Source organism: Pelagirhabdus alkalitolerans (assembly GCF_900096905.1).
Lineage (GTDB): Bacteria > Bacillota > Bacilli > Bacillales > Amphibacillaceae > Pelagirhabdus > Pelagirhabdus alkalitolerans.
Genome location: NZ_FMYI01000003.1, coordinates 115,343 through 173,013 on the forward strand (window position 1 = coordinate 115,343; position 57,671 = coordinate 173,013).

At 36.8% G+C, this 57,671-nt stretch carries 60 protein-coding genes, 2 tRNA genes, 1 pseudogene, 1 riboswitch and 2 other annotated features (2 of these 66 running past the window's edge); of the genes and pseudogenes, 57 read left to right on the forward strand and 6 right to left on the reverse strand.

Annotated elements, in window-relative coordinates; translation table 11 throughout:
* From rph to BLR62_RS05135, 5 genes are all read left to right on the forward strand, one after another.
* On the forward strand, nt 1-249 hold the 3' portion of the coding sequence (gene rph, locus BLR62_RS05115; protein ID WP_090794092.1) for a ribonuclease PH. It extends 501 nt beyond the left edge of the window; the window shows 249 of its 750 coding nt (coding positions 502-750); its start codon lies beyond the left edge, outside the window; the stop codon is at nt 247-249.
* A gap of 2 nt (nt 250-251) precedes the next feature.
* Nucleotides 252-839: an XTP/dITP diphosphatase gene (locus BLR62_RS05120; RefSeq protein ID WP_090794095.1), complete on the forward strand. Its 588-nt coding sequence runs from the start codon at nt 252-254 to the stop codon at nt 837-839.
* Between the two features lie 17 nt (nt 840-856).
* Entirely contained in the window at nt 857-1,375 is a 519-nt protein-coding gene (locus BLR62_RS05125) for a metallophosphoesterase family protein (protein WP_090794098.1), read from the forward strand.
* Between the two features lie 139 nt (nt 1,376-1,514).
* Nucleotides 1,515-1,588, forward strand: a tRNA-Gly gene (locus tag BLR62_RS05130).
* Nucleotides 1,589-1,592: 4 nt separating this feature from the next.
* Nucleotides 1,593-1,666: transfer RNA gene (locus BLR62_RS05135), tRNA-Arg, on the forward strand.
* Nucleotides 1,667-1,741: 75 nt separating this feature from the next.
* On the opposite strand, the gene BLR62_RS12650 is transcribed toward BLR62_RS05135, so the two are convergent.
* The gene (locus BLR62_RS12650) at nt 1,742-1,873 is read right to left on the reverse strand and encodes a hypothetical protein (protein ID WP_281241145.1); all 132 of its coding nucleotides are present in this window, start codon (nt 1,871-1,873) and stop codon (nt 1,742-1,744) included.
* 173 nt (nt 1,874-2,046) lie between these two features.
* On the opposite strand from BLR62_RS12650, the gene BLR62_RS05140 reads away from it, so the two are divergent.
* Nucleotides 2,047-2,484, forward strand: coding sequence for a VOC family protein (locus BLR62_RS05140; protein WP_090794802.1), 438 nt, complete (start codon nt 2,047-2,049; stop codon nt 2,482-2,484).
* Between the two features lie 82 nt (nt 2,485-2,566).
* Here the strand turns inward: BLR62_RS05140 and BLR62_RS05145 are convergent, their stop codons facing one another.
* The gene (locus tag BLR62_RS05145) at nt 2,567-3,232 is read right to left on the reverse strand and encodes a restriction endonuclease (RefSeq protein ID WP_090794101.1); all 666 of its coding nucleotides are present in this window, start codon (nt 3,230-3,232) and stop codon (nt 2,567-2,569) included.
* Nucleotides 3,233-3,514: 282 nt separating this feature from the next.
* Here BLR62_RS05145 and BLR62_RS05150 point away from each other — a divergent pair, with 282 nt between their 5' ends.
* The 5 genes from BLR62_RS05150 to yihA all read left to right on the forward strand — a co-directional run bounded on the left by BLR62_RS05150 (nt 3,515) and on the right by yihA (nt 10,497).
* Complete coding sequence (locus BLR62_RS05150; protein WP_090794104.1) at nt 3,515-4,501, forward strand: DUF3196 family protein; 987 nt, start codon at nt 3,515-3,517, stop codon at nt 4,499-4,501.
* A gap of 156 nt (nt 4,502-4,657) precedes the next feature.
* The gene (gene tig, locus BLR62_RS05155) at nt 4,658-5,944 is read left to right on the forward strand and encodes a trigger factor (protein ID WP_090794105.1); all 1,287 of its coding nucleotides are present in this window, start codon (nt 4,658-4,660) and stop codon (nt 5,942-5,944) included.
* 268 nt (nt 5,945-6,212) lie between these two features.
* The gene (gene clpX / locus BLR62_RS05160) at nt 6,213-7,487 is read left to right on the forward strand and encodes an ATP-dependent protease ATP-binding subunit ClpX (RefSeq protein ID WP_090794108.1); all 1,275 of its coding nucleotides are present in this window, start codon (nt 6,213-6,215) and stop codon (nt 7,485-7,487) included.
* A gap of 92 nt (nt 7,488-7,579) precedes the next feature.
* Nucleotides 7,580-9,913 carry an endopeptidase La gene (gene lon, locus BLR62_RS05165; RefSeq protein WP_090794111.1) on the forward strand — a complete coding sequence of 778 codons (2,334 nt, stop codon included), beginning with the start codon at nt 7,580-7,582 and terminating at the stop codon, nt 9,911-9,913.
* The gene (yihA, locus tag BLR62_RS05170; protein ID WP_090794114.1) at nt 9,910-10,497 is read left to right on the forward strand and encodes a ribosome biogenesis GTP-binding protein YihA/YsxC; all 588 of its coding nucleotides are present in this window, start codon (nt 9,910-9,912) and stop codon (nt 10,495-10,497) included. Before lon ends, yihA begins: the two co-directional genes overlap by 4 nt.
* Nucleotides 10,498-10,738: 241 nt before the next feature.
* Here yihA and BLR62_RS05175 read toward each other — a convergent pair whose 3' ends face one another.
* On the reverse strand, nt 10,739-11,221 hold the full coding sequence (locus tag BLR62_RS05175) for a LiaI-LiaF-like domain-containing protein (RefSeq protein WP_090794117.1): 483 nt from the start codon (nt 11,219-11,221) through the stop codon (nt 10,739-10,741).
* Nucleotides 11,222-11,356: 135 nt separating this feature from the next.
* Here BLR62_RS05175 and BLR62_RS05180 point away from each other — a divergent pair, with 135 nt between their 5' ends.
* The 33 genes and pseudogenes from BLR62_RS05180 to pheA all read left to right on the forward strand — a co-directional run bounded on the left by BLR62_RS05180 (nt 11,357) and on the right by pheA (nt 44,613).
* On the forward strand, nt 11,357-12,148 hold the full coding sequence (locus tag BLR62_RS05180; protein WP_090794120.1) for a LysM peptidoglycan-binding domain-containing protein: 792 nt from the start codon (nt 11,357-11,359) through the stop codon (nt 12,146-12,148).
* Between the two features lie 317 nt (nt 12,149-12,465).
* Nucleotides 12,466-12,695, forward strand: a binding site (T-box leader).
* Between the two features lie 89 nt (nt 12,696-12,784).
* A complete protein-coding gene (locus tag BLR62_RS05190; protein ID WP_090794125.1) occupies nt 12,785-15,430 on the forward strand; it encodes a valine--tRNA ligase in 2,646 nt (881 codons plus the stop codon).
* 135 nt (nt 15,431-15,565) lie between these two features.
* Entirely contained in the window at nt 15,566-16,834 is a 1,269-nt protein-coding gene (locus BLR62_RS05195; protein ID WP_090794128.1) for a bifunctional folylpolyglutamate synthase/dihydrofolate synthase, read from the forward strand.
* A gap of 137 nt (nt 16,835-16,971) precedes the next feature.
* A riboswitch (cyclic di-GMP riboswitch) is annotated at nt 16,972-17,055 on the forward strand.
* A 72-nt stretch (nt 17,056-17,127) separates the two neighbouring features.
* Nucleotides 17,128-18,807 (forward strand): GspE/PulE family protein, encoded by a 1,680-nt coding sequence (locus BLR62_RS05200; RefSeq protein WP_090794131.1) that lies wholly within the window; start codon nt 17,128-17,130, stop codon nt 18,805-18,807.
* A gap of 9 nt (nt 18,808-18,816) precedes the next feature.
* Nucleotides 18,817-19,866: a type IV pilus twitching motility protein PilT gene (locus BLR62_RS05205; protein ID WP_090794134.1), complete on the forward strand. Its 1,050-nt coding sequence runs from the start codon at nt 18,817-18,819 to the stop codon at nt 19,864-19,866.
* 31 nt (nt 19,867-19,897) lie between these two features.
* Nucleotides 19,898-21,109 (forward strand): type II secretion system F family protein, encoded by a 1,212-nt coding sequence (locus tag BLR62_RS05210; protein ID WP_090794137.1) that lies wholly within the window; start codon nt 19,898-19,900, stop codon nt 21,107-21,109.
* A gap of 96 nt (nt 21,110-21,205) precedes the next feature.
* Complete coding sequence (locus BLR62_RS05215; protein ID WP_090794140.1) at nt 21,206-21,607, forward strand: type II secretion system protein; 402 nt, start codon at nt 21,206-21,208, stop codon at nt 21,605-21,607.
* A 150-nt stretch (nt 21,608-21,757) separates the two neighbouring features.
* A complete protein-coding gene (locus BLR62_RS05220) occupies nt 21,758-22,210 on the forward strand; it encodes a hypothetical protein (RefSeq protein ID WP_143008352.1) in 453 nt (150 codons plus the stop codon).
* 24 nt (nt 22,211-22,234) lie between these two features.
* Nucleotides 22,235-23,833: a prepilin-type N-terminal cleavage/methylation domain-containing protein gene (locus BLR62_RS05225; RefSeq protein ID WP_176759217.1), complete on the forward strand. Its 1,599-nt coding sequence runs from the start codon at nt 22,235-22,237 to the stop codon at nt 23,831-23,833.
* A 17-nt stretch (nt 23,834-23,850) separates the two neighbouring features.
* A complete protein-coding gene (locus BLR62_RS05230; RefSeq protein ID WP_176759218.1) occupies nt 23,851-25,728 on the forward strand; it encodes a type IV pilus modification PilV family protein in 1,878 nt (625 codons plus the stop codon).
* Nucleotides 25,729-25,789: 61 nt separating this feature from the next.
* A complete protein-coding gene (locus tag BLR62_RS05235; RefSeq protein WP_281241147.1) occupies nt 25,790-26,530 on the forward strand; it encodes a prepilin peptidase in 741 nt (246 codons plus the stop codon).
* A 15-nt stretch (nt 26,531-26,545) separates the two neighbouring features.
* Complete coding sequence (pilM, locus tag BLR62_RS05240) at nt 26,546-27,553, forward strand: type IV pilus biogenesis protein PilM (protein WP_090794154.1); 1,008 nt, start codon at nt 26,546-26,548, stop codon at nt 27,551-27,553.
* A gap of 6 nt (nt 27,554-27,559) precedes the next feature.
* Complete coding sequence (locus tag BLR62_RS05245; RefSeq protein WP_090794156.1) at nt 27,560-28,153, forward strand: PilN domain-containing protein; 594 nt, start codon at nt 27,560-27,562, stop codon at nt 28,151-28,153.
* Nucleotides 28,110-29,129, forward strand: coding sequence for a hypothetical protein (locus BLR62_RS05250; RefSeq protein ID WP_090794158.1), 1,020 nt, complete (start codon nt 28,110-28,112; stop codon nt 29,127-29,129). The genes BLR62_RS05245 and BLR62_RS05250 overlap by 44 nt, the downstream gene beginning before the upstream one ends.
* A gap of 164 nt (nt 29,130-29,293) precedes the next feature.
* Nucleotides 29,294-30,076: an SPOR domain-containing protein gene (locus BLR62_RS05255; protein ID WP_090794161.1), complete on the forward strand. Its 783-nt coding sequence runs from the start codon at nt 29,294-29,296 to the stop codon at nt 30,074-30,076.
* Nucleotides 30,077-30,220: 144 nt separating this feature from the next.
* The gene (gene radC, locus BLR62_RS05260) at nt 30,221-30,778 is read left to right on the forward strand and encodes a RadC family protein (RefSeq protein ID WP_090794163.1); all 558 of its coding nucleotides are present in this window, start codon (nt 30,221-30,223) and stop codon (nt 30,776-30,778) included.
* Between the two features lie 535 nt (nt 30,779-31,313).
* Nucleotides 31,314-32,585: a group II intron reverse transcriptase/maturase gene (locus BLR62_RS05265; protein WP_176759219.1), complete on the forward strand. Its 1,272-nt coding sequence runs from the start codon at nt 31,314-31,316 to the stop codon at nt 32,583-32,585.
* A gap of 139 nt (nt 32,586-32,724) precedes the next feature.
* Nucleotides 32,725-32,865, forward strand: a pseudogene (locus tag BLR62_RS05270) (JAB domain-containing protein); the annotation flags it as partial.
* A gap of 164 nt (nt 32,866-33,029) precedes the next feature.
* Nucleotides 33,030-34,070, forward strand: a complete 1,041-nt coding sequence (locus BLR62_RS05275; protein ID WP_090794169.1) for a rod shape-determining protein — start codon at nt 33,030-33,032, stop codon at nt 34,068-34,070.
* A 14-nt stretch (nt 34,071-34,084) separates the two neighbouring features.
* Entirely contained in the window at nt 34,085-34,963 is an 879-nt protein-coding gene (mreC, locus tag BLR62_RS05280) for a rod shape-determining protein MreC (protein WP_090794171.1), read from the forward strand.
* Nucleotides 34,963-35,496 carry a rod shape-determining protein MreD gene (gene mreD / locus BLR62_RS05285; protein ID WP_090794213.1) on the forward strand — a complete coding sequence of 178 codons (534 nt, stop codon included), beginning with the start codon at nt 34,963-34,965 and terminating at the stop codon, nt 35,494-35,496. Before mreC ends, mreD begins: the two co-directional genes overlap by 1 nt.
* A gap of 27 nt (nt 35,497-35,523) precedes the next feature.
* A complete protein-coding gene (gene minC / locus BLR62_RS05290) occupies nt 35,524-36,213 on the forward strand; it encodes a septum site-determining protein MinC (RefSeq protein WP_342706533.1) in 690 nt (229 codons plus the stop codon).
* Nucleotides 36,206-37,006 (forward strand): septum site-determining protein MinD, encoded by an 801-nt coding sequence (gene minD, locus BLR62_RS05295; protein ID WP_090794219.1) that lies wholly within the window; start codon nt 36,206-36,208, stop codon nt 37,004-37,006. The genes minC and minD overlap by 8 nt, the downstream gene beginning before the upstream one ends.
* A gap of 168 nt (nt 37,007-37,174) precedes the next feature.
* Nucleotides 37,175-37,834 (forward strand): M23 family metallopeptidase, encoded by a 660-nt coding sequence (locus tag BLR62_RS05300; protein WP_176759220.1) that lies wholly within the window; start codon nt 37,175-37,177, stop codon nt 37,832-37,834.
* Nucleotides 37,821-38,663, forward strand: coding sequence for a site-2 protease family protein (locus tag BLR62_RS05305; RefSeq protein ID WP_090794225.1), 843 nt, complete (start codon nt 37,821-37,823; stop codon nt 38,661-38,663). Before BLR62_RS05300 ends, BLR62_RS05305 begins: the two co-directional genes overlap by 14 nt.
* Before the next feature lie 122 nt (nt 38,664-38,785).
* Nucleotides 38,786-40,138 carry a ribonuclease E/G gene (locus BLR62_RS05310; RefSeq protein WP_090794228.1) on the forward strand — a complete coding sequence of 451 codons (1,353 nt, stop codon included), beginning with the start codon at nt 38,786-38,788 and terminating at the stop codon, nt 40,136-40,138.
* 27 nt (nt 40,139-40,165) lie between these two features.
* Nucleotides 40,166-40,246: a sequence feature (ribosomal protein L21 leader region), on the forward strand.
* A 16-nt stretch (nt 40,247-40,262) separates the two neighbouring features.
* Complete coding sequence (gene rplU, locus BLR62_RS05315; RefSeq protein ID WP_090794232.1) at nt 40,263-40,571, forward strand: 50S ribosomal protein L21; 309 nt, start codon at nt 40,263-40,265, stop codon at nt 40,569-40,571.
* Nucleotides 40,572-40,584: 13 nt separating this feature from the next.
* Nucleotides 40,585-40,917 carry a ribosomal-processing cysteine protease Prp gene (locus BLR62_RS05320; protein ID WP_090794236.1) on the forward strand — a complete coding sequence of 111 codons (333 nt, stop codon included), beginning with the start codon at nt 40,585-40,587 and terminating at the stop codon, nt 40,915-40,917.
* Nucleotides 40,918-40,931: 14 nt separating this feature from the next.
* Nucleotides 40,932-41,222 (forward strand): 50S ribosomal protein L27, encoded by a 291-nt coding sequence (gene rpmA / locus BLR62_RS05325; protein WP_090794239.1) that lies wholly within the window; start codon nt 40,932-40,934, stop codon nt 41,220-41,222.
* A 198-nt stretch (nt 41,223-41,420) separates the two neighbouring features.
* Nucleotides 41,421-41,933, forward strand: a complete 513-nt coding sequence (locus BLR62_RS05330; protein WP_090794241.1) for a Spo0B domain-containing protein — start codon at nt 41,421-41,423, stop codon at nt 41,931-41,933.
* 11 nt (nt 41,934-41,944) lie between these two features.
* On the forward strand, nt 41,945-43,225 hold the full coding sequence (obgE, locus tag BLR62_RS05335; protein WP_090794244.1) for a GTPase ObgE: 1,281 nt from the start codon (nt 41,945-41,947) through the stop codon (nt 43,223-43,225).
* Between the two features lie 33 nt (nt 43,226-43,258).
* Nucleotides 43,259-43,708 (forward strand): ACT domain-containing protein, encoded by a 450-nt coding sequence (locus BLR62_RS05340; RefSeq protein WP_090794247.1) that lies wholly within the window; start codon nt 43,259-43,261, stop codon nt 43,706-43,708.
* A gap of 20 nt (nt 43,709-43,728) precedes the next feature.
* Nucleotides 43,729-44,613 (forward strand): prephenate dehydratase, encoded by an 885-nt coding sequence (gene pheA / locus BLR62_RS05345; RefSeq protein WP_090794250.1) that lies wholly within the window; start codon nt 43,729-43,731, stop codon nt 44,611-44,613.
* Nucleotides 44,614-44,638: 25 nt separating this feature from the next.
* Here the strand turns inward: pheA and BLR62_RS05350 are convergent, their stop codons facing one another.
* Nucleotides 44,639-45,169 carry a transcription repressor NadR gene (locus BLR62_RS05350; protein ID WP_090794252.1) on the reverse strand — a complete coding sequence of 177 codons (531 nt, stop codon included), beginning with the start codon at nt 45,167-45,169 and terminating at the stop codon, nt 44,639-44,641.
* A 173-nt stretch (nt 45,170-45,342) separates the two neighbouring features.
* Between BLR62_RS05350 and BLR62_RS05355 the strand changes: the two genes are divergently transcribed.
* The 10 genes from BLR62_RS05355 to BLR62_RS05400 all read left to right on the forward strand — a co-directional run bounded on the left by BLR62_RS05355 (nt 45,343) and on the right by BLR62_RS05400 (nt 53,875).
* Nucleotides 45,343-45,840, forward strand: coding sequence for a LysM peptidoglycan-binding domain-containing protein (locus tag BLR62_RS05355; protein WP_090794256.1), 498 nt, complete (start codon nt 45,343-45,345; stop codon nt 45,838-45,840).
* Between the two features lie 125 nt (nt 45,841-45,965).
* A complete protein-coding gene (gene nadE, locus BLR62_RS05360) occupies nt 45,966-46,703 on the forward strand; it encodes an NAD(+) synthase (RefSeq protein WP_090794259.1) in 738 nt (245 codons plus the stop codon).
* 91 nt (nt 46,704-46,794) lie between these two features.
* On the forward strand, nt 46,795-47,529 hold the full coding sequence (locus tag BLR62_RS05365; RefSeq protein WP_090794262.1) for a YebC/PmpR family DNA-binding transcriptional regulator: 735 nt from the start codon (nt 46,795-46,797) through the stop codon (nt 47,527-47,529).
* A 21-nt stretch (nt 47,530-47,550) separates the two neighbouring features.
* Entirely contained in the window at nt 47,551-47,880 is a 330-nt protein-coding gene (locus BLR62_RS05370) for a hypothetical protein (protein WP_090794267.1), read from the forward strand.
* A gap of 141 nt (nt 47,881-48,021) precedes the next feature.
* Entirely contained in the window at nt 48,022-48,633 is a 612-nt protein-coding gene (gene ruvA / locus BLR62_RS05375; protein ID WP_090794271.1) for a Holliday junction branch migration protein RuvA, read from the forward strand.
* Between the two features lie 12 nt (nt 48,634-48,645).
* A complete protein-coding gene (gene ruvB / locus BLR62_RS05380; RefSeq protein WP_090794273.1) occupies nt 48,646-49,653 on the forward strand; it encodes a Holliday junction branch migration DNA helicase RuvB in 1,008 nt (335 codons plus the stop codon).
* Nucleotides 49,654-49,678: 25 nt separating this feature from the next.
* A complete protein-coding gene (queA, locus tag BLR62_RS05385; protein ID WP_090794276.1) occupies nt 49,679-50,707 on the forward strand; it encodes a tRNA preQ1(34) S-adenosylmethionine ribosyltransferase-isomerase QueA in 1,029 nt (342 codons plus the stop codon).
* A gap of 27 nt (nt 50,708-50,734) precedes the next feature.
* A complete protein-coding gene (gene tgt / locus BLR62_RS05390; protein ID WP_090794279.1) occupies nt 50,735-51,874 on the forward strand; it encodes a tRNA guanosine(34) transglycosylase Tgt in 1,140 nt (379 codons plus the stop codon).
* A gap of 16 nt (nt 51,875-51,890) precedes the next feature.
* Entirely contained in the window at nt 51,891-52,154 is a 264-nt protein-coding gene (gene yajC, locus BLR62_RS05395; protein ID WP_090794281.1) for a preprotein translocase subunit YajC, read from the forward strand.
* A gap of 182 nt (nt 52,155-52,336) precedes the next feature.
* A complete protein-coding gene (locus BLR62_RS05400; protein WP_090794284.1) occupies nt 52,337-53,875 on the forward strand; it encodes a hypothetical protein in 1,539 nt (512 codons plus the stop codon).
* A 15-nt stretch (nt 53,876-53,890) separates the two neighbouring features.
* Here BLR62_RS05400 and BLR62_RS05405 read toward each other — a convergent pair whose 3' ends face one another.
* Nucleotides 53,891-54,277, reverse strand: a complete 387-nt coding sequence (locus BLR62_RS05405; RefSeq protein WP_176759221.1) for a TIGR04086 family membrane protein — start codon at nt 54,275-54,277, stop codon at nt 53,891-53,893.
* Between the two features lie 116 nt (nt 54,278-54,393).
* Between BLR62_RS05405 and BLR62_RS05410 the strand changes: the two genes are divergently transcribed.
* Nucleotides 54,394-55,035 carry a DUF421 domain-containing protein gene (locus tag BLR62_RS05410; protein WP_090794291.1) on the forward strand — a complete coding sequence of 214 codons (642 nt, stop codon included), beginning with the start codon at nt 54,394-54,396 and terminating at the stop codon, nt 55,033-55,035.
* On the opposite strand, the gene spoVB is transcribed toward BLR62_RS05410, so the two are convergent.
* Nucleotides 55,032-56,573, reverse strand: coding sequence for a stage V sporulation protein B (spoVB, locus tag BLR62_RS05415; protein ID WP_090794294.1), 1,542 nt, complete (start codon nt 56,571-56,573; stop codon nt 55,032-55,034). The genes BLR62_RS05410 and spoVB overlap by 4 nt on opposite strands.
* A 118-nt stretch (nt 56,574-56,691) precedes the next feature.
* Between spoVB and BLR62_RS05420 the strand changes: the two genes are divergently transcribed.
* Together BLR62_RS05420 and secDF are read left to right on the forward strand one after the other, a co-directional pair.
* Nucleotides 56,692-56,991 carry a post-transcriptional regulator gene (locus BLR62_RS05420; RefSeq protein ID WP_090794296.1) on the forward strand — a complete coding sequence of 100 codons (300 nt, stop codon included), beginning with the start codon at nt 56,692-56,694 and terminating at the stop codon, nt 56,989-56,991.
* Nucleotides 56,992-57,048: 57 nt separating this feature from the next.
* Nucleotides 57,049-57,671, forward strand: the beginning of a protein-coding gene (secDF, locus tag BLR62_RS05425; protein WP_090794300.1) for a protein translocase subunit SecDF. It continues 1,633 nt past the right edge of the window; the window shows 623 of its 2,256 coding nt (coding positions 1-623); its start codon is at nt 57,049-57,051; its stop codon lies off the right edge, out of view.

Here is a 57,671-nt window from a genome sequence, read left to right on the forward strand (position 1 = left end):
CCTGATGGAACGGCTGCACTAGATCTGGAGTATGTAGAAGATGCTGAAGCGAATGTGGATATGAATGTCGTCATGACGGGTTCTGGTGAATTTGTTGAAATTCAAGGAACGGGTGAAGAAGCAACATTTACACCTGCACAACTTCAAGAAATGCTTAGTTTAGCTACAAAAGGATTACAAGACATTTTAGAATGTCAAAAAGAAGCGATCGGAGAATTCAATCAATATTTTGAAAGTTCGGAGGCTTAAGTATGAAAAAAATACTCATTGCTACTCAAAACAGGGGTAAAGTAAATGATTTTAAAACACTTTTTGAACCGAAACAAATTGCTGTCTGGTCGCTACTTGATATAGACGACATTGAAGATGTTGAAGAAACGGGCACAACATTTGCAGAAAATGCGACGCTAAAAGCTGAAACGATTGCTAATCGATTAAACATGCCAGTATTAGCGGATGATTCTGGATTAGAAGTCGATGCACTAAACAAAGAACCCGGTGTTTATTCAGCACGTTATGCGGGAACAGAAAAAAATGACCAAAAAAACTTAGAAAAAGTGCTTGATAATTTAAAAGGCGTTTCAGATCCTAATCGAACAGCACGATTTGTCTGTGCACTTGCTTTAGCAAAGCCTAATGAAGAAACGATTATCGAGTATGGCTATTGTGAAGGTGAGATCACAAAAGTTCCACAAGGTGATCAAGGATTTGGTTATGATCCAATCTTTAAACCTAAAGGCTACACAAAAACCATGGGTGAATTACCGATTGAAGAAAAAAACAAGATCAGTCATCGAAGGCAAGCATTACAACATTTAGCTGAAACATTAGAACTTTAATAGAAAGTAGGGTTAAAATGCCACGCGTTCTCATCGTAAGTGACAGTCATGGAATGACAAAAGAATTAGAAATGATAAAAACGGAACACACTGACCAGGTTGATCACATGATTCATTGCGGCGATTCAGAATTGCCTTACGCGGATGAACCAATTCAAGGTTTCAGTCGGGTCGCTGGCAATTGTGATTATGACCCAGACTATCCAGACGACTTAACCGTTGATGTTAATGATTTACGCTTCTTCGTGGCGCATGGACATATGCATCACGTGAAAATGACACTCGATCCCATTACATACCGGGCAAGTGAGGATAATGCTCAAATAGTTTGCCATGGTCACTCTCATTTTGCGCAAGCTACAGAAATAGGTGATCAACTGGTGATTAATCCTGGTAGTATCCGTATGCCAAGAGGAAGACGCGAAGAAACATATGCTATTTTAGAATGGGATGATGATAAAAACGCAACCGTACGCTTTTATCGTTTGAATGGAGATGAAGTTAAAGACTTAGCTAGAGACTTGAAATTAAGGTAAAAAAGTGACACACTTTTTTACCTTAATTCCTTAAATGCTGTGCATGTATCAATATGTTGAAAAAGTATTGACAAAGATTCCCCAACTCGATATAATGATCCTTGTCTGTTACATAAGTAATTTCAAATCACACGACATTGCGGGTGTAGTTTAGTGGTAAAACCTCAGCCTTCCAAGCTGATGACGAGGGTTCGATTCCCTTCACCCGCTCCATTTTGTCCCAGTAGCTCAGCTGGATAGAGCAACGGCCTTCTAAGCCGTAGGTCGCAGGTTCGAATCCTGCCTGGGACGCTTCTTAGTTCATATAAGTTGGTTTTAATGACTAGATTCCTTTACAATACAAGGTTTCTAGCTTTTTTTATTTTATTAGTTAAAATATTGATAAAGTAAGTTGGCAATGATAATGATTAATGCGATCGTGATCATACATCCTGGTTTACCAACAAAAGTTCGATCAAAGTAATCGGGGTTATTTGCTCCAGGTCTATCATTTCTCAAACCAGACACCTCCTCTTAAGTCAATTGTACCATTTATTGGATATTGAATGAATGGATAACAGTAAAATTCATTGAATTCTTTGATCCTTATTCATAGAAGAATAAAACAGGATCTAACGTATAATTGTCGAATGTATTTAATAGAAAAGTTAAAGGAGGAATGAATCGTCATGATCAATCGAATTAATTTGATTACGTTAGGTGTGAAAGACATTGGAAAATCACTTCAATTTTATCGTGATATTGGATTTGAAGCTTCTGTAATAGGAGATGAGGAAAAGCCAGTCATTGTATTCTTTAAAAACGAGGGCTCAAAACTTGAATTGTTTCCAATTGACGAACTAGCAAAAGATATCGATGAAGAAAATCCTCCCGTCTTGTCTACAGGTGGCTTTTCAGGCGTTACACTTGCTTATAATGCCAAGTCTGAATCAGAAGTCGATCATATATTTGAATCAGTAAAAACAATAGGCGCTACAGTTGTGAAGGAGCCTAAAACGACATCATGGGGAGGTTATGGTGGATATTTCCTTGACCCGGACGGTTATTACTGGGAAGTCGCATATGGATCAGATTGGGCCTTTGATGATAATAATATGTTAATTATTTAATCAAACTAATTCATAAAAGAAAAGTGATGATGATCATTTTATCGATCAGCATCACTTTCTCTGAAATTAAAGATATTGAGCATTATGCATATTTGGTTTTCTGCAACTCTTTTTCTCTCCAAGTTTCAATTTTGTTTTTGACCCATTCTCTGTCGTGTGTTTTGATGCGCCATTGATCGGCTTGCTTTAAGGCATCTTTAGAGTATGTAGAAGTGGTAATAAATCTAGCTAAGACACAGCCATGGTTTTGTTTCGAGGAGTTTAGCTCTCTAATTTCTTTTACGGTAATGTTATTACCAGAATTCTGATAGTGTTTAACTTGTACAGCTTCATAATCGTTATGATAGCGTTGGTAAATCAGAAGATCCACGCCGCCATCAGCACCTTTTCCTGTTTCTTTAGGTTTATAGCCTTTTGCTTTATAATATAAATAACATAAGCGTTCAAATTCTGCTCCTGACATTTTATCCAAGGGCATTTTCATAATCTCATAATCGGATGATAGTCTAGTTGTAGGCACTGCTACATTCGCTTTATTTGTGGATTTTTTTCTTTTCTTTTTATTCGAACGTTTAGTTTGTTTTTGATCGAACATTGAATGGGCTATTTGCGCGAGTAGATTAGGGATGATGAGTATAACAATTATGGCATATATGTTGGCGCCATTCGTTAATACAAAGTATAGTGCAATAAACATAACTGACATTCTAGATAGCTCTATAATTGATTTTCGCCGCTTTTTGTTCATTTTGTCCCTTCTTTCTATGAATGAATTTATTAAAAATGTGTCAAAGTTGTTTTCTGAGTGCAATTAACCATGTATATAGATGTCTTTAATCATTACCTTATTATAGATAACAAGAAAATTCCATCTCATTTTTAGAAAAATATGAACTGCTGTGATAATTTCAAAGAATGTAAATAAATAGTTGTATCGAGCAAACAGGAATTCGAGTTGTTTAAGACGAATAAAGGTGGGGAATAAATGATAAAAAGACATCACAACAAAAGAATGAAAGGAGGTTAAAGAATGGACAAAAAACAAGACAAAATTGTTTTATTCCCAAAGCAAAAAGAAAAATTGGAATACCAAGCCTTTTCAGCTTTACAAAACAAACGATATAAAGAGGCGCTTGGCTATTTTGATCAACTAATGGATTACGGTATTCATGATCAAGATATCGTGGTTGGGAAATTAACTTGCTATGTCGAGCTTGGACGAGAACGTGATGCGATGGCGATGTGTGAAGATCTAATTGACCGAGAAGATTCAGATTATTATACATACATAAATATTTATGCGACGCTATTATTTCAATTTCATAAACATAAAGAAGTAAAGGACTTACTAGAAGAAGCTTTGTCACACCAAGACATTCCAAAATCTTTACATAATCAATTGTTGAAATTAAAAGAAGTGAATGAGTCTTTAGTTAACGAGCAAGTTGAACAAGAAACAGTCATGACACACGAAAAGATTAAGGAAGCTGTAAATAATGAAGATACAATGGCTCAGTGGCATTTAGTCAATCATTTGCAACGTGCAGATTTATCACCACATGCATCCTTGTTAGAAAGCATGTTAGTTGACGGTCGCGTGCATCCAGTTGTTAAGACAGTGATCGTCGGTCTTTTTCAAGCAGAATCCATAGACCGAGATGTTGAAGTGTCTAAATTTAATCAAACGATCGTTATTAATCCTGTTTCACATCCGTTTATGAACGATCATCCGTTTAGACATCAACTTAAGAAAATGTTGGAAGCCCTTGAGCAAGAAGACCCGACATTGTACCGATTTAGTAATCAATTGATCGATCGGTATTTTTATGTCAATTACCCCATTGTGCCACCTGAAGACGAGCTAAAATCAATGCGAGATGCTGTTCTTGCAATTGTTTCTCAATCATTGGGTACAGACCTGTCTAAATTTGATGTCGAAAATTCAGAAGAAGTCATTGAAAAAATGGAGATGATTTTAGAAGCAGAACACATCTATTTTTCAATTTTGGAAGAATAACTGAAATTTTTAGTTTCTAATTGTACATGTTGAAAGCATACATGTTTGTGTTATAATGTAATGGTTGTAATTTGCGTTCGGAATTGTATTATAGGTTATTGATCATGAAAGAACGACAAATCGAGATTACTATTTAAATTGATGGAGGGAAAATAAATGACAGCAACATGGGAAAAGAAAGAAGGCAATCAAGGGACATTAACTGTAGAAGTCTCAGCGGAACAGTTTAATGAAGCGCTTGACCAAGCATTTAAAAAAGTAGTGAAAGATGTTCAATTACCAGGTTTCCGTAAAGGACGTATTCCACGTGGAATGTTCGAACAACGTTTTGGTGTTGAATCACTTTATCAAGATGCAGTGGACATCATTTTACCAGAAGCATATGCAAATGCTGTTGATGAAGCAGGTATTTCACCAGTTGATCAACCAGAAATTGATGTGACACAAATCGAAAAGAACCAGCCATTTATATTCACAGCTAACGTAACGGTTAAGCCTGAAGTTAAACTAGGTGACTATAAAGGATTAGAAGTAGAAGAAGAAGATGTAACCGTGACAGATGAAGATGTTGAGAAAGAGCTTGAGAATCAACGTCAAAATCTAGCTGAACTTGTGGTAAAAGAAGAAGGAACTGTTGAAGATGGTGACACAGTTGTGATGGACTTTGAAGGTTTCGTTGATGGCGAAGCATTTGAAGGCGGCGCTGCTGAAAATCATTCATTAGAAATTGGTTCTGGCTCATTCATTCCAGGATTTGAAGAACAATTAATTGGTAAAACAGCTGGGGACAACACAGAAGTAACCGTTACATTCCCAGAAGAATATCACGCTGAAAACCTTGCAGGTAAAGAAGCAACGTTTAAAGTAACCATTCATGAAATCAAAGGCAAAGAACTTCCTGAGATGGACGATGAGTTTGCTAAAGATGTTGATGAAGAAGTTGAGACTTTAGACGAATTGAAAGAGAAAACGAAAAAGCGTCTAGAAGACCAAAAACAATCAGATGCTGAGAACACAAAACGTGAAGCACTTATCACGCAAGCTGCTGACAACGCTGAAATCGATGTGCCTGAAGCAATGATTGATACAGAGCTTGATCGTATGCTACAAGAATTTGAACAACGCTTGCAACAACAAGGTATGACACTTGATATGTACTTCCAGTTCTCTGGACAAGATAAAGATCAATTGAAAGAACAAATGAAAGAAGATGCTGGAAAGCGTGTTCGTACAAACCTTGTTCTTGAAGCGATCTCAGAAGCTGAAGAATTAGAAGTAACAGATGAAGATGTTAATCAAGAACTGTCATCAATGGCAGAAATGTATCAATTAGAAGTTGATCAATTGAAGCAAATGCTAGGTGGCAACACGGATGCGATCAAAGATGATCTTAAATTCAAAAAAGCGATTGATTTCTTAGCAGAAAACAGCAAAACAAAATAAATCAAGAGTTAAAAACAAGGCGGGTTTGACTCGCCTTGTTTTCTAACATACAACCGGTATACATACATAAATTAAAACTCGTTTAACTTTGTTGCCCTTTGGACAGACTAACAGTCATATAAAGAGCTTTTATTTTAAATCCAGTACATTATTTGATATGATGAGTAAGTAGTAAGAGGTATTCATTGCGTTTAAGCGTTTTAATGTGTTATTTTTTAAAAAGTGTTGAGTTCGAAAGGGTTATATTAGTTACAGAGAGGTGAATATCATGCATAAGTTTAACGAAGAAAAAGGGCAACTTAAATGTTCATTTTGTGGAAAAGATCAAGAACAGGTTCGTAAATTAGTTGCTGGGCCTGGCGTATATATATGTGATGAATGTATTGAGCTATGTGCAGAAATCGTAGAAGAAGAACTAGGTACAGAAGAGGAAGTTGAATTTAAAGATGTACCAAAACCACAGGAAATCCGTCATATTTTAGATGATTATGTGATTGGTCAAGAACAGGCTAAGAAAAACTTATCCGTTGCTGTTTACAATCATTATAAGAGAATTAACGCACCTAAAGGATCAGACGATGTTGAATTAGCGAAAAGTAATATCGCGATGATCGGTCCAACAGGTAGCGGTAAAACATTACTTGCTCAAACAATGGCAAGAATTTTACAAGTTCCATTTGCTATTGCAGATGCAACCTCACTAACTGAAGCAGGCTATGTAGGGGAAGATGTTGAAAACATTTTGCTTAAATTGTTACAAGCTTCAGATTACGATGTAGAAAAAGCTGAAAAAGGTATTATCTACATTGATGAAATTGATAAGGTCGCTCGAAAATCAGAAAACACGTCGATCACACGTGATGTTTCTGGTGAAGGTGTTCAACAAGCGTTGCTTAAGATCTTAGAAGGAACAACAGCAAGTGTTCCCCCACAAGGTGGGCGTAAGCATCCGCACCAAGAATTCATTCAAATCGACACGACAAATATCTTATTTATTGTAGGTGGAGCATTTGATGGTATTGACCAAATTGTTAAGAGTCGTCTAGGTAAGAATATCATTGGATTTGGGGCAGAGTCTGAATCAGATAATTTAGATAAAGCACAACTCATGCAAAAAGTCTTACCAGAAGATCTATTGAAATTTGGTTTAATCCCTGAGTTTATCGGTCGTCTACCGATTATCGGTAGCTTGGCGCCACTCGATGAAGATGCATTAGTTGAGATTTTAACACAACCAAAAAATGCGCTCGTCAAACAATACAAACGCTTATTCCAAATTGACAATGTTGAATTGGAATTTGAAGAAGGTTCTCTTGAAGCGATTGCTCAAAAAGCAATGGAGCGTAACACAGGTGCACGTGGTCTTCGTTCAATTTTAGAAGGGATCATGTTAGATGTTATGTATGAATTACCATCGCGAGAGGATATTCATAAATGCATCATTACAAAAGAAACAGTAGAAAGCGATAAGAGTCGCCCGAAACTGTTACTTGAAGATGGTTCTGTTATTGATGAAAATGAAGAACCGAAAGAAAGTGCTTAATTAAGATTTTTGAGAAAATCCCTTGTTGTCACAGCAAGGGATTTTCTATTCGATAAATAGAGACATGCGTTTATGATTAGGAGGATCCATTTATGGGCGAATTAAAAAAAGAACAAACATTACCGCTTCTTCCTTTAAGAGGCCTCGTTGTTTATCCGACAGTCGTTATGCATCTTGATGTTGGACGTAAACAGTCAGTAGAAGCATTAGAAAAAGCAATGATTCAAGACAGACATATTATGTTGGCAGCACAGAAAAAGAGTAGTGAAAAAGAACCGTCATTTGATGACCTTTATCAAACAGGAACCATTGCGTATGTTAAACAAATGTTAAAATTACCAAACGGAACATTTCGTGTGTTAATTGAAGGTCAAAAGAGAGCTGAAATCATTCAACAAGAAGAGGAAACAGATTATTTATCAGTTCGTGTTCAATTGTTTGAAGAAACAGATATCGAGGACGAGACAAAACAAGCTGCATTGATCCGTACATTGTTACGTCAATTTAAGAAGTATGTTGATTTATCGAACAAATTATCAAAAGAAACATATGAAAGTGTTCTTGATATTCAGGATCTATCGCACTTGAGTGATGTGATTAGTTCACACTTGCCCGTTAAGTTATCAATAAAGCAATCTCTTTTAGAAATGGATCAAGTGGAAGAGAGAGCTGAGCAATTAATTGAGCTGATTTCCAATGAACAAGAAGTGTTAAAGTTGGAACAGAAGATTGGCAAACGTGTTAAACAATCGATTGAACAATCACAAAAGGAATATTATTTAAGAGAACAAATGAAGGCGATTCAAAAAGAATTAGGAGACAAAGAAGGGAAAACAAAAGACGTCTCAGACCTTCAAGAAAAAATTGAAAATAGTGATATGCCAGAACACATGCTTGCTGTTAGCTACAAGGAACTAAACCGCTTTGAGAAGATTCCTCAAACAGCAGCAGAAAGCTCGATCATTCGAAATTATTTAGAGTGGTTAGTTGCCTTGCCGTGGTCGAATCAAACAGAAGATATTTTAGATATAGAGCATGCAGAAGCGATTTTAAACGCCGATCATTATGGTCTAGAGAAAGTTAAGACACGTATTTTGGAACACTTAGCTGTTCAAAAGCTAACGAATAGCTCAAAAAGTCCCATCCTATGTCTTGTGGGTCCTCCAGGAGTGGGTAAGACATCTTTAGCTAAGTCAATAGCTAGAGCCGTTAATAGACGCTATGTACGTATGTCTCTAGGTGGCGTGCGTGATGAAGCAGAAATAAGAGGACACCGCCGCACATATGTAGGTGCGATGCCAGGTCGAATTATGCAAGGAATGAAAAAAGCTGAAACGATGAATCCTGTTATGCTGCTAGATGAGCTTGACAAAATGGCAAATGACTTCAGGGGAGATCCTGCTTCTGCGATGTTAGAAGTGTTAGACCCTGAACAAAATCATCAGTTTAGTGATCACTTTATTGAAGAACCTTATGATTTAAGTCAAGTGATGTTTATCGCTACAGCGAATCAATTACAGACCATTCCACGTCCATTGCTCGACCGGATGGAATTGATTCAAATTCCAGGCTATACAGAACTAGAAAAACAACATATAGCAAAAGAACACTTACTACCAAAGCAATTAGACGATCATGGGTTGAAGAAATCACAAATCCAACTAAGAGATGAAGCGCTCTTAAAACTTATTCGTCGATATACAAAAGAGGCAGGTGTTCGTCAATTAGAACGCCAATTAGCATCGTTATGCCGAAAAGCAGCTAAGCTTTATGTATCGAATGAGAAAAAGCGTTTAGTTGTGACGGTGAAAAGATTGGAAGAAGTACTTGGTAAGCCGCTATATCGTTACGGCATGATGGAAAAAGAAGATCAAATCGCGACAGCAACAGGACTAGCATACACATCAGCTGGCGGGGATACATTGTCTATTGAAGTCAGTGTGGTTCCAGGTAAAGGTAAATTGTCTTTAACGGGTAAACTGGGAGATGTAATGAAAGAATCAGCTCAAGCTGCTCTAAGTTATATCAGAACACGTGTAGATGAATTAGATATCGATCCCATGTTTCATCAGAAAAACGATATTCATATCCACGTTCCTGAAGGCGCAACGCCAAAAGACGGTCCATCTGCAGGGATTACAATCGCGACAGCTCTTGTGTCGCACTTAACAAATCGCGCTGTTAAAAAAGAAGTTGGGATGACAGGAGAAATCACGTTGCGTGGTCGTGTCTTACCTATTGGTGGATTAAAAGAGAAAAGTTTAAGTGCGCACCGAGCAGGTTTAACAACGGTTATCATGCCTGAAGAGAACAAAAAGGATCTTGAAGATATTCCTGAGAGTATAAAGGAGTCGATTCAATTTATACCAGTCAGTCATCTTGATGAGGTATTAGATTGGGCGCTTGTAAAGGAGGAGAAATCATGAAGGTAACAGAGTCAGATATTACAATCAGTGCAGTTGCACCTAAACAATATCCAGCGGAAGGTTTGCCTGAAATAGCTTTAGCAGGAAGATCTAACGTTGGTAAATCATCGTTTATTAATCGACTAATTAATCGAAAAAATTTAGCACGTACGTCTCAGAAACCTGGAAAGACACAAACGTTAAATTTTTATAAAATCAATCAGTTATTTCATTTTGTCGATGTACCTGGTTACGGTTATGCTAAAGTATCAAAATCAGAACGCGAAGCTTGGGGGCGTATGATTGAGACGTACTTTACTGAACGTGAAAATTTAAAAGCTGCTATTTTAATCATCGATAGTCGCCATAAACCTTCTAAAGATGATGTGTTGATGTATAACTTCTTAAAACATCACGAAATACCGGTTATTGTTATTGCGACGAAGCTCGATAAGTTGAAAAAAAATGAAGTGCCGAAACAGTTAAAATTGATCACTGAGACGTTAAACATTGAGATGAGTGATACGATTATTCCGTTCTCAAGTGAAACAAGTCAAGGTAAAGAAGAGGCTTGGCATCTTATTGAATCCTATTTAGACTTATAAAATAGACGGGGGAAAAATCAGCTTCTTAGACAAATGTTTGAGGTAAACTACACTTAATCTTTATAGATCACAGCAGTTTTAAAAATGCGTGTGATGACAGCGAGACGCCTGCTGGAAGACCGCGAGCTGAAGTCGTGCCCGCGGCAAGCGAGTGGTCGATCACACATTACAGTATCTTAACAGCGGCGTACGTTATTGATTCTAATATTTATAATTCAAAAAAGAAATAGCTCAACTTGAGCTATTTCTTTTTTACTAATAAGTATACGCCAAATATAATGAAGCCAAACGGCCAATAATCTTCTACATAGTGGCTTAATTGATTGATCCATTCCGCAAATGGTGAGTGTGTCATGGATAAGATCATGAATAAACCGAAGAATGTAAAGATTAAGCCTAAATAAAGCCCTGATTTTGTTTTTTGATAACGCACTAAAAAAGCAATGCCAATAATGGCAATGTAAACACTCCAATGCTCGATCCAATTAGGATAAGTAGAGAGCAGTAAAAAATGAATACCAAGTCCGACTAAAATGACGCCTGGAAACAATTTATCAAAATCACGGTTAATATATGCGTGGATGAGTAAGCTAATGCCAATGACTGTTAATAAGCCTTGCCACGTTGCAAACTGATTAATAATAGGTAATTGCCATTGTTCTAATAAAAAATAAACGCCAATTGCAATTAATACATAAGCGCTTAATTGGTTTTGTTTACGCATTGTGTCACTCCCTCGTATCAATAAAACTAATGTTTATTGTATCAAACCTTATCTGAATTTCATAATAAACATACTCAATCCTTTTAAACATATAACTAATAGTAAACGATTAATTGTTTGAAAGGAGAATCTAGCATGTCAAATGATAGTCAACCGACATATCAAATTCAACTGAAGGAATCATTAATTTTTTATGAGTATGAGGGGATAGGTGACGTACTAGGGATTGGGATCGACCCTAATGTAAATATCGAAAATTTACCGGACTACATTCAAGTGTCAGGTATGATTGATCTGACAGGTGAATATTTGCCCTATGAAGAGTTGAATCCAGATGGAAAACAGATGAAGCGGCAATATGGTCGGTCTGTGCAAAAAGTAACAAAAGATCAAGATGGGATTTGCGAATTTTTACACACCTTTCCTGTAGACATTCAATTATCTCATGACGATGTTCAGTGTGTCGATGAGTTATCAGTCAATATTGAGCATTTTGATTATCGCATCTATGATCCTTATCGTTTTGATTTAGAGGCATCGATTCATATAAACGGATTGAAAGAGGCAGACCAAAAACAAGACACGTATCGTCAAGAGCCGGTAAATGAAGAAAAACAAGAAGTGATCGAAGACCCCATTTCTGATCGAACTGATGATGAAGAGGTTGTAGAAGAAATAGAACCATCATCAGGTAATGAACGTGATGAGCTTAAAGGTGAGCTTTCGATTGTAGATTATTTATTTAGTGATGATGAAGAAGACCGACATCCTAAGAGCAAAATTAAAGTGTATAAAGTGCAGGCTGAACAGTCACTTGAAGGGATTGCTGAAAAATATCAAGTCAGTTTATCTAAACTACAACGCTTAAACCAACTTGAAACCCCATCTATTTATGAAGGACAGATGATTTATATCCCTATTAATTAAATCCATTTCATATAAAATGAAACATAGACCGACACCAATAAAAATAATAAAAGCACATCAAGCGATGTTGGGAAGATTAGCGTGCGAATAAGTTGAAAGATACAAATGGGTAACAAACACGTTTCGAGTACACAAAGGCATTTTAAACACCATGGGGGTAATCGATACCGATAACAACGACTCATAAACTCACCTCCAAAATGACTCTTTTTTTATAGTTTATGCAAGGATGGTTCAGTATGATGGGTGAGGAATCGAAATCTTTGTTGACTTTTATGTACCACTTTCGATAAAATAACTGTTAAGAGTATGAATATCGTATGACGTTGAATAGGAAGAGTATGTTCATGATACTTTTAGAGAGGAAACGGTAGCTGAGAAGTTTCTAAGTCCCTCATGACAGAACGTAGCCTAGGATGTCATTTAACTGAACCAGAATCGTTTAGTAGGTTAAATCGGTTAATGTCGTTATCACATTGATAAAGTGTATAGCATTTGCTATAAACAAAGGTGGTACCACGGAATGGTTACTCTATTCGTCCTTTATAATTAAAGGATTAATAGGGTTTTTTTATTGGTTAAAAAATCAACTTATGATAGATGAAGCATTTATCACCATAAAGGAGGAACTAAACAATGACAGAGAACACACATAATTTACCCCCAAAATATGATTCGACAGCCGTTGAAAAAGGTCGTTATCAATATTGGGTCGATGGTCAATTTTTTGAAGCACAAAATCAATCAGACAAAGATCCCTTTACAGTGGTGATTCCACCTCCTAACGTAACGGGTAAGTTACACATTGGTCATGCATGGGATACGACTCTACAAGACATTATTACACGTATGAAACGGATGCAAGGGTATGATGTTTTATATTTACCAGGCATGGATCATGCTGGGATTGCTACACAGGCGAAAGTCGAAGCGAAATTAAAAGAAGAAGGTCAAAGTCGTTATGATTTAGGGCGCGAGCAATTCTTAGAAAAGGCATGGGATTGGAAAGAATCTTATGCGGAAACGATTCGAGAGCAGTGGGAAAAGATGGGGCTCGGACTTGATTATTCACGTGAGCGATTCACATTGGATGATGGCTTGTCTGAAGCTGTTAATGAGGTCTTCGTCAAACTATATGAAGATGGTTTGATTTATCGAGGCGAGTATATTATTAACTGGGATCCAGCAACTCAAACGGCATTATCGGATATTGAAGTGATTCATGAAGATGTAACAGGTCACTTTTATCATATGAAGTACCCGATTAAAGGGAAAGATACATCAATTGAAATTGCGACAACACGACCAGAGACGATGCTCGGGGATACGGCTGTAGCGGTTAACCCTAAAGATGAACGTTATCAAGACTTGATCGGTGAAACAGTGGTCTTACCGATTATTGGACGCGAAATCGAAATCGTAGCCGATGACTATGTCGATATGGAATTTGGTTCAGGTGCTGTTAAGATTACGCCTGCACATGACCCGAATGACTTTGAAATAGGAAATCGTCATGATTTAGAACGTGTTTTAGTGATGCATGAAGATGGAACGATGAACGAACGTGCAGGTAAATATGCGGGAATGGATCGATTTGAATGTCGAAAAGCCATTGTTGAAGACTTACAAGCTTCAGGTGTCTTATTTAAAATTGAAGAACACGAACACTCTGTTGGCCATTCAGAGCGAAGTGGTGCGGTTGTTGAACCATACTTATCAACACAATGGTTTGTAAACATGCAGCCATTAGCTGATCAAGCACTTGGCATGCAGCAATCAGATGAGGACAAAGTCAATTTTGTTCCAGAACGATTTGAAGGGACGTATTTACGCTGGATGGAAAACATTCGTGATTGGTGTATTTCACGTCAATTGTGGTGGGGACACCGTATTCCAGCTTGGTATCATAAAGAGACGAATGAATTGTATGTGGGTAAAGAAGCGCCTGAAGATATTGAAAATTGGGTTCAGGATGAAGATGTGTTAGATACGTGGTTCTCATCTGCGTTATGGCCATTTTCAACGCTAAATTGGCCGAATACGGAAGATGAAGATTTCAAACGTTATTTCCCAACAGATGCACTTGTGACTGGGTATGATATTATCTTCTTCTGGGTAGCACGTATGATCTTCCAATCGAAGCAGTTTACAGATGAACGCCCATTTAAAGACGTCTTAATTCACGGATTAGTTAGAGATGCGGATGGTCGGAAAATGAGTAAATCGTTAGGTAATGGTGTCGATCCAATGGATGTGATTGATAAATATGGTGCAGACTCCCTGCGTTATTTCTTAGCAACGGGTTCAACACCTGGACAAGACTTGCGTTTCCAATGGGAAAAGGTCGAATCCACTTGGAACTTCATTAATAAAATTTGGAATGCATCCCGTTTTGTGCTAATGAATGTTGAAGGCATGACTGTCGAGGATATTGACTTATCAGCTGAGAAAAATGTCGCTGATCAATGGATTTTAACGCGTTTAAATGAAACGGTTGAACAAGTGACGCGTCATACAGACAGGTACGACTTCGGTGAAGCGGGCCGCCATCTTTACAATTTCATCTGGGATGATTTCTGTGATTGGTATATCGAGATGGCTAAATTACCACTCTACGGAGAAGATGAAAAAGCAAAACAGACGACACGCTCTGTACTTGTACATGTACTGGATCAAATCCTTCGCATGTTACATCCAATGATGCCATTTGTGACAGAAGAAATTTGGCAATTTATCCCGCATGAGGGCGAATCAATTACCCAAGCTGCGTGGCCTAAAGTAGAGGCGTCGTATACGAACCAACAAGCATCATCTGAAATGAAACAACTCGTAGCGATTATTCGATCTGTGCGTAATATTCGTGCAGAGGTGGACACACCAATGTCTAAACAAATTGTGTTATACATTCAGGCAAACGATTCAGAGATCAAGGATCAATTGCGTACGAATAAGCATTACATTGAACGCTTCTGTAATACGAGTGAGCTTGTGATCGATACAGATATGAAAGCACCAGATAAATCAATGTCATCAGTTGTGACAGGTGCAGAATTGTACTTGCCTTTAGCTGGATTAATCGACATTGACCAAGAAATTGCTAGGTTGGAACAAGAACTAACCAAATTAACAAAAGAAGTAGAGCGTGTGGATAAGAAGTTGGGCAACGAAGGGTTTGTCAAAAAAGCACCTGAACATGTCGTTGAAGAAGAGAAACAAAAGCAAAAAGATTATATTGATAAACGTGATAAAGTTGCAGCACGTATTGAAGAACTAAAAAATTAATCGTAAAACTGCCTCATTTCTTTTGGTGAATGAGGCAGTTTTTTATATTTGATTGTCGAAAGTCATATTTAAGCTTTTCATTACGTGACAACTTAGCTACAATTTAAGCAGAGTGTTCATAAGGAGACGATCAAGATGTTTACAGATGTAGAACAATTTGAGTTATTTTTAGATAATCGTGAATTAGGCGGCATTAAACCGGGCCTATCACGGATGAAGCGTTTGTTAAAAGCATGCGGATCACCGGAAAAAAGAATGCGTGCGATTCATGTGGCTGGCACGAATGGAAAAGGCTCCACAGTAACGTTTATAAAAGAAATGTTACAAGAGTCCGGTTATCAAGTCGGTACATTTATGTCGCCGAGTTTTACTAATCGGCAAGTGATGATGCGAGTAAATGATAAACCGGTTCTAGATGCGGACTATTTACAATATGCCAATAACATCATCGATGAAATTCATCAGCTTGACCATGAAAAGAACGCCCCGAGTCCGTTTGAAATCATTGTAGCAATCAGTTATCAATATTTGGCTGAATCAGCTGACGTGTCTATTATTGAAACCGGGATGGGCGGAACAGAAGATGCAACCAACTGTGTTGAGCCATTTTTATCCGTGATCACGACGATCGATTATGATCACACGGCCTTTTTAGGTAATGATTTAACATCGATTGCATCCCATAAAGCAGGCATTATTAAAAAGCGAACCTCGGTCATTGTAGGTAATGTAGGAGAAGAAGCGCTCAAGACTATTACACAGGTCGCACATGATCGACAGTCTTCCATGCATATAATTAATAAAGATTTCCAAGTGGAAAGTGACGAAATGATGCATCGTTACCAAGATGAATCACGAGATATTCAATTTGAATTAGGGATGAAAGGCTCGTTTCAGCTTCATAATGCCAGTTTAGCTATTCGAGCTTGTTTGATCGCCAAGCAACTTGGTGTTATAAATATTCAAAAAGAAGCCATAAAAGCAGGATTAGCTAAAGCACGGTTGGCTGGCCGCTTTGACATGGTAAGTCGAAAGCCTTTAGTTATTTTAGATGGTGCACACAATGCAGCAAGTATTCAAACATTTATTGAAACAGCGAAGCATTTGTATCCAAATGCAACTAAAAGTGTAATCATGGCTGCTTTTTCCGATAAGCCAATTAAGAAAATGGTTCAGCAGCTCGATACGTTTGCGGATTCGATCACCTTTACGACATTTGATCATCCACGGGCGGCGTCTGAGGAGGTTCTATATAACCTTTCAGAGCATGTAAATAAGGAAAAACATAACGATTGGAAAGCATTGATTGATGACGTGATGCGACATCAAGATATGCAAAATGTCACATTTGTTGTCGGGTCACTTGATTTTATTGGAAAAGTTCAAATAAATTTGGACATATAGTGTTGCCATTTTAATCACATCATCATATAATGTACTTAAGAAAAATTCACTATACGATTACTTGATTTTTAAGTTATAAATTTAAAAATAAGAAGTGGATCATACTATTTTACTATTAACATTGTTTGTTTTGAATTTAATTTTTAGGAGTCTATGATTAATACCCTTTATTTGGGCACTTGGGGTATTATGAGCCATTAGTGCAACCGGCCAACCATCTGAGTTGGCTTTTTTTTTATATAATTATAGTTTCTCTGACAAATGAATGCACATCTAATGAAGGGATGGTTGATATGAGTTTAAAAAAGAGGCTTGGCGATTTATTAATTGAAGTAGGAGCGATCACATCTGATCAATTAAGTAGAGCATTAGAAATTCAGAAGGATTCAGGTAAAAAACTTGGTGAAATTTTGATCGAGCAACGTTTTATTACAGAGTCAGAATTGATTGAAGTACTTGAATTTCAATTAAGTATCCCACATGTAGAACTTGAGCGCTATTTCATAGATCCGGAAATCCCAATGCTCATATCTGAGACATTGGCTAAGCGTCATCAAGTATTACCTATAAAACGTAAAGAAGATACCATTACATTAGCGATGAGCGATCCTTTAAACCTTTATGCTATTGAGGATGTTGAAATTGCAACTGGTTTATCTGTTGAGCCTGTTATTGTGACGAGAAAAGATATTTCTGATTCGCTAGATCAATATTATGGGGCTGTCGATGCTAAAAAAGCAATTGAAGATTTTAAAGATGAGTTTTCTAGTGAAGATCTTGACCAGTTGGATGATGAAGCGTTAGCCGATATTAATAATGCTCCCGTTGTAAGGTTAATTGATTCTGTTGTTTCGCAAGCCGTAAGAAGTAAAGCGAGTGATATTCACATAGAACCATTTGAGAGCTATATCCGTATACGTTTTCGGATAGATGGCGATTTGAGAGAAATTATGCGACCATCTAAAAATGCCCACTCAGCTATTGTGACAAGAATTAAGATTATGGGTAAGATGGATATTTCCGAACGACGTAAACCTCAAGATGGCCGGGTTGAACGAACAATTAACAATCGAGATGTCGATATGCGTATTTCTGTTTTGCCTACAGTTTTTGGTGAAAAAGTCGTTATTCGTTTACTTGATCGAAACAGTTTTATGATGAGTAAAGAAGACTTAGGTTTCACTGAGAATAACTTAAATCTATTTAATGAGATTGCTAAGAATCCTAATGGGATCATGTTGATCACCGGACCAACTGGAAGTGGTAAATCAACGACACTTTACACGGTGCTAAATGACTTAAATCAAGAAGAAAAAAATATTGTTACGGTTGAAGACCCTGTTGAATATTCTTTAGAAGGTGTGACTCAAGTACAAGTTAACCCGAAAGCTGATTTAACTTTTGCTTCTGGACTAAGATCCATACTCAGGCAAGACCCAGATATTATAATGATCGGTGAAATCAGAGATGTGGAGACAGTGAATATAGCTGTAAGAGCTGCAATAACGGGTCACCTCGTACTTAGTACATTACATACAAATGATACGACTAGTACGATTAATAGATTATTAAACATGGGGATTGATCGTTATCTTATTGCATCATCGGTTGTTGGCATTGTTGCACAGCGATTAGTAAAAAAAGTATGCCCGTACTGTAAAAATGAAGCTGAAGTTAGTCATGTTGATGCTAAATTATTAAATGTTGAATTATCTACAAAGATATATGAAGGTAAGGGCTGTAATAAGTGTGATTATAGTGGCACGTTAGGACGAACAGCGGTGCACGAGGTCATGCCTGTTACAAGGTCGATTAGAGATATGATTAATAATCAAACAAGTATAGATGTTATTAAAGACCAGTCTGTTACGGAAGGTATGAAAACATTATATGAGACTTGTCGAGAACTAGTACTTGAAGGGAAAATACCAATAACAGAGATGATGAAGATTACTTATAGTTTAGATGTCTAGGAGGTTACTATGGATGTAGAAAAATTATTAAAGACGGCTATGCAGAATGATGCATCTGATTTGCACTTAACAGTAGGTTCCCCCCCGATTATTAGAAAAGATGGTGATTTGACACCACTAAATGAAACTAAACTCAAACCAGAAGATACAGAGAAACTTGTCAAAAGCTTATTAAGTGAAGAACAATTTAAAACTCTAAATGCTAATGGTGAAATTGACTTTTCCTATGCTGTGCCTGGAGTAAGTCGTTATCGAGTAAATGCTTATAGACAACGCGGAAGCTATGCAATGGCATTAAGGACCATCCCGATACATATACCATCGATGGATGAATTGCATCTACCCGATGTGATGCATCAATTAGTCAATAAGAGGCGTGGTCTTATATTAGTGACGGGACCAACAGGAAGTGGAAAAAGTACTACGCTTGCTTCACTAATCAATTATATAAATGAAACAAGAACAGAGCATATTATCACTTTAGAAGATCCTATTGAATATTTACACAGTCACAATCATAGTATAGTCAATCAAAGAGAAATTGGAATGGATTCACAAAGCTTCGGAAATAGCTTAAGAGCTTCCCTTAGACAAGACCCCGATGTTATTTTAGTTGGCGAGATGCGTGACTTAGAAACCATTTCTACAGCACTTACAGCAGCAGAAACTGGACATCTTGTACTGGCTACTTTACACACGACGGGAGCACCGAAAACAATTGATCGAATTATTGATGTCTTTCCACCCTATCAACAGCAGCAAATCAGGGTTCAATTAGCTGGTGTACTGGAAAGTATTATTTCTCAGCAATTAATTCCAAGAGCGTTCTCAAAAGGAAGACGTGCAGCTTTTGAAGTGATGGTCGCAACACCTGCGATAAGAAATTTAATTCGCGAAGGTAAAACGCATCAAATTTTATCTGTTCTTCAAACAGGCGCACAACATGGAATGGTTACAATGGACAAGTCGCTTATTTCACTTTATCAAGAAGGCGAAATTTCAGATAAAAGCTTGTATCGTTTTGCAAACGATTTGCAATATGTAAAAAAACAAATGTAATTTAAATTTTAACCTGTAAAGGATGGGTTATATGCCTACATTTCACTATCATGCGTTCACAAATGATGGCACAGAAATCGAAGATGTGTTGACAGCTAACGAACATGCAGATGCTGTCAGAATACTTAGAGAAAAAGGTTATAAACCAGTATCGATTGAAGAAGCTGTTGTAAAGAAAACGGCAACTGAAAGTATTAAGGTACTGGGTGGAAATATTAAACCTAAAGATTTAGCCATTTTTTGTAACCAGTTTTCAACGTTGATTAAAGCAGGCGTTGCTGTTGCTTCATCTTTAGATATACTGCATCAACAAACTGAAAATAAAAAATTACGGATCGCTCTTAAAGGTATATCAACTGAGGTGCAAAAAGGGTCACTCGTTTCACAAGCGATGAAACAATACCCTAGAATTTTCCCTAATCTTTTAGTTGATATGACAGAATCCGGTGAGATGAGTGGTAATCTTGAAAATGTGATGGCTAGACTTTCAACGCACTACGAAAAAGAAAGTAAGATAGAGTCAAAAATTAAAGGCGCAATGGTTTATCCAATTGTATTATCAGCTGTTGCTATTGTTGTTGTCACCTTTATGTTAATTGTTGTCATGCCGACGTTTTTAACTATGTTTGAAGGTTCTGACGTACCATTGCCACTTCCGACACGCTTTTTACTAACAATAAGTGATGGCCTAATCGATTACTGGTACATCGTTCTGTTTTTCTCTATTGCAGTATTTTTCGTTTTGAGATCTGTTTTAAACAGTAAAGAAGGGCGACGCGCTTTCGATCAAATGAAATTTAGACTACCTTTAATCAAAAGTTCAATGGTTAAAATTGTGACCTCTCGCTTTACCAGAACACTAGGGTCTTTAATTGCAAGTGGGCTTCCTCTAATTGAGTCACTGAAGATGTCTGCAAAAGTATCGGGGAATGTCATTGTAGAAGAAAAGGTCATGAACATGGCTCAGGACGTTGAAAAAGGTGAATCACTAGGCAAAGCAATGCGCCGTTATCCACTGTTTCCGCCAATGATTGTTTCCATGACCGAAATTGGTGAGGAATCAGGGAGCTTAGAAGAAATGTTAGATAAAAGCGCCGATTTTTATGACCGTGAACTAGAAGATGCTATTGACCAATTATTGAAGTTACTTGAGCCTTTACTTATCTTAGTCATGGCTGTCTTGATTGGTTTTATTGTCATAGCTATGTTACTGCCAATGTTTGATATGATTCAAACAATATAAACACACTGCCTTGAAAGGGGTGATGCTTTAGAAGATTATGAAAACATATAAATATAGAGCCATTTTACTTAAGTGAAAAAATAAGGAGGAGTTAAAATGTTAAAATTTATTAGTAAACATTTAAACAACAAAAGAAATGAAAAAGGTTTTACGTTAGTTGAATTAATTGTCGTTATTGCTATTTTGGGTATTCTAATCGCTATCGCGATACCACGTTTTGCATCGACAACGGATGCAGCTGAAAAAAGTGCAGCGGAAGCTAACCACCGGACATTGGTAAGTGTGTCTCAGTTGCATTTCGCAAATACTGGTAGTTGGCCTGAAAATATTGCAGATTTAGAGACTAATGATTTAATTTCTGATGGTGAATATAATGAAGATACAGATGAAGATCCGTCATATAATGTTGATGGAAGTGATGGTATTACGATTACTGTAACCTTCGATGGAGAAACAAAAGAATGGTCTGATGAAACCGGGTTTACTGATTGGGATTAATAAACAAGATGACATTCTTTTACATCGTATTTACTAAGTGATGAAACAATCTCCCCCTGCATTAGGGGGGGATACCCTTTTAATATTAAATCGTGTTAGTTTTAAGTTAATAGGCTTTAATATTAAAAAAAGTAGGTGTGACCTATGCTAATGAAAGAATATTTAAAAAATGAAAGAGGCTTTGTTTTACCATTAGTCTTACTAGTTATGGTTGTGTTATCTGTATTATTTGTGTCGATGTTTACATTAACAGAAGCAAACACAAATCAAGTGGTTGTGCAAGAAAATAACTTACGAGGTTATTATATGGCGCGCTCAGGTATAGAAATTGCGCATGCTGCTTTGATGACAGAAGATAGTGATCCAAGTTATCATCTTCAGATTGACCGTTTTATTGATGAATCAAGTGATGGATCATTAACTGATGAACTGTCTTTACCAGAAGATGATCCTATGTCAGATATTGAAATAGAGGTTTCAGTCGTAGATAGTGAAGTGAAAATTTATGCAACGTCCACTCTACGTTCGAATGGTGCAAAGCAAGACTTAGCTCTATTTATTAATACCAGCAATTATAATGATACACGTTGGAGCAATCAGTAATTGCATATGAAAGAAGGTGCCCCCATGAAAGATCAAAAAGGCTATACGTTATTAGAAGTTATATTGGCTATGGCAATTGGCTTCATGTTGATTGCAATCATATGGAGTATACTTGGGTTAGGGGTTCGCTCACAATCATTTTCAGCAAATGAATATGAAAAACAAGCAAATATGCGCTATGCAATTGAAACGATCAACAACCGCATGCGTTTTTTTACAGTCGGTTTTGCTGTTACTGAGGAACATTTCCAGCCAGAATATAGTCCATCAGGTGAGCTTAATGGCGTTGTTGCACCGTGGAACTATATTGGTTTAAGTCCTGACAAAACGCATTTAGTCCATTATGAATATCAAGATGATGGCTATGTGACTACTGATTTAACTTTACCTGTAGAAGATTTAGACTTGGATCTTCGTTTTCAAAAAGAATCAGGTCCGCAAGAAGATAACTTACTCACACTATTTTTAAATGGTTATGAAAATACTCAGCAAACCTTTAATATCAAAACAACAATTGACGCGATCAATGCACTTCAATTAATTGATTGGGGAGATGGTACTCAAGACGGATCAGCCGTTGCACTGGCATACCGAACAGACGAAACACCTGAAATTGATAAACGTCCCGTTGCGGCAATGTCAATGGTTTTAGATACGTCTGGTAGTATGAATTGGCAAGTTAGTGGTGATGAACATGGAAACCCTATTGATGGTGATGATGCGAGTAGTGACCCATCAGAACATAGTAGAATTAGAATATTAAGAGAGAGCTTAAGCCTTATGATTGATGACTTAAGTGAAGAAGAAAATGCATATGTTTCTTTAGTCCCTTTTCATAGAAATGCTAATATTCCGCACGATAATTTATCAAAAGCAAGCCCTGAAAATTTGGAAGGTTTCTCAATTCTTACGAACGAGAATAAGAGTGAGTGGGAAAACTTAGTCAACCAGATCTCAGCTAATGACGGAACCAATACAGGTGATGGTATTAGAAGAGGATACTATCAACTCCTTGATTTTAATAATAACTTAAATGTTTATGGACTAGAGGAGGATCAAGAATTAAGTAATTACATGGTGATTTTAGTTGATGGTGAGACTACTATGGCAAGTGCACGTGTCTCAAGAACATATGGATGGTTTTCAGGATACAGTTATTTTTACCAACAAGACTTTATTTTAGATTCTAATGATATTGAAAATAATTGGATATCGAATGCTGAAAGCAGACAAACACTGCCTGGTACGTATTTAGGAAGATATACTATAGGGAAAGGCAATGAGCTAGACCCAGAAGGAACTGAATATGTGGATCTTGTAGGTGAACGTTTAATACAAGCAAACAATTTACCCGGAGGTGCACAAGATTTAGAGTTAGATAATAATGTGTTTGTCATTGGCTTTTCTGATATTGAAAAAGATTTGGGAAGTGTGAAAGATATAGCTCAATCTGTTGGGATAGCGGTTAGCTCTGATGAATCAGATATCAATAACGATTTTAAAGATAATGATCGTGTATTTATTGCAAGGGATGCAAATGATTTGGAAGGTGTTTTTAAAGATATTAGTGGATATATAGTAGAAGATTTATGGCAAGTCAGTGGTCCGAGACTAGAACCTTAAAGGATGTGAGTGAGAGCATGGAAAATCAAAAAGGATTTACATTAGTAGAAGTTATTATTTCACTCGCGATTTTAAGCATCGTTATCATCGGATTCACAAGTGCATTCAGTCACGGTTACACACTAATCGGCGAAGGACGAAACCTAACAGAAGAAACGTTTATTCATCAGGAAGAAATGGAGAAAAGAATTGTCGATACCAAAAATCAATTTGTTGAAGGTGATATTGAGTCAAGTGATGTTGAAATCACTGCATTTCAAGGTTCTAACTACGAAGCAGAGGTGCCTGTTATCTCATTAAACGAGAATATACGAGGGAATCGATCATTTCAGACATTTGTTTCAAATGTTGACTTTGGAAAACCAGATCCCCCTAATGTTGATTTAGATGTTGGCATTTACTCAAATTCTGATAGAACAAAAGAAGTATTCCCATGGATTGATGATAGTATCCATTTACGTGCAGATTATCATATATTTACTAATCCGCCCGTTTTTTCAAACACATCGAAATGGTATCAATCGAATGAGGACAATCCGAATCCTTATTTTTCAAGCGGTTTTCAAATTATTGATGAAATAACAACAGAGGAACCAAGTGGATTATATGAACACTCACTAAAAAGTGATGATTTAAATGAGAACTATTTCTATCAATTCCAAACTGAAGCCTATACGCTCGCTGGAAGGTTGGGGCAATTTACACACGACGATCGGATTCCGATCCTCAGAAGAGCAGGAAGTGAGTATTGGCAAGATTTTATAGAAGATATTTACTTTGATAATGTTAAAATATTTAGAAATGGTGTCTATCAAGATATTTTATTACATGCGGATCATCCCACTTTAAATGTCGATTGGGAAGACAATGTTGATCCACAAGGTGCATTGATCGGCATACCTATTCCAGATGACTATCAAAATAATTCTTTCAAAGTATCAGTTGATTTCTCACTAGATGAATCGGCTCTAGAAAATGACTTAGAGCAACATGGTATAGGTATATCAATAAGTGATGATAATAATTCAGGCTTGATGCTAACAATGGATGTTTCCAACAATACGCTCAGGTTAGATAATACATCTAATGGTAATTATGCAGAAACCGTAAGTGAAGTGAATATGTTGTCAGATAGTCGATTTTCAGACTTTGTCGATAGTGAACCAAATCAAGAACAGATAGACTGGGAGTCTATAACAGGCGCCACTATTATTTTTTCAGACCAAGATGTCACAATTAATATTAATGGCGAAAGGACAGATGGTACTACTTTAGTCAGTGATTCATATGAAGTCGATCATAACTCAATAAGTGATCCGCAATATGTAGGCTTTAAATCGTACAGTAGTGAAGATTACTTACCCGACTTCAGCAGCGAAATTGTTGGAAAGTATGACCGTAATTTTTCTTCAAGCTTGTTTAATGCAACATTTGAAGAAGTTGTTCCAGATCTTCCAGATGATTGGATCGATGGCGGTGATAATGGTTTTTATGCAGGCAATTCTAGTAACATAACAGGTAGCTCAAGACCATTACTTGATATAGAAATGAACAGAAGTAATTCCAGTTTGAATGGAAACAGAGAAACGATTAGAGCGAATTCATTTTTATTTTCTCCTAATATGAATCTATTAACACTTGGAAATAATCACTATTTAAATATTGAAATTAACGATCTTGTCATATTTGATATTCCTATCGAATTTAATGATAACGCAGAAGGTATTGATATCAATGGTATAAATGATAATTCATACCCAGTTTATATAGTCTTTAGAGAGAATGGAAGAGATAATTTATCAAGCTACTCAATCCTTGGTGATTATGATGTGATTAAAGTTGATAGTATGGACGTGTTAAGGGTTAATAGTGGTAATATTTTAATTGTGGATTAATGAGTGGTAAACAAGTAAAGGAGAAAAAATGGAAAATATATTCGTATATAGTATTGTGTTGATGTTTGGTTTGATAATTGGTTCGTTTCTAAACGTTGTGATTTTACGTTTGCCTAAAAATAAATCGATTGCTTATCCACCATCCCATTGTCAAACGTGTCATAAAGAGCTTACGCCCATAGAGTTAATTCCCTTATTTAGTTATCTATTTCTAAGGGGACGTTGCAAAGGGTGCGGGGTGAGAATTTCCCCTCGTTACTCTTTGATTGAGTTGTTAAATGGATTGATATATATACTGATTTTAAGCGTCTATGGGATTCAATTAGAAACTTTTTTTGCCTTGGGATTAGCAAGTCTTTTAATTGTTGTTACGTTTATCGATTTAGACCATTTGCTTATCCCAAATAAAATCACATCAACGATTTTAATTTGGGTTGTAACAGAAAGTGTTGTTCAGTTAGCGTCTAATCAGATAAGTATTACAATCATGCTCGACCGCTTTTATGGACTCTTATTAGGTGGAGGTTTATTTTTAATTATTGCGATTATAACAAAGGGAGCAATGGGTGGAGGTGACATCAAATTAATGGGAGCTTTAGGCTATTACTTTGGTTTAACTCATACGCTTGGTTTAATCTTCTTCTCATTTACTATTGGTGGTGTATTATCGATCGCACTCGTTGCTTTAAAAGTTAAAAGCAGAAAAGATGTTATTCCATTTGGTCCATTTATTTGTTTGGCTGCGTTCGTGATGTTGATCTATGGTGAACATATTATTAATTGGTATACAAATTTAAGCTAAGAGGTGTTTTAATTTATGTTTAAACGAAATAAAGATGTAATTGTCTTAGACATTGGTAGTGCATACACGAAAGTAGTGGTTGGCTCATTACATTATTTAAAACCTGAGCAAACTAAAAAAGAGGTAACAATAAAAGAGATGATTAAATTTGAAACACCTAAATCTGATGATGTGACAGATCGTCAGGAATTCACTCCATATTTTGATGGAAAACAATTAATGATTGAATTAAAAAGTGTTTTAAATGATTATGGTATAAAAACAAAAAATATAGCGCTTGTTTTAGGTGGAGATCGTTATATAACAAGGGATATAGTGATCCCGAAAGTCACTGAAGATAAAATTTTAGATATGCTTACGTTTGAAATAGAAGAATATTTACCAGTTTCTGTAGACCAATACGTCATTGATTATACGATTCAGGAAGAATTTGAAGAGGAGAGCATCACTAAGTATAAAGTGTTGGTTGCAGCATTAGAAAAAAATGAAGCAAAATATTATTACGATTATTTAGAAGATGCTGGTTTTTCCGCTTTGATTCTAGACGCGCAGTTTAATGGATTGAGTAAATTGATGCCCTATATGAATGTTATAAATGGTGAAGCAATTGAAACATTGAAATCAACTGTAGCATGTATTGATTTAGGCGCAAAGTATATAGATGTTAGTTTGTTTGATAAAGGAAAGATGCAATTAAATCGTAGCATCGATAATTTGATGAGTAAGCATATTGATGAAAGTGATCTTGAAGCAATAGAATTTGATCGATCACGAGCAAATACGCTCAGTAACATCGAAAGAATTTTTAAATTTTATACAAGTCGGTCATCTCATAATGCTATTAACTATGTACTGGTTTATGGTGGAGGAGCAGAAAACCAGTCATTTGTTGAGGATTTAGCAGAGCAACTTAACGAAAACGTTACAACAGTTAAGCAAATAGATTTAGTTGATTGTGTCAACAGCTACACAGATAATGTTTATCATTTTTTAAATGCGATTTCTACCCTTGTGAGGAGGTAACGCAAGATGAGAGATTTTAATTTTTTTCGACCGTTTATAACGTCAAGGATAAAAAAGAGTGGTAAAGGTGAATGGGTCGCACTCGGTTTCTTTATAATTTTAGTTTTTATTATTGCAATACCTTGGTATATGTCAAATGAATTGCGATCGCTAAATGACGAAGTAGAACAATTAAATACAGAGGTTAACGATCCATCACTCCAAGAAGATATTGATCATGTTCGTGTACTTCAATCGGAATTAAGTGACTTAAGAACAGAGACGGAGCAACTAGATTACGCCATTAGTATGTTGGGAGAAAGTGAAGCTGTGACTGAACAATTACTGACAGATTTAGCACAAGCTAAAAGTGATGACATTCTATTTGAACAGATTAGCGTTAATAACAGAACCATTACTATTAATGGATTTGGAGCATCAAGGGTTGCTATCGCAAATTTAGAGTACAACATACGTGGATTTGATAGGTATGAAGATTTATTTGTTCCATCTATTACATACGATGATGAGGACTATGAATTTTCTTTAGAGTTTACGATTAAAGGAGGGGAAGAGCATGAAGAGCTTGAAGAACCTGAAGGAAATGAACTTTCGGAATAATAAGTGGCAAGAAAAATTTAACCTCAGAGAGATTATTTTAATAGGGAGTTTACTACTTATTGCTCTGTTGTATATATATTTAGAGCTCTTAATCTTCCCGCTTTCTGCTGAAATTAATGATAAACAATCAGAATCAACAATGTTAACTGAAGAATTAGATCAAATGCGTATGACAGCAAATCAACTTCCTCAATTAGAAGAAAATTATGATGGCCTGAAAAACGAATTAGAAGAGCAGGAGGAGTCTTTTTATCCTTCGAATAAACAGGAGTTTTTCATCAATACATTAGAAGACATTGCCTTTAATGAAACTAATTTATCCGTTCCATCAATAAACTTTTCAGAAACATCTATAGCAGAAGAATATTCAGAAGGGCTATATAGAACAGAAATAACGTTTGACTATGTTTCAGATTATGACTCTATTAAAGATTTAATTTCTTTATTAGAAAAAAAAGAAGAAAAGGTTAAGATTACAAGTCTTATTATGACAGAAGAGTCTGTGGATCAACAATATTCTGGAACCATCGCTCTTGAATTCTACAGTGTACCTAGAGAATTTGACTATGAGTGGCCTGTAGAAATCCTGGAACCGGATGACGAGAGAGTCATTAATCAAAACATTTTTCACAGAGATCGAGAACTATGGGCGCATATAAATTCAGAAGAGCAACTAGAAGACAACACATCACAGCCTACATCATCATCTCAAGATTTTACAGGGACAGAAGATAATAATACCACCAACGCAGGCAAAATTTCACCGTCAAGTAATCAAACAAGTTCAGATCATTCCGAAAGTGTTGTTCATGTTGCTGAAGAAGGAGAAACATTTGAGGATTTATCATTACTCTATTACGGAAAACCAGATTACGGCATTTTCTTAAGAGAATTGAACGCATACGATGAGAACGAAATTTTAGATGAGGGAAGCGAGATTGATATTCCTTCTGTTATTTATTTGCGAGATAAATGATGGAACAATGTTAGATACTTGCTTTTTACAATGAAAATAGACTTATTGAGTAATATATTGCTGAGTTTTCGGTGAAATTTAACGGCCTTTGATGACAAAGGTCGTCTTTTTTTTGCACTTGTTCATGATAAAGTGAACTGACGGATCGATAACGAGGTGAAAAAATGGAGCGGAAATATACAATAACGTATCATGTTGGCCCTGATCAAACGTTAAATGAGTCAACTCAAAATTTTGAAGCTGCTAGTTTAGAAGAAAGCAAGAGTACACACATGTTAAGCCGATCTATAGCGAAAAGGATCATTGTCGTCATATCAATGTCCATTGTCATTGGACTTGCTTTTGGCTTTTTGACGATGTTTATTTTTTTAAATCGTGAGATAGAAGACCCTTTAGCCTTTGAGTCTGATGCAACAGCAAATCAACCAAAGCCGGATGAGCAAATGGAAGAAATGCCACTTCCAAAGTTAACGGCATACGTTATTCAGCTTGGCTTATTTGAAACAGAAGAATCTGCAAGTGAAGGAGTCAGCGATTGGCAAACTAAAGGGTATCATCCTCTTAAATGGGAAACAGATGAAGGTTTTCGATTGTTTTTAAGTGCTTATTCATCAAAAGAAGAGGCAAAAAACGCTCAAGAAGCTTTAATTGACTTCGATTCATCTACTTACGTTAGAAATTGGGAATCTTCGTCAGGATTGAAACAACTCTCAAGTCAAGATGAGGAATGGATAACGAGTTTTCTGGATCAATGGCCATTTCAACATTCACTGAGTGATCTACCTGACTCAAATTTATTTCAACCAACTCACCAATTTGAAGATGAAAAGCTACAACGTTTTTATGATCAAGTGTTATCCATTTTAAGTGAATATGATGACGAAGGAATTATTCGCTTAAATATCATGCATGCTTATCATCAATTTCTATTAGATGATTCATTATAAAATTCATTCATTATCCGGAACGAATATGAATAATCCTCTATATATTCTCAAAAAAAATCTATTCAAAAGTGTTATTTAACACTTTCAGAAAGTTGAAAGCACCTCAAGTTGATTTAAACTAGAACGTAAGAAAGGAGGTGACATATGACACAAAAGTTAAAGATGAAACAAATCCCCAAGCAAGACCGCCCTAGAGAACGATTAGTAGAGTTAGGTGCATCCAATTTATCTTCCCAAGAATTATTAGCGATCATCATTGGTAGTGGTACGAAGACAGAGAGTGTACAAGACTTGGCTAAACGGCTTTACGCTTTTTTTCAAGGAGACGAGTCGTTAAGGGAGGCCTCGATTGAAGAATTAACGTCGATCAAAGGCATTGGACTCGCAAAAGCGGTTAACATCTTGGCTTCTCTTGAATTAGGAAAACGCGCCTTTAAAAAAGTAATGCCTGAGCGTTTAGTCATTCGAAGCCCCCAAGATGGAGCTGAATTCGTCATGGAAGAAATGCGGCTTTTAAAACAGGAACACTTCGTTTGTTTATTCCTCAACACTAAGAATCAAATTATCCACCGACAAACTATTTTTATTGGCAGTCTAAGCGCCAGCATCGTGCACCCAAGGGAGGTTTTCCGCGAAGCTGTTAAACGTTCAGCTGCTTCTTTAATTTGTATTCACAATCATCCATCCGGCGTGCGCCTATAAGGTTTAACATTTTAGTGATTTTATATCTAGAATACCTTACAACATTCTATGGTCAGCATCTTACCGTGAGAGGAAACTCAAATTAACGGGAACAAAGCATGATGTGAAAAGGGGATAAGACGACAAAATGATCATTGTCGAGTCGAATCTTCAGACCAAGTGATGCATGGTAAAAGCTAAACTGCTTGAACCCTAAACGAATGAGCGATGGATGCGCCGTTGTTTATGATCGTTAAAAGGCAACGAGGACAAAGTGGGAACAGATCGTCGGAATGTTAAAAAAACTATCGTAAGGTTTGTCCTTCAATCCTAAAATAATTAGGAAACCGTTAAAAGGGGTACCTAACCATCACGCATCTAAAATGTTAAATCATGTAGGGATTGCCTAAGTATCATCTAGTCCTATTGCCAACAAAACGGATTAACGATATAAGGTAACGGAGTCTTGATAGTACTCAACGTTTGCTTGTAATGAGTTTAGCAAGGGGAAGCAAGACAGATTGACGATAGCTCTAAAGCGAAAGGAGTCATGAATATGGCAGTTGATCCATTTCAGCAATTAGACGCTATAAATCGAGCCTCGAAAAAAGGTCATCTTATTAAAGACTGTTACCGGTTAATGTACAAAGAAAGTATATGGTATCAGGCATACGCAAATCTTTATCCACTAGATAATCTTCAAAAATTACAATCTAAACAGCACTTGATAACGGATATAACCGATCAATTAAAAGAGCAGTCATTTCGGTTTACTCAGAAAAAAGAGAGAACAGGTCGATCGGTTCATTCTATATCGGATGTCACAAAAGCTGAAGACTTAGTGTTGGAAGTGATGCGCATCATCTTGTATCACATCTATTACCCTATGGATTCGCAACATGTCTATGGATGCTCTCTAGAATTACACTATACGGACGGATTAAGTCAATTAAAAGAGTCATCTATACCGATAAATTGGTGTATTTGCATGGATTTGCCTCCATTTGATTCAAAGCGACACGGTACATTTTTATTAAAGCAAATTTCCGAAAAAATAAGCGATCACCGATTTTTACTTCTATTGCACAATGGATTAAATACTGGTTCTATACAAGAGGACGCATGCAGTAATTCAACCCCATCATCTGATTTTCATCATTTGCTCACCCACATCTTATTGCAGAAAGTTGACCGATATATATTAGAAACCAAGCAGAATGTGAGAATGAACTACGTTCGTTATAATCGATCCATTTTTATTGGCATCAAAGGTGATAAAAAAGGTGCTATGTGTTTTAGAGACACGATCGTTCATTTCTTAAAAGACAATCATTTAATAGGTGTAACGTCCAATATACACCTTCAACACTTGAAAAAACCAAATCAATTCTTAGGCTATGCGATTCAATTAAATGATAGAAACAAACGAAAAATTGATCTGCGTATTCCGCGTGCAGAATTATCTAAACTAGCCTCTCATTATCGATATGGTCAATTTGATCCGTTTAAACCAGCAGCAAGACCCAATCTCCTCTCAATGAGTGAATGTGATATTTTAAGCCATTATAATCATGAATTGAGCCAAATTGCTTACAAGTATCAATTAGCGAGTAACCAACATCATTTAAGTAAATTATTTTATTTAGCAGAAGGAAGCTTTTTGAAAACAATGGCCGCTAAAAGAAAGCGCACAGTTAAACAAGTTGCTTTATCGATGAGAAGGCATGCTCAAGGCAGATTGTCACTTGTTGTACCTGCTTCAGATGGTTCTAAAAAAACTAAGTCATTTATTAAACTTAAAGACGTATGTTACGATACTAAAAAATAAATTACCGCTCAACAAACAGTTTTTAGAGGTTCGAATAAAGAAGTCAATTGGCGAGCCGTATACGCTTAAAGGCGTACGTACGGTTCTGAGGGAGGCGTTATGAAACCTATGTCATTAAGGCGCACAACGTCTACCCTACGACCCATCACCATCACAAGAAGATATTCATGTCACAAAACGTTTAAAAGAATGTGGAAGCATGATCGGAATCGATCTTTTGGATCATTTGGTTATAGGAGATAATAAATTTGTCTCATTAAAAGAAAAAGGGTACGTATAACACTATCTATTTTTCTTAAACTTTCGTATAATTAAATAAGCGAGTAATCTAAGAGACGCCCTACGGTCAGGATCTATATTCTTGCGTTAGGCGTTTCTTAATGTTAATAAAAAAACTCACATATTGATATAAAAACAGATGCAGGTATAGAGAGGACGATTAAAGTGGGGAAATTTAGTTTTACACAAGATTTAGGTATCGATTTAGGAACAGCAAACACATTAGTTTATACAAAAGGAAAAGGTGTTATTGTACGTGAACCTTCTGTCGTGGCAAAAAACAATTCAACGGGTGAAATTGAAGCAGTCGGTAGCGATGCTCGAAATATGATTGGCCGTACACCAGGTAATATTTCCGTTGTTCGACCGATGCGTGATGGTGTGATTGCAGATTATGATACAACAGCTTCAATGATGAAGTATTATATTCGATTGGCTCAAAAAAACCGTTCAGCATTTGCGAAAAAACCTAACGTTATGGTATGTGTTCCATCAGGCATTACGATGGTCGAAGAACGTGCCGTGATCGATGCGACAAAACAAGCCGGTGCAAAAGAGGCATTTCCCATTGCTGAACCATTCGCCGCTGCTATAGGGGCAGGGCTTCCTGTATGGGAACCGACGGGTAGTATGATTGTTGATATTGGTGGTGGAACAACAGAAGTAGCCGTTATTTCTTTAGGTGGTATTGTGACGAGTCAATCGATCCGTACAGCGGGTGATGACATGGATGATTCGATTATTCAATACATTCGAAAAAAATACAGCCTGATGATCGGTGAGCGTTCTGCAGAATCGATTAAAATGGATATCGGTTCTGCAAGTCCTTCTGTTGAAGATGAAGAAATGGATATTAGAGGACGTGATTTGTTAACAGGTTTACCTAAAACAATCACGATTTCGTCAAAAGAAATTGCGGGCGCATTAAGTGATACAGTAGCATCGATTATTGAGTCGGTAAAAAACACATTAGAAAAAACACCACCTGAACTATCAGCAGACGTAATGGATAGAGGGATTGTTCTTTCTGGTGGTGGTGCTTTATTAAAGCATTTAGATGATGTATTATCTGAAGAAACGAAGATGCCAGTATTTGTTGCTGATGCTCCTTTAGACAGTGTTGCAATAGGAACGGGGAAAGCTTTAGAGTATATTGATCATTTTAAATCACACCCTAATATTTCAACTCGCTCAAGTATGTATTAATTGGAGGCTAACGTATGTCTTTTTTTCGACGGAAACGCCTGTTTACAATCCTGCTCGGTTTAATTTTATTAGTAGGTTTAATTGGCTTTTCGATTACAGATCGTGATGAATTATCTTCTACTGAACAATTTGTCCAAGATGCTTTTGGTTGGATGCAACAAATAGTATTAATGCCGATCAATTATACATCTCAGGTTGTGACAAATCTTAATAACATCTCGAATCTGCACCATGAAAATCAAGTATTAAAAGAAAATTTATCACAATATCAACGGACTTTATATGAAGTTCAAGAGTTAAGAAGTGAAAATGAAGAATTGATGAGTTTACTGGATAAGACAGAAAGCATTACGGATTACACACCGATTCAAGCTGCTGTTATTGCAAGGAGTCCTGAACAGTGGTTTAATCAAATTACGATAAATAAAGGCAAGCAGCACGGGGTTGAACGAGATATGGCTGTTATAACGGCCGAAGGTATGATAGGGAAAGTTCAATCATCGTCACAGTTTACATCGACAGTGTTACTTTTAAATGGATTTGATCGCTCTAATCGAATCGCTGTCAATGTTCAGTTACCAGATGACGGTGGGGATGCAAGAGGTTTTATATTAGGCTATAATGAAGATAATGATCAACTGATTTTAGAATTTACTGAATATCATGATGAAATATCAGAAGGCGAGACGGTCTTTTCTTCTGGTTTAGGCGGCGTTTTCCCAGCTGGATTAGAAATAGGGGGAATAGAAGAAGTAACGACTGACCAATATGGATTAACTCAAATTGCATATGTCGAACCATCTGCTGATTTAGAAGATTTAAACCATGTTATTGTTGTTGACCGTGAGATGGCAACGAATCGAGACATTGAAAATGAGGAGGAAGATAACTAATGTACAGGCTTTATCTTCCCTCAATTTTAATTTTATTAGTTGTTTTTCAAGGAGCTGTCCTTCAGTTTATTCCTGCTTTTGTTGAAGAGAATGGATGGATATTAGCTAGTCATTCTGTCTTTTTATTTTTGATTTTATTTTCCTTATTTTATGATCAGAACGATACATATTATGGTCTTTTCTTTGCTATTTTGTTTGGTTTAGTCATTGATATGATCTATACAAACATACTCGGTGTGTATATGTTTAGTTACGGATTAACCACTTACTTTGTCCATGGCTTACGTAAAATCTTACATGCTAACTTTTACGTTGCTTTATTAATAGCCATTTTTGCTACAGGTTTTGTAGATTTTATGTTATTTACGATTTACCAGTTTATCGGTGTAGCCCAATTAGATATGGCTAACTATTTTTATCAAAGACTTATTCCAACTGTTATATTAAACAGTTTTATTTTCATTTTGCTTTATCTACTATTCAAACGACGATTAGTTAAATGGTCAAACGATCGTTTCGAGAAAAAACTTTAGTTGGACGTGCATGAGACATCGGGAGGTGTGAATTTGCTAGCAAAAAATCAATTTGTAACGATTAAAGGAACGCGTGATGGTTTAACATTGTACCTGAATGATACGTGTGATGTAGATAGATTACTAGAAGAACTGGATCATATGCTGATGAGTGAGCATTTTGATCACGAGGAATCTCTAGTGACGATTACCGTTCAATTAGGGAAACGTTATTTACATACTGGGGAAAGAGAAAAACTTGAATCGATTATAAGTAAACGATCGCATTTCGTCATCCAATCAATTGAATCCGATGTGGTTTTAAAAGAAGATGCGATTCGTTGGAAAGAAGAAAGTGAAATTCGAACATTTTCAAAGACGATCCGTTCGGGACAAGTCATTGATATTGTTGGTGATGTATTGTTGATTGGTGATATCAATCCGGGAGGTACGCTCAAAGCGACCGGTAATATATTCGTACTAGGACACCTACGAGGAACTGCTCACGCAGGGCATACGGGTGACAAGAATGCTGTGATCATGGCCTCTTATATGAACCCTATGCAGTTAAGGATTGCAGACTTTTTTAGTCGTTCTCCAGATTATGAATCAGATGGTGTTTATATGGAAGGTGCGTATGTTGAAGATTCGGGGAAAATAATGATTGATCGACTTCATGTTGTGGCGAAAAAACGACCGGACTTAAGTGGGTTTGAAAGGAGTGTTTTAAATGGCTGAAGCTATTGTTATTACCTCAGGTAAAGGTGGGGTTGGTAAAACAACAACCACTGCTAATTTAGGAACAGCGCTGGCACTGATGAATCAAAAGGTGTGTCTTCTTGATACAGATATTGGTCTGAGAAATTTAGATGTTGTAATGGGATTAGAAAACCGTATTATCTATGATATTGTAGATGTCGCACAAGAACGTTGTAACTTAAAACAAGCACTTATTAAAGATAAACGATTTGATTATTTATTCTTGCTTCCTGCTGCTCAAACGAGTGATAAACATGATCTAACTGAGGAAGCAATGGTTGAAATGATAACTGAATTAAAGAAAGAGTTTGATTATATCATTATTGATTGTCCAGCTGGTATTGAACAAGGATACAAGAATGCTGTAGCTGGAGCTGATCATGCAATTGTTGTGACAACACCAGAGAAGTCAAGTGTACGTGATGCGGATCGTATCATTGGTTTATTAGAGCAAGAAGAAATTGAGCCACCTAAATTGGTGATTAATCGAATCAGAAATCATATGATGGAAACGGGCGACATGTTAACGATTGATGAGATCATCCAAGTTTTATCGATTGATTTATTAGGCATCGTTGCTGATGATGATGAAGTTATAAAAGCATCCAATCATGGTGAGCCAGTTGCCTTTCAACCGAATACAAAAGCATCCATCTCATACCGCAATATAGCAAGGCGTATACTAGGCGAATCCGTTCCGCTTCAATCATTTGAAGAAGAAGAAGGCATGATGGCTAAAGTTAAACGATTTTTAGGTATGCGAAAACATTAGTGAATCAAAATCAAACAAGAACCGAGGAGCCCGAATCATTATACAGTTAATGTTCGGGCTTTTTGTCTTGTAACGAATAAGACGCATCATCTGTTCATATCTTTATTTATTTTATCATATGAATAAATAAAGGATGTGAAGACATTGGACAAACAAACTAAAAAAATAATGCGTCAGATCAAGAGACGAAAACAGCCTACAGTTAAAAATACTGAACCTATACGTGCTCAAAGTACAGATCCTGATAAGCGATCGAAGTTAAATGGTTATATCCAAGTATTTGTAGCGAGTTTGTTTTTAATCGTGTCTGTATTTCTCATTCAATCCTCGCACGCATCGTTATCAGTCCCTAAACAATGGTTAAATAGACAAATGACTGAAGCCTTTCCCTTTGCAACAGTTCATCTTTGGTACACCGAAACGGTTGGGCTTCCATTTTCTATATCTGATCAAAAAAATATAGAACATGATTCTTTAGCTGTATCACTGCCTGTGTCGACTTATCAAAACAAAGGACTTATAGCAAGTGGAGAAGGTCTAATCATTGAGACAAATGATCGCGATCTTGATATTTACTCTGTTAAAGCAGGAACGGTATTATTTGTTGGCAAGCAAACGCCATTTGAACAGACTGTGATTATTCAACATGCAGATCGAAGTCAAACGACTTATGGTCTACTTGATGAAGTGGATGTCCTACCTTTTCAATTTGTTGAAGCCGGTGAAAAGATCGCAAAGGTTGATGCTACGATTAATCGTTTGTATCTAAGTATGCAAAAAGAAGATCAGTTTTTAGATCCAACTGAGGTTATCGATGTTTGGAAGTAATAAAAAGTTTAAAATCAAATGGCACCCATCACTCATAATAGGTCTTATTGGGGGTGTGAGTGCCGGTTTATTTTATGAAGTTTTGATACTTTATAGCATTGTACTCTTCCATGAATATGGACATGTCTTCATGGCAAAACATTTAGGGTGGCAGGTTCAATCGGTTACGATTTGGCTGTTTGGTGGTATAATGAAAACAGATGATTATCATAATCGGTCTAGCTATGAACAATTTCTTGTAACAATAGCAGGTCCACTTCAGCATGTATTTATCTATTTATTACTTTTGATTTGTTCCTATTTAAGACTTATAGAAGGCTCTTTACTGTCGTTTGCCAGAAACTATAATCAATTGATTTTATTGTTTAATCTAGTTCCTATTTGGCCACTAGATGGTGGTAAAATGTATCATTTAGTCTTGAATAGATGGCTGCCTTTTGTAAAAGCATATAAACTGACACTGGTGACATCATTTGTTTTAATCAGTACACTCATGATTTTCACAACGTACATGAGTTATTTTTCAGTTAATCGATTAATATTAGCAAGCTTTCTTAGCTGGCAAAACTATTTAGATTATAAACAAAGCCCTTATTTATTTAGACGATTTCTAATCGGACGTTATCAAATAGATATGACTCACCTGAAAAAACAGGAATTATTGGTGCACAGTACAACACCGATTAAGGAACTGGTTGAAAAATTCCAGTCTGCTTTTACGCATGTAATTCATATATATGATCAAGATCAATATGTGACAGAGCATGATATTTTAACAGTGTATTTTAATCATCCAACGTACACGACAGTCAATCAATGCATTAAATAAAGAAATGAGGTTATCCTATCGAACTCTATTTACTCACATCTCTAAGTGAACGGATCGGTGTTGCAGTCGAAAAGCAAAAAATTGTTGAGCTATCGATTGATCGCTCAGATCATCCAGATCGCGTGGGTTCTATTTTTATAGGGAAAGTTGAAACGGTCGACAAAGGACTTCAAGCAGCTTTTGTTGATATTGGTGGGGACAAGTTAGCTTATCTAGAAAAACGAGAGATTCCCACGACTGATGTAAGTCAAGATAAACCGATCGAGTCTTTGATCACAGAGGGTCAATCGATTATCGTTCAGGTCACAAAAGATGCTTATAAAGAAAAAGGGGCTAGACTGACACATAATATAACGTTAGGGGATTCAGGTATTGTCTATATGCCTAGAGCCGGTTATGTCGCGATATCTAAAAAAATTGATGCCGAGAAAAAAGATGAACTTAAAGCAAATATTCAAAGTTTACTTGAAAATGAAGAGGGCGCAATTATTCGAACAAAGGCTGAACACTACACAAATGATGAGTTACGCATTCAAATTGAAGCATTACGTGACGAATGGAAAAGTATTGAACACGCATTTAAAAATGGAAGGATCGGTCAAACTTTGTATTATGATGACCCTATTTACAATCGTTTCATTCGACGTTTTACCTCAGAAGGAATTGAGAAAATTTATTGTGATGATGCGACCGCAATCGCCTCTATTAAGAAAAAATATCCACAATTACAAGCTGAGATGAAGTGGTTACCCGATTGTGAAGCACATTTGCCTCAATCAATTGATCAAGTGTATAGTCATATCTTAAAACCGGTTGTTGAATTAGAAAATGGCGTCTCGATTCAAATTGAAAGTACTGAAGCCTTAACAGCAATCGATGTGAACTCTTCAGGCTTTACTGGCAAGAAAAGAAGTAACCGAATAGCTTATGACGTCAACCGAATTGCTGCAAGGCAGATCATGAGAGAACTTAGACTGCGTAATATTTCAGGCATGGTCGTGATTGATTTCATACGTATGAAAAATAAAAAAGATCAGTCGAACTTGCTCCATGAACTTAGAAAGTGGGCAAAAGAAGACTTAACAAGAATTGATCTGTTTGGTTTTACAGCACTCGGGTTATTTGAGTTGACGCGCAAACGTGAAGCTCCTGTGCATGAATTTATTTTAAAACCAGCAACACTTGAGAAAAAGCCGTCACTACATACTCTTAGCTTTCAATTGGAGCGTGAAATTCACAATCAAAATGCAGAAGCGGTAGTAGTCGAAGTTTCAAAACGATTTAAACAAACGTGGAATCAGGTGATTCATTCGGAAAGCTTCTACGATTTATCACAGCCAACGGTGTATTTCATCGAATCAAAAGGTGTTGAAAGTTATGCGATCAGACGTGTCGGTTCAGATACATTAGTGAATGATTATTTAAGAAAAAAGGATCCGCAATTGATTGACAAATTGAATCCAGACATGGTATGATTCTAACGTTATGCAATATGGTAGCACCCGTTGCTACAACCGCGCAGATCAGGTCTTTTATAAGTGGTTTATTTAATCACACCTGTGATGGCGAGTCTGAGTCTATTAAGGAGGTGCAACAAGGATGTACGCAATTATTGAAACTGGTGGTAAGCAGATCAAGGTAGAAGAAGGACAAGAAATTTATGTTGAGAAAGTAAATGGCGAAGCTGGAGATGCTGTTACTTTTGATAAAGTATTGTTCGTAGGTGGAGATGATGTAAAAGTCGGTTCTCCATTCGTAGATGGTGCTTCTGTTACGGCTAAAGTTGAAAAACAAGGTCGTCAAAAGAAAGTAACTGTTTACAAATTTAAGCCTAAAAAGAACTATAGTCGTAAACAAGGTCATCGTCAGCCATATACAAAAGTAACGATTGATAAAATCAATGCATAAAGGCTGATTCGTTATGATCTATGTGACGATAACACGTAATCAAGATAATAACATAATCGCTTTTGAACTGAGTGGACATGCCGGTAGTGGCCCATATGGGTATGACTTAGTCTGTGCAGCTGTTTCAGCAGTTGCCTTTGGTATGACAAACGCAGTGATTAAGCACAGTGAGATTGAACCTATCGTTGACCAAGGTGGCGAAGGTGGTTATCTAAAAGTTGAATTGCCCGAACAGTTAACAGAAGCACAAGCTCAAAAAGCCGCGCTTTTACTAGAAGGAATGCTAACTTCTTTAGAAACCATCGAACGTGACTACAGTCAACATATATCCATCTCTGAAAAATAAGGAGGTGCAAGCCCATGTTACGTTTAGACTTACAATTTTTCGCAACGAAAAAAGGTGTGAGTAGTTCAAAGAACGGTCGTGATTCAGAATCGAAGCGACTTGGAACTAAGCGCGCTGATGGTCAAGAAGTTACAGGTGGATCAATTTTATATCGCCAACGCGGTACAAAAGTTTATCCTGGAACAAACGTCGGTCGTGGTGGCGATGATACTTTATTTGCTAAAACAGATGGTATCGTTCGTTTTGAGCGCGTCGGACGCAACCGTAAACGCGTAAGTGTATATCCTGTTGCACAAGAAGCATAATGATAACAAGAGCGTATTTCAGAAGATCATTTCTTTTGAAATACGCTCTTTTCATTCGTTCATATCATGATGATTCACTTTTACGAATGGTCAAATATTTGCTATACTTTTTATACGTGTTAAAAATGATTAAATGGCGCATTCGCTATACATGTGAGCGAATGCGATTTTTCTAATCAATGATGAGGTGGTGCTTTCGTGGAAGAAGTTGAAGTGATTCAGTTACTTAGGCATTTTAGACATGATTTAGCCAACGAGGTCCAATTAATCAGTGGATATTTACAACTTGAAGATTTACAGACTGCTAAACAGTACAGTTCAAAGCTTAATCGAAATCTTATTAATCAACAAGCTTTTTTATCAATGCCACTTCCAAAAACAATTGTGGCTTCACTTAAATCAGCTCATTTATCAAGTCTAAATATCAAGTTTGAGGCTGTTATTGATCAAACACCTACCATAGAAGATCATCGATTACAAAATGATATGACAACTTTAATTGATTTACTCAATAACATGAGTGAATCAGTTGGGATAACAGATGCATTATTCATATTTAAACAATATACTAATGAGCCGTTTGAGCTTAATGTGTATGTCGATCAATTGTGTGCAGATATAGGATATAAATTGAATAGCTTATTTCGTGAATGTATGATTGAAGAATTAGAAAAAGGCTACTCTATACGATATATAAAAAAAGATAAGTAAGGGGTGAAGATATGTTTGTCGATCAGGTCAAAGTGTATGTTAAAGCCGGTGATGGCGGAAATGGTTTAGCCAGCTTTAGAAGAGAAAAATATGTCCCATTCGGAGGGCCATCCGGTGGCGATGGTGGTAATGGTGCTGATGTTGTGTTTGAGGTTGATGAAGGTCTCAATACGTTGATGGATTTTCGTTACCAACGTCATTTTAAAGCAAAACGTGGAGAAAATGGAATGAGTAAGAATCAGCACGGAAAAAATTCAGATCCACTTGTTTTACCTGTTCCTCCAGGTACGACAATTAAAGATGAAGAGACGGGTGATACGTTAGCTGATTTAACAGAACATGGTCAAAGAGCTGTTATTGCAAAAGGTGGCCGTGGTGGCCGAGGGAATGTTCGATTTAAAACGGCTAAAAACCCGGCTCCAGAACATGCTGAAAATGGTGAGCCTGGAATAGAGCGTAACTTGGTTATTGAATTAAAATTACTTGCCGATGTTGGTCTTGTTGGTTTTCCAAGTGTCGGTAAAAGTACTCTACTATCCGTTATAAGTGCTGCGCGACCTAAAATAGCAGATTATCATTTTACGACATTAGCACCTAATTTAGGTGTTGTTGAAACTGATGACCATCGTAGTTTTGTGATGGCAGATCTACCAGGTTTAATTGAAGGTGCGCATGAAGGTGTAGGTTTAGGTTATCAATTTTTACGTCATATTGAACGAACACGACTGATTGTTCATGTGATTGATATGGCAAGTACAGAAGGAAGAGATCCCTATCAAGATTTCTTAACAATTAATGAAGAATTAAAAGCTTATGAACAATCTGTTTCAGATCGCCCACAAATCATTGTGGCTAATAAGATGGAGATGCCTCATGCTGAAGATAATTTGAATGCCTTTAAAGAGCAGATAGAGGATGCGTATCCAATTTATCCAATATCTGCGATCACAAGAGAAGGTTTACGTGATTTATTATTTGCTATAGCTGATCAACTGGATCAAATACCAAAACATCAAGCGCCAGTTGAGGAAATAAATGAACGCGTTATTTACAAACATGAACCTGAGAAAGATCCGTTCCATATCACGAGAGATCCTGATGGTGCGTATGTCATTTATGGAGATAAGATTGAGAAATTATTCAAGATGACAGATCTAAATCGTGATGAGAGTGTCCGTCGATTCTCTAGACAAATGCGGGGAATGGGTATTGATGATGCGTTAAGAGAGCGTGGCGCAAAAGATGGAGATACGGTTCGATTGCTGGACTACGAATTTGAATTTATTGAATAAAGAGTGGATACGGTAGAATGAAGGGGTGGTATCATGCACAAAGATGAAGAGCGATTTTTCTTAGTAAGAGGCGACCTACTGCCTGAAGCAATGCAAAAAACATTGAAGGCTAAGGCAAAAATTGAAAGAGGACAAGTATCATCTGTATTTGACGCTGTGAAAGAAGCGGGGCTGTCTCGAAGTGCTTTTTATAAATATCGTGATGCCGTTTTCCCTTTCCAAGCCGTTCAAAAGACACGTATTGTCACGTTATTTTTTCATTTAGAAGACCAATCAGGTACCTTATCACAGTTACTAGATACAGTTGCAAATGTAGGTGGAAACATTTTAACGATTCACCAAACCATTCCAATTCAAGGGAAAGCAAATGTGACCCTATCACTAGATGTCAGTCAATTATCGGTCGATTTGGACACGTTAATTATTGAATTAAAAAAGCAAGATTTTATTGAAAAAGTTGAGATTTTGAGCTCAGGTATTTAAGTGAAGGAGGGACTTAAATAATGAATTATTCCGTTGGCTACTTAGGGCCTAAAGGTACATTTACACAAAAAGCGGTGGATGCACTCTTTCCAGATGAACAAGTGAAGAGCTATCAGACTATTCCTTTATGTATGGATGCCGTTAAATTTGGACATGTTAAATATGGTGTCGTTCCGATTGAAAATACGCTTGAAGGCACGGTTAATATGACATTAGATTATTTAATTGCATCTAAGACATTGAAAGTAGTCAGTGAAATAGTTGTTCCAGTTGAACAGCATTTTATGGTTGATCCGAACAATCGTGATCGTTGGAAAGAGACGGACACCATTTATTCTCATCCTCATGCATTGGCACAATGCCATACGTTTTTAAGTAATGAGATGAAAAATGTCAGTGTTGAACCATTTACATCTACAGCGGCTGCTGCTAAACATGTGAGTGATTATCCGGAACGTTCAATAGGTGCGATTGCAAATGATTTAGCGGCTAAAGAATATGGTTTAGAGATTATTCGGCGTAATGTTGAAGATGTTACCAATAACCATACGCGATTTGTCGTCATACATAAAAATGATACGGCATTAAGAGTGAAAAGCATGCCTATTCAAGGCTTTAAGACAACGTTTATGATTGCACTTCCAACTGATCATGCGGGGGCATTGCACCAAGTCCTTTCAGCCTTTGCCTGGCGTCGCATCAATTTATCTAAAATTGAATCAAGGCCGATGAAAACAGGTCTTGGACACTATTATTTTTTAATTGATGTCCAGCAAAAGATGGATGACATTTTAATACCGAATACAGTTGCTGAAATTGAAGCAATTGGTTGTCAAGTTGAAATACTAGGTAGCTATCCTCAGTATTCACTTGACGCCTTAACAGAACAAGACCTTGATTCCTAATTGGAAAGTCAAGGTCTTGTTGTGTTTAATTAAGCAAAAAGCCAAGTTCCTTTAAAGCAGCTTCTGCTGCATCTAACTTATCTTCGTTTTCAGCTTCTAGCGTATGAAGATGTGTGCCTTCTGTTAATTCAAGTAAATAAGGTGCATTTTTTGATTCAACATTTTGAATAAAGTTATGAACATCATGACGGTCACTCACCATAACGGATGCTTCAATTTCACCGTATATCGGATGCTCAACCATGACGTTTTTAACGGTTACACCCTGGTCAACAATGGCTTCTAATTCTGCCTGTGTATCCTCAGGATTATGTTTACATGCCACAATGCGTTTAGCTTTTGATTCTTGCTCGTTGGTATTTAGCAACATATAACCTTGACTCGTTGCCATAATTGCATAATTTTGTGCTTTTAATAAGGATATGTCTTGGACGATTACTTGCCTGCTGACCCCAGCACGTTTAGCTAATTCACTACCTTTAATTGGTTGCCCCTCATTTTTAAGCCAGTTTGATATCGCTTCTCTTCTTTCTTTACCAATTAATTTATTTGCCATCGGTTACACCTCAATTATTAATCATAGCTCTAGTGTATAAAGAATTATGGTAAAAATCAATTTTAGTTGTTTAATCTTTCAATTCGCTCTATGAATTAATCAACTTTTTCTTTTTTGTTTCATAGGCTATAAACAGGTTTATAGTAAAGTTTTTTATAGAAAGGAGTATATATGTGAAGATTCATATCGTGCAAAAAGGAGATACGTTGTGGAAGTTAAAGAAAAAGTATAATGTGGAATTAAATCAATTGAAAGAGATGAATCAACATCTTAGTCACTTTGACATTCTAATACCAGGCATGAAATTGTATATACCTGTTGAAAAAAAGACAAAACAAACAGAAGCAACCGTCAACCAGAAGAAAAACGTACGTGATGATCATAATAAACGAGCTATTCATTACGTGATTGAAGAAGATGAAAACTTAGGACAGGAAAGAATCATTCAAGACGATCCAAAAGAAATCAATTTTCCCCCTCTAGTGTCTTTACCTGCCTTACCAGCTATTACATTTCAACAAGAAAATAGAGAAGAAATGACTCAATTTTCACCAACTCACACACAACAGAATCAATTATATCATCCTCGTCCGAAGCATCAATATCCATATAGGTCGTATCCTTATCGACCATATGATATGCCGTATTACATGCAGTCACACATTTATTAATAGCGTTTAATGAATAAGTTGATCGAATAAGCATATAAGGATTGAATAGGGAAATGATTTGCATCTCTTTGTCAGATACGTGATAATAAATTATAAACCTTATAATGACGGAGGGAATTTCGATCATGCAGAAAAAAATAGACAAACTTGTTGAATGGTTGCAAAATCAAGTAAAAGAGGCTAATGTCAAAGGCTTAGTTGTTGGAATAAGTGGTGGTATTGATTCAGCTGTTGTCACACATCTGATTAAGCGTGCAATGCCAGAACATAGCTTAGGTGTTATGATGCCATGTAAAAGTAATCCATCAGATTTAGAAGATGCTAAAAAAGTTGTGGAAAGTGCTGAGATTGATCATGTAACTGTTGATCTAACAAAGACACATGATACGTTATTTAATACAATTACAGGTGTATTGACTAGTGAGTCCATTCACCATGAAGAACAAGATCAATTAGCAGATGCTAACTTAAGAGCGAGATTAAGAATGAGTACACTTTATACGATTGCAACAAATCATCAGTATCTAGTTGTAGGGACAGATAATCAAGCAGAATGGTATACAGGGTACTTCACGAAATATGGAGATGGTGGTGTTGATATTGCGCCGCTTATTCATTTAACAAAAGGTGAAGTGAGAGAAATGGCTCAACATTTAGGTGTACCAAATTCAATCATCGAGAAGAAACCAAGTGCAGGGTTATGGGAAGACCAAACAGATGAAAATGAGATGGGCACAACGTATCATTATATTGATAAGTATTTAAAAGGGGAGTCCGTCCCTGAAAAAGACCAAGAAATTATTGAACGAATGCATAAGCGATCTGCCCATAAACGTAATGGTATTACGATACCGCCTAAATAAAATGTAAGGAAGCGTTTCAATTTTTTAGCTGTTTATGGTAAGATAAACGCAGTAAAAACTGACGCAGTTATTGTGGAAAGGAGAAACACTTATGGCAGGACATTCTAAATGGAAGAATATTCAACGTAGAAAAAATGCTCAAGATGCAAAACGCGGAAAAATTTTTATGAAAGCAGCTAAAGATATTTATGTAGCAGCAAAAGAGGGTGGACCTGATCCTGAAATGAATCCTGCTCTTAGACTGGCAGTTGATAAAGCGAAAGCTAGTAATATGCCTAATGAGAATATTGATCGTGCGATTAAAAAGGCCACAGGTAATTTAGATGGAGTTAGTTATGATGAAGTTGTATACGAAGGATACGGACCGGCGGGTTCTGCTGTTATGGTTGAAATATTAACAGATAATAAGAATCGTGCAGCATCAGATGTACGTCATGCTTTCACTAAAAGTGGTGGAAACTTAGGGGAAAATGGCTGTGTATCATTTATGTTTAATCGTAAAGGTTATTTAGTTATAGATCGATCAACGACAGATGCTGATGAAGATTCTGTTATGCTTGATGTGCTTGAGGCAGGCGCAGAAGAAATGGAAACAACCGAAGACGCATTTGAAATCTTTACTGAGCCTGAAGTGTTTAAAGACGTTAAAGAAGCACTAGAAGAAGCAGGGTATACACTTGATACAGCAGAGGTAACCCAAATTCCAACAACGTATTCTCAACTGGAAGAAGATGACAAAGACAAGATGGAAAAGTTGATTGACCGACTAGAAGATTTAGAAGATGTTCAAGAAGTTTATCACAATGCAGAGTTAGATAGTGAATAACTGAATAAGGAGATTTGTTCAATGGCTTTGATGAATGATGAGTCCCATGAACACTCTAAAGAAACACAAAATCAATTGAGAGCGATTCAGATTCTAGATGCGTTTACAGAAGCAAAAGATGTCTATGTGATTATATTTAAAACAAAAAATAACCCAATAACGAAAGAGATGGCTTTTAATCGAGTTATGCCTTTATCTGATGAAGGTTATCTCATCTCAATGCATAGTGAATGGATTTGTCATGGTATGTATTATGAACAAAAACAGTCCATTCAATTAATGCGTGATGAAATTATTGAAGTCTATCAAAAAGATAAAAATGAATATGATTTTATTGTCTATACCGACTAAGTAAGGTCGGTATATTTTTTGTGTGCTGCAAACGGAGAAAAGTTAAAAAGCCAAACGCTATAAAAACTAGGCGAACATACGATTGTATGATAAACTGTGACTAGAAAGTTAGCGTATTGATGAATAAGGAGAGATTAGAACGTGATAGCATTTATTCGAGGTCAATTAATCGAGATAACCGATACAGTTGCCATTGTAGACGTCAATGGTGTGGGGTACGAAATTGCGTGTGCCAATCCATATGACTTTCAAAGTCACTTGAATGAATCGGTTTTTATTTATACATATTATCACGTCCGTGAAGATGCCCATATACTTTACGGATTTAAAGATAGTAAGCAAAAAGAATTGTTTAGTCATGTTTTAAATGTCTCAGGGATTGGTCCCAAAGGCGCTTTATCCATTATTTCGCATGTAACGGTTGATCATTTTGTGAATGCGATCGAAAATGAAGATGAAGCGTTTTTGACGAAATTTCCTGGAGTTGGAAAAAAGACCGCAAGACAAATGATTTTAGATCTAAAAGGAAAATTACCATTTCAAACGGTCGCAACAGAAGAAGCATTACCAGTTAAGACGAGTGGAGCCGATTTTACAAAAGAAACGGTACTGTCTGAAACCGTTGAGGCATTGGAGACATTGGGGTATAAAGATCGAGAAATCCGCACGGTTCTTCCACAACTTAAAAAGAGTGATTCAACCGATACAGATCGTTTAATAAAAGAAGCATTGGCACTATTGATGAAGGGATAAGAGGTGAGTTTAATGGAAGATCGTATGATCTCAGGTGAGCAAACAGAACAAGAAGAGATAATCGAATTAAGTTTAAGACCGGATAAGTTAGCTCAATACATCGGCCAAAACACCGCCAAAGAAAACTTATCCATCTTTATCGAAGCAGCTAAATTGAGAGATGAACCGTTAGATCATGTTTTACTATATGGCCCTCCTGGTTTAGGGAAGACGACATTGGCATCCATTATTGCAAATGAGATGGGCGTTCAATTCAGGACAACCTCTGGCCCTGCCATTGAACGGTCGGGTGATTTGGCGGCTATTTTATCGTCACTTGAAGCAGGTGATGTATTATTTATTGATGAGATTCACCGATTACCAAGAGCAGTAGAAGAGGTTTTGTATCCAGCTATGGAAGATTTTTGTTTAGATATTGTCATTGGAACAGGATCAACAGCTCGATCCGTTCGCTTAGATTTACCTCCTTTTACACTAGTAGGAGCGACGACTAGAGCGGGTCTTCTATCGGCACCGCTTCGTGACCGGTTTGGCGTGTTAAGTCGTTTGGAATATTATGATGTTGCCTCATTAACTGAAATTGTGGAGCGTACAGCGACGATATTCGATGTTGAAATTGACCAAGAAGCGGCCGTAGAAGTCGCTAGAAGATCGAGAGGTACACCACGTATTGCCAACCGTTTATTAAAGCGTGTACGAGATATCTCGCAAGTGCAAAGGGAAAAGGCCATCAGTATGAGGACAACCCAAAAAGCGTTAGAAATGTTACAAGTTGATCAGACCGGACTTGACCATATTGATCATAAATTGCTATTATCAATTATTGATTCATTTCAAGGAGGACCTGTTGGACTTGATACATTATCTGCAACAATAGGAGAAGAATCACAAACGATCGAAGATGTGTACGAGCCGTTTTTATTACAAGAAGGGTTTATCCAACGGACACCTAGAGGAAGAATAGCGACAGATAAAGCATTTAATCACTTCGGTCGCTCTAAAAATGATGAATCCAGTTAAGGATTAGAAAAGAAAGGCGTTTACGATGAAAATAGAAGATTTTGATTTTGAATTACCAGAAGATTTAATTGCACAAACTCCCTTAAAAGATCGATCATCCTCACGTCTTTTAGTGATGAATCGACAAGAGCAATCAATTGAACATCAACGATTTGCACAAATAGAAAGTTACTTAAAACGGGGCGATTGTCTTGTTTTAAATAATACAAAAGTTCTTCCAGCTCGTTTGTACGGTGTTAAACAAGATACAGGTGGTAAGGTTGAATTGTTATTGTTACACCAAAGAGAAAATGATGAGTGGGAAGTGCTCGTTAAGCCTGCGAAAAAAGTGAAAGAAGGTACTGTGATCGAATTTGGGGATGGTCGTTTACGTGCCACTTGTACAGAGATACAAGCCCATGGTGGTCGTGTTGTAACATTTGATTATAAAGGTATTTTTCTAGAGGTTTTAAATGAACTAGGTGAAATGCCACTTCCTCCTTACATTAAAGAGCAATTGGACGACCAAGATCGCTATCAAACTGTTTATGCTGAAGAAGAAGGATCAGCAGCCGCTCCAACGGCTGGGCTGCACTTCACGGAGGAATTGTTAGACCGACTGAAATATAAAGGTGTAGATATTGCGTTTGTTACCTTACATGTCGGCTTAGGAACGTTTAGACCCGTGAGTGTCGATGATATTGAAAAGCATGATATGCACGCTGAGTTTTATCATGTATCAGAAGAAGCGGCAGAGCAGATTGAAGAGACAAAGAAAAGTGGCGGACGTATTATATCAGTCGGTACAACGTCGATCCGAACGTTAGAAACGGTTGCTTCACTAAATGAAGGAAAAGTTGTACCATCAAGTGGATGGACATCAATCTTTATTTACCCACCCTACACATTTAAGGTTGTTGATGGGCTAATTACAAATTTCCATTTGCCTAAATCAACATTAATGATGCTTGTTAGTGCATTTGCGTCGCGTGATTTTATTATGGAAGCTTACCAAGCGGCTATTGACGAAAAGTATCGATTTTTCAGTTTTGGAGATGCGATGTTTATTATTTAACTATATTTAGTAGGAAGAGGGTTGAGAATGGCTAGTGTAACATATGAATTAATTAAAACGTGTAAACAAACGGGTGCACGATTAGGGCGTGTTCATACGCCACACGGATCGTTTGAGACACCCGTCTTTATGCCTGTTGGCACGTTGGCAACAGTGAAAACAATGAGTCCAGAAGAATTAAAAGAAATCGGTGCGGATATTATATTATCCAATACGTATCATTTATGGTTACGACCAGGTGAAGATATTGTTAAAGAAGCGGGTGGACTCCATAAATTTATGAATTGGGACGGGTCAATATTAACCGATTCAGGCGGTTTTCAAGTGTTTAGCTTAAGTGACTTGCGTGATATTGAAGAAGAAGGGGTTCATTTTAGAAATCACATTAGTGGTGAAAAGCTATTTTTATCACCAGAAAAAGCAATGCAAATCCAAAATGATTTAGGCCCTGATATTATGATGGCATTTGATGAATGTCCGCCATATCCAGCTGAACATAAATATATGAAGGATTCGGTTGAAAGAACAAGCCGCTGGGCTGAACGTTGTTTGAATGGACATAAGCGTCCTAATGATCAAGGTTTGTTTGGTATTGTACAAGGTGGCGAGTATGAAGATTTAAGAAAACAAAGTGCTAAAGATTTAACATCACTTGATTTTCCAGGATACGCGATTGGTGGTTTATCAGTTGGTGAACCCAAAGATGTGATGAATCGTGTGCTTGAATTTACAACACCGTTATTACCGACTCAAAAACCGCGTTACTTAATGGGCGTTGGATCCCCTGATTCCTTAATTGATGGTGCGATCCGTGGTGTGGACATGTTTGATTGTGTATTACCAACAAGAATTGCAAGAAATGGTACTTGCATGACATCACAAGGGCGTTTAGTTGTGAGAAATGCTAAGTTTGCTCGTGATTTTTCACCGCTTGATCCAAATTGTGAGTGTCATACGTGTCGAAATTATTCACGAGCATATATCAGACACTTAATAAAAACAGACGAAACGTTCGGATTAAGACTTACCACTTATCATAATCTATATTTTTTGGTAAACTTAATGAAGCAGGTTCGTGAAGCGATTAAAGCTGATCGACTTGGTGATTTCAGAGAAGCATTCTTTGAACAATATGGTTTCAATAAACCTAACGCAAAAAACTTTTAGAAAGGAGAGATTCTAAGTGGAACTACTAGTCGGATTATTTCCGTTTATTGTAATGGCATTGGTATTTTACTTCTTGCTTATTCGTCCTCAACAAAAGAGACAAAAAGCTGTTAATGAAATGCAAGCCAATTTACAAAAAGGCGATCACATTATAACAATAGGTGGTATGCACGGTCACGTCGATGCGATTGATGAGGATACGGTCATTATTGAAGTTCATGATGGTCAAAAACTTACATATGATCGTTCATCGATTAAGCAAGTTGTGAATGAATCATAAAACAAATGGAAACGAACCTTTTGGAGTTAAAGAATACTTCAGAAGGTTCATTTTTTTAATTTGTGAACGGACAGATTTGAACAATCTGTGAACGAACCCTCTCATATGTTTACTATTTCACATAATGTTAGTATGATTAGTAAGTGTGTAAATTTGTATTTGTTTAAGAGAGGAGTTTTTATATGGATCAGTTAGTCCAGCAAGTTGAAAGTTTACAATTATTAAATCATGTCTTACTATCATTATTTCTATTGGTTCCAATGGTATTAATTGCAAGAACTGTTGTAGCGGGGACGCGTTATTCACCTATATTAATCATTGTTATTTTTGGTCTAGCTATGGGGTTTATACTCGTAGTGAGTGACTTAGCAGAACCAGGGTTACAAGCGTTTCCTGTCATTGATTTAATTTCAAAAACGACAAGCGTTGCCCTTCTTGTCACATTCTTTGTAGGTGGACAAGAAATTCGGAAGATCTTCGGGAACAAAGTGGGCGCAACGAAAGATTTGCTTATCCACAATGAAGAAGAGGCTGTTTTAGGTACGACACGTACTCAAATGGTATTAATTGTGCGTTCATTCTTCCTACTTATCGGTGTTGAAGCAATGAGTCGCTTAATTTTAGGATTAGATGGAGGTCCTTTATCAAATTATTACCCAATTATGGCTTATTTAGGTATTGTAGCCTCGATTATCTTAATTGATAGCAAAGCAAAAATTTTAGAAAAGCCGCTATATATCCGAAAAGGTATGTTAGAAATTATTGTTCTTATCGGTATTTCAATTATTGCCTTTCATCTTTCAGAACTTGTACATAATATCGTTGCGCTTCCTTCTATCTTTTTCGGAATGGTGATCTCAACGTTACTGGGTGTATATGCTTATAGCTATGTATTTGGACCAACGATAAAAGCGTTATTATTCGCTGGTATTCCGGTCGTCTTAGCTGGTAACTTTATGGTAGGTGGTTCGAGAATCATTGAAGTATTTGAAATGGACGGTTCAGCTGCTGTATTAGGTTATGGGTTCTTTGGCCAAGCGTTTTGGATGTTCGGTGGTATGGCGCTTATGATTTACTTCGGGAAAACAGCTGCAGTTAGAAACCTTGCACCAGGTATGGCAGGTGCGTTAAGTCATACGGGTTTAACTGGTGCATGTACAGCAGGGGATTTAGGTAAGCGAGCAGCTAACAGAGCTCCGATGCTTGTTAATATCCCATTTGCTATGCATATCTTTGTTTTCTCTACATTAGCGGTTAGTTATGAGAGAGGTTCATTATTAATGATTCCTGCTGTCATTATGGTCGCAATTGGCTTTGCTTTACTCGTTATGGGTCTTAGAAATATGAAAGTACCTGGTAATGATGACCGCGCTGAGATGAAATCCCTTCTTCAGTTTGGTTTTGGTTGGCAACTTATTGCTATATTCGGTGGATTAGCCGTACTTGATTTAAGTGGGATGGCAGTTGATTTTGCTGCTATGGCAAAAGCATCAGCGATTAGTCACTTTGGTCTTTTTGCTGGTGTACAAGAGGGAATGTTTGGTGCTGAGGCTGCTGGGTTAATTACCTTCACATTCTCTATGACATTCCTTGTTCACCCATTTGTATTTTATATGTTTGGTAAGGCGATGGAGAATAACGAAGAGATGCCTAAAACGCCAGTTTATGTTTTAGCCATAGTCGGTTTGATTGGTATTCTTTCTTCACTTCTTTTCCTATAAGTTTAAAAAAGCAGCTCACGATGAATGAGCTGCTTTTCTTATGGTGATTTGTACACCTATAATACCGCCTGTTGTTGAAAATAGTGTTAAGATCAGATAGTGATACACATACTCCCAGCTTAAAGGGAAGTCACTGACCTGATGTTGATAAATAAAAAGGATAAAGCTATAAGCAATGGTCAAAAGGCACCCTAACAACCATCCTCTTTTTTGTCCAATATATCCAGCGATGCCACCAGCACCTAAAAATATAACATAATTCATATATCGTATGATGATGTCTACATTGCTCTCTTTCAGGTCAACAAATTGAAGTAATCCTGCCAAAAAAGCACTCATAATCAGATGAGTGATGAGAATAGCACCCATACTTAATAAAATTGCGTTGATACTTCGTTTCATATCATCCCTCTTTTCATTCATTTGTCCTTATATGTATGATTCAGGTTGTCCATTTAGACGTCTGAACTGAGAGATAAGTGGTTATAGTGATAAAAAGAGAGAAGGGACTTATGTACATGGGTGTGATTGTTTTACGAACATTTATTATCTATGGATTTGTTGTTTTGTTTTTTAGAATGATGGGAAAGCGCGAAATTGGTGAAATTAGTTTATTTGATATTGTGATTTTTATGATGATGGCTGAGATTGCGGCACTTAGTTTAGAAAATGCTGATAAGCCTATGTTTCATTCAGTTCTACCCATGTTTTTGCTCGTTATGATTCAACGATTAATGGCTTTTTTCTCATTAAAAAGTAAAAAATTTAGAGATGCATTTGAAGGGAAGTCATCTTTAATTATTTATAATGATCGAATTGATGATGTAGAGATGAAAAAACAACGTTATAATTATGATGATTTAATGCAACAATTGCACGAAAAAGGAGTAAAGGCGATTCAAGATGTTGAATATGCCATTTTAGAGCCGTCAGGTAAATTGTCTGTGTTTGCCAAAGAGTCGCCCATCTCGATTGGTTATGTCTATTTACTAATCACAGATGGCGACCTTCAAAATGATGAATTAAAAAGGTTACAAAAGACGGTGGATTGGTTGAGAGACGAATTAAGTCAACTCGGTTACGATGATTTAAATAGCATTACTTATTGCACGTATGACCAAGGCGGGCAATGGTTTGTTCATCTAAAACAGACAAATTAATCACGATACAACATTGTCAACTCTTGAAATGACATGATTCTAAAACTAAGCAGCAGTATCAGATAGACTGAAGAGCTAAAAAGAACGGTTATAATCGTTGATAAGATTGGAGAAACGATTAATGACAGGGATTGATTTAAAAAAGAGGTTAAACTGAAAATAAAGACAACTGTCAGGATCATCTTCACAATATATGAAAACTTTAATTTAAACTGTGTTAATTTTTTTATGCTAGCATAATGAAGAACTGTTGTTAATGTTGCGCTTAAGCAAATGGCGATACTAACACCTGCAATACCCATTGTTGGTTGTGAGGCTAGAATAATGAGTACCACGTACTTAACACAAGTAGCGATTAAGGTGTTGTACATGGCGACATGCGCATAATCAAGTGCTTGTAAGGTTGCATTTAAAGGAAATTGAATATAAATAAATAGAGAAAAGGGCACCATCGTTTTAATAAAAAACGTCGCATCGGTATTTTGGTACATGATATTTAATAAGGGTTCTGCAAATATAAATAAAAGAACGGCTACATAAGCGCTTGTTCCAAAAGTAAAACGGATCGATTGTTCAATGCGATGATGGATCGCTTTTATATTTTGTTTAGCGTGCGCCTCACTAATGCTGGGAAGAAGTGCCATGGCTAATGCGTGGGTCATAAATGTCGGAAAGAGTAATAGAGGCAGAGCATATCCTGTCAAAATTCCGTATTGTTTAATAGCTTGTACAGAGGAAATGCCTGCCCATTTTAGACTGTGAGTAACAAGGATGGGCTCAAGAAAGTGTGAAATACTACTAATGAACCGACTGCCTGTACTAGGAAGCGCAACGTTAAATAACTTTTTAATAAGAGTCAGAGAATCGTGTTCAAATTTTTTATGTGTTGTTGCGTGATGGTCTAACTTTTGTTGTTTATGAAGTGACGTTAATAAGAAGAGTAATGCACTTATCTCTCCTAGAATTGTAGACAAAATAGCGCCCATTGCAGCAAACTCGATCCCGTATGGAAGTAATAAATGAACACAAAAGCTGACAGTACCAATACGAATTACTTGCTCTAAAACTTGAGCATAGGCTTGAGGTTTCATATTTTGCAAACCTTGAAAGTATCCTTTTAATACAGCGGATACTGCCGTGATTGGTATAATCGGTAACATGGTAATGATAAGCAAATAGCTTCTTTCATCTCTAAGTAAAACAGTCGCTATGAATTCTGCGCAAAATAATAACGTCACAATTGTGACTAGACTGAATCCAATTGTGATAATGAGTGCTAAGTATAGTGTTTTTTTAATCAATGATGTTTGATTGAGGGCATGAGCTTCTGACACTCGCTTTGAAATAGCAAGTGGTATGCCAAATTGAGAGACTGTATACACTAAAAATAATGTCGGTAATACCATATTGAAAAGTCCGATACCTTCCTCTTCAATTAACCGAACGAGTATAATCCGGTTAACAAACCCAAGTAGTCGAGTGATGAGTCCGGCTACGATTAAGATGATCGTACCTTTTAAAAAAGATTGTTTTGTCATAATTTATAAATCCTGCCTTCTCAAAGATTTAAAATTCGGATACAATGATTATATGTGGACAATTGTGATTTAGATGACTTATTACATAAATTTAATTTGATTATGAGGAGGAAAGATGATGGAAACTAGACATGTTCAGGATTGGAAAACATCTGTTGATCGTGTTATCGTAAGTAAGGCTGAAGAATTACAGACATATGGGTATGATGAAGCAAGCCCTAAAATGGTTTGGGAATGTCTTCTCGCTAAAGTTTGGAAAGATCAACGTGAGTTAAGGCTTTATCAAGTCGTTGAAGATATCCTTCATTTAGATGGTCATGTATTTATGAGTTACTTGTCGAATCAAAATTATCAAGACAATGATGACTTAATGGCTTCTATACTGGGCGTTACGCACTCACAAGATACAATTAATTAAAGACGATTTTTTAAAAAGATAGCTCTACAAGAGTAGGGCGAGGAGGAACGTGTACATATGGTGAAAAAAAATAGGCTCATTGCCTTTTTTATTATTTTATTGACATTAGGAACAGTGCTGGCTACGACATCACTCGACCGCGCTGAAGAATTAAGATTAGGTTTAGATTTACAAGGTGGGGTAGAAATCCTCTATGAAGTCGAACCTGCATCTGATGACCAAGAAATCACAACGAATGTATTAGAAGCAACCGTTCAATCACTAAGAGAGCGTGTGGATGTTTTAGGGGTAAGTGAACCGAACTTCACAATTGAAGAGCCGAATCGGATTCGTGTTCAACTAGCTGGGATTGAAAACGAGGATGAAGCACGTGAAATGTTACAAACTTCAGCTGAGTTAACGTTTCGTGATGTTGAAGATAACAAATATCTTGATGGTTCAGACTTAGTTGAAGGTGGAGCCCGTCAAGACTTTGATCCGAATACAAACCAACCGATTGTTTCCATTCAACTTCAAGATGGTCAGCAGTTTGGTGATGTGACGCGAGAGATACTTGAAGATGAATCATTATCAAACCAACTCGTCATTTGGTTAGATTATGAAGAAGGGGATTCATTCCAAGAAGAAGTACAGGAAGAGGATCCGAAGTTCATCTCGGCACCTCAAATTAGAGACGTATT

Excerpts from the sequence above, each read along its gene's own strand:
- BLR62_RS05120 (WP_090794095.1), top strand. The coding sequence starts at position 252 with ATGAAAAAAATACTCATTGCTACTCAAAACAGGGGTAAAGTAAATGAT.
- BLR62_RS05125 (WP_090794098.1), top strand. The coding sequence starts at position 857 with ATGCCACGCGTTCTCATCGTAAGTGACAGTCATGGAATGACAAAAGAA.
- BLR62_RS05145 (WP_090794101.1), bottom strand. The coding sequence starts at position 3,232 with ATGAACAAAAAGCGGCGAAAATCAATTATAGAGCTATCTAGAATGTCA.
- BLR62_RS05150 (WP_090794104.1), top strand. The coding sequence starts at position 3,515 with ATGGACAAAAAACAAGACAAAATTGTTTTATTCCCAAAGCAAAAAGAA.
- tig (WP_090794105.1), top strand. The coding sequence starts at position 4,658 with ATGACAGCAACATGGGAAAAGAAAGAAGGCAATCAAGGGACATTAACT.
- clpX (WP_090794108.1), top strand. The coding sequence starts at position 6,213 with ATGCATAAGTTTAACGAAGAAAAAGGGCAACTTAAATGTTCATTTTGT.
- lon (WP_090794111.1), top strand. The coding sequence starts at position 7,580 with ATGGGCGAATTAAAAAAAGAACAAACATTACCGCTTCTTCCTTTAAGA.
- yihA (WP_090794114.1), top strand. The coding sequence starts at position 9,910 with ATGAAGGTAACAGAGTCAGATATTACAATCAGTGCAGTTGCACCTAAA.
- BLR62_RS05175 (WP_090794117.1), bottom strand. The coding sequence starts at position 11,221 with ATGCGTAAACAAAACCAATTAAGCGCTTATGTATTAATTGCAATTGGC.
- BLR62_RS05180 (WP_090794120.1), top strand. The coding sequence starts at position 11,357 with ATGTCAAATGATAGTCAACCGACATATCAAATTCAACTGAAGGAATCA.
- BLR62_RS05190 (WP_090794125.1), top strand. The coding sequence starts at position 12,785 with ATGACAGAGAACACACATAATTTACCCCCAAAATATGATTCGACAGCC.
- BLR62_RS05195 (WP_090794128.1), top strand. The coding sequence starts at position 15,566 with ATGTTTACAGATGTAGAACAATTTGAGTTATTTTTAGATAATCGTGAA.
- BLR62_RS05200 (WP_090794131.1), top strand. The coding sequence starts at position 17,128 with ATGAGTTTAAAAAAGAGGCTTGGCGATTTATTAATTGAAGTAGGAGCG.
- BLR62_RS05205 (WP_090794134.1), top strand. The coding sequence starts at position 18,817 with ATGGATGTAGAAAAATTATTAAAGACGGCTATGCAGAATGATGCATCT.
- BLR62_RS05210 (WP_090794137.1), top strand. The coding sequence starts at position 19,898 with ATGCCTACATTTCACTATCATGCGTTCACAAATGATGGCACAGAAATC.
- BLR62_RS05215 (WP_090794140.1), top strand. The coding sequence starts at position 21,206 with ATGTTAAAATTTATTAGTAAACATTTAAACAACAAAAGAAATGAAAAA.
- BLR62_RS05220 (WP_143008352.1), top strand. The coding sequence starts at position 21,758 with ATGAAAGAATATTTAAAAAATGAAAGAGGCTTTGTTTTACCATTAGTC.
- BLR62_RS05225 (WP_176759217.1), top strand. The coding sequence starts at position 22,235 with ATGAAAGATCAAAAAGGCTATACGTTATTAGAAGTTATATTGGCTATG.
- BLR62_RS05230 (WP_176759218.1), top strand. The coding sequence starts at position 23,851 with ATGGAAAATCAAAAAGGATTTACATTAGTAGAAGTTATTATTTCACTC.
- BLR62_RS05235 (WP_281241147.1), top strand. The coding sequence starts at position 25,790 with ATGTTTGGTTTGATAATTGGTTCGTTTCTAAACGTTGTGATTTTACGT.
- pilM (WP_090794154.1), top strand. The coding sequence starts at position 26,546 with ATGTTTAAACGAAATAAAGATGTAATTGTCTTAGACATTGGTAGTGCA.
- BLR62_RS05245 (WP_090794156.1), top strand. The coding sequence starts at position 27,560 with ATGAGAGATTTTAATTTTTTTCGACCGTTTATAACGTCAAGGATAAAA.
- BLR62_RS05250 (WP_090794158.1), top strand. The coding sequence starts at position 28,110 with ATGAAGAGCTTGAAGAACCTGAAGGAAATGAACTTTCGGAATAATAAG.
- BLR62_RS05255 (WP_090794161.1), top strand. The coding sequence starts at position 29,294 with ATGGAGCGGAAATATACAATAACGTATCATGTTGGCCCTGATCAAACG.
- radC (WP_090794163.1), top strand. The coding sequence starts at position 30,221 with ATGACACAAAAGTTAAAGATGAAACAAATCCCCAAGCAAGACCGCCCT.
- BLR62_RS05265 (WP_176759219.1), top strand. The coding sequence starts at position 31,314 with ATGGCAGTTGATCCATTTCAGCAATTAGACGCTATAAATCGAGCCTCG.
- mreC (WP_090794171.1), top strand. The coding sequence starts at position 34,085 with ATGTCTTTTTTTCGACGGAAACGCCTGTTTACAATCCTGCTCGGTTTA.
- mreD (WP_090794213.1), top strand. The coding sequence starts at position 34,963 with ATGTACAGGCTTTATCTTCCCTCAATTTTAATTTTATTAGTTGTTTTT.
- minD (WP_090794219.1), top strand. The coding sequence starts at position 36,206 with ATGGCTGAAGCTATTGTTATTACCTCAGGTAAAGGTGGGGTTGGTAAA.
- BLR62_RS05300 (WP_176759220.1), top strand. The coding sequence starts at position 37,175 with ATGCGTCAGATCAAGAGACGAAAACAGCCTACAGTTAAAAATACTGAA.
- BLR62_RS05305 (WP_090794225.1), top strand. The coding sequence starts at position 37,821 with ATGTTTGGAAGTAATAAAAAGTTTAAAATCAAATGGCACCCATCACTC.
- rplU (WP_090794232.1), top strand. The coding sequence starts at position 40,263 with ATGTACGCAATTATTGAAACTGGTGGTAAGCAGATCAAGGTAGAAGAA.
- BLR62_RS05320 (WP_090794236.1), top strand. The coding sequence starts at position 40,585 with ATGATCTATGTGACGATAACACGTAATCAAGATAATAACATAATCGCT.
- rpmA (WP_090794239.1), top strand. The coding sequence starts at position 40,932 with ATGTTACGTTTAGACTTACAATTTTTCGCAACGAAAAAAGGTGTGAGT.
- obgE (WP_090794244.1), top strand. The coding sequence starts at position 41,945 with ATGTTTGTCGATCAGGTCAAAGTGTATGTTAAAGCCGGTGATGGCGGA.
- BLR62_RS05340 (WP_090794247.1), top strand. The coding sequence starts at position 43,259 with ATGCACAAAGATGAAGAGCGATTTTTCTTAGTAAGAGGCGACCTACTG.
- pheA (WP_090794250.1), top strand. The coding sequence starts at position 43,729 with ATGAATTATTCCGTTGGCTACTTAGGGCCTAAAGGTACATTTACACAA.
- BLR62_RS05350 (WP_090794252.1), bottom strand. The coding sequence starts at position 45,169 with ATGGCAAATAAATTAATTGGTAAAGAAAGAAGAGAAGCGATATCAAAC.
- nadE (WP_090794259.1), top strand. The coding sequence starts at position 45,966 with ATGCAGAAAAAAATAGACAAACTTGTTGAATGGTTGCAAAATCAAGTA.
- BLR62_RS05365 (WP_090794262.1), top strand. The coding sequence starts at position 46,795 with ATGGCAGGACATTCTAAATGGAAGAATATTCAACGTAGAAAAAATGCT.
- BLR62_RS05370 (WP_090794267.1), top strand. The coding sequence starts at position 47,551 with ATGGCTTTGATGAATGATGAGTCCCATGAACACTCTAAAGAAACACAA.
- ruvB (WP_090794273.1), top strand. The coding sequence starts at position 48,646 with ATGGAAGATCGTATGATCTCAGGTGAGCAAACAGAACAAGAAGAGATA.
- queA (WP_090794276.1), top strand. The coding sequence starts at position 49,679 with ATGAAAATAGAAGATTTTGATTTTGAATTACCAGAAGATTTAATTGCA.
- tgt (WP_090794279.1), top strand. The coding sequence starts at position 50,735 with ATGGCTAGTGTAACATATGAATTAATTAAAACGTGTAAACAAACGGGT.
- BLR62_RS05400 (WP_090794284.1), top strand. The coding sequence starts at position 52,337 with ATGGATCAGTTAGTCCAGCAAGTTGAAAGTTTACAATTATTAAATCAT.
- BLR62_RS05405 (WP_176759221.1), bottom strand. The coding sequence starts at position 54,277 with ATGAAACGAAGTATCAACGCAATTTTATTAAGTATGGGTGCTATTCTC.
- BLR62_RS05410 (WP_090794291.1), top strand. The coding sequence starts at position 54,394 with ATGGGTGTGATTGTTTTACGAACATTTATTATCTATGGATTTGTTGTT.
- spoVB (WP_090794294.1), bottom strand. The coding sequence starts at position 56,573 with ATGACAAAACAATCTTTTTTAAAAGGTACGATCATCTTAATCGTAGCC.
- BLR62_RS05420 (WP_090794296.1), top strand. The coding sequence starts at position 56,692 with ATGGAAACTAGACATGTTCAGGATTGGAAAACATCTGTTGATCGTGTT.